The organism is Paraburkholderia sp. SIMBA_053 (assembly GCF_046534895.1).
Lineage (GTDB): Bacteria > Pseudomonadota > Gammaproteobacteria > Burkholderiales > Burkholderiaceae > Paraburkholderia > Paraburkholderia caledonica.
This window is the reverse complement of record NZ_JAWRXU010000017.1, coordinates 57,672-115,208: the sequence shown is the minus strand read 5'-3', so window position 1 is coordinate 115,208 and position 57,537 is coordinate 57,672. Positions and strand designations below refer to the sequence as shown.

Sequence of the window (57,537 nt, the reverse complement as noted above, 5' to 3'; positions counted from 1 at the left end):
ATCACACCATCCAGTCGGCGTTTTTGTCAGCGGGACAGCGTTGCACCTGCGCGCGCCGCATCTTTGTGCCGAACGACGCGTTCGGCGAGCGCTTCCTGGCGCGCCTCGTCGAAGTGACGTCGCGTATCAGCGTCGGCGAATACAACGCCGAACCGCAGCCTTTCATGGGCGCGGTGATTTCGGCGCGCGCGGCTTCGCGGCTCGTCGCCGCGCAGGAGCGTTTGCTTGCCGACGGCGCGCACGCGTTGTTGAAGATGGAGCAACGCGATCCGAAACTCGGTTTCGTCACGCCGGCCATTCTCGACGTAAGCGCTGTGAAGAATTTGCCCGACGAGGAGCATTTCGGACCGCTCGCGCAAATCATCCGTTACGACAGCTTTGACGAAGCGCTCGACAAAGCCAACGACACCGAGTTTGGCCTGTCGGCAGGACTGCTCGCCGACGACGAATCGCTATGGACGCACTTCCAGCGCACCATCCGCGCGGGTATCGTCAACTGGAACCGGCCGACTAATGGGGCTTCGTCGGGTGCGCCGTTCGGCGGACCGGGCCGTTCGGGCAATCATCGGCCAAGCGCCTATTACGCGGCCGATTACTGCGCGTATCCGATGGCTTCCGTCGAAAGCGCGCAACTGCAAATGCCCGCGAGCGTCTCGCCGGGCCTCCAATTCTAAGGATCGACGATGCAAGCCACTGAAGCCAATTTCGACGGTCTGGTCGGCCCGACGCACAACTACGCGGGGCTGTCGTTCGGCAACGTCGCGTCGCAGAACAATGAGAAGTCGGTTGCGAATCCGAAGGCGGCCGCGAAGCAGGGCCTGCGCAAGATGAAGCAGTTGGCCGATCTCGGCTTTCATCAGGGCGTGTTGCCGCCGCAGGAACGCCCGTCGATGCGTCTGTTGCGCGAGCTGGGTTTTTCCGGCGACGACGCGACGGTGATCGCGCGCGTGGCGAAAAATGCGCCTGAGTTGCTGGCCGCGGCAAGTTCGGCATCGGCGATGTGGACCGCGAATGCCGCGACGGTGAGTCCGTCCGCCGACACGCACGACGGCCGCGTGCATTTCACGCCGGCCAATCTGTGCAGCAAGCTGCATCGCGCGATCGAGCACGAATCGACGCGCCGCACGTTGCGCGCCATTTTCAGCGACGCCGATCGCTTCGCGGTGCACGAAGCGCTGCCCGGCACGCCTGCGCTCGGCGACGAAGGCGCGGCGAATCACACGCGCTTCTGTTCCGAATATGGCACCCGTGGTGTCGAATTCTTCGTGTATGGCCGCAGCGAGTATCGTCGTGGGCCGGAGCCGAAGCGCTTCCCCGCGCGCCAAACGTTCGAGGCGAGCCGCGCGGTTGCGCACCGTCACGGCTTGCTGGACGAGGCCACGGTGTACGCACAGCAGAACCCGGAGGTGATCGACGCGGGCGTGTTTCATAACGACGTGATCGCGGTCGGCAATCGCAATACGTTGTTCTGTCATGAGCTTGCGTTCGTCGAGCAGAACGCGGTGTATGACGAATTGCGCGCGAAGCTCGCCGGTCTGAAGGCTCAGTTCAATGTGATCGAAGTGCCCGACGCGCAAGTGAGCGTGGCAGACGCGGTCTCGTCGTATCTGTTCAACAGCCAGTTGCTGACGCGGCCCGACGGCAAGCAGGTTCTGGTGGTGCCGCAGGAGTGCCGCGAGAACCCGCGCGTGGCCGCTTACCTGGACGATCTGACATCGCATACGGGTCCTATCGACGACGTGCTCGTGTTCGACCTGCGCGAAAGCATGAAGAACGGTGGCGGTCCTGCCTGCCTGCGCCTGCGTGTCGTGCTGAGCGACGCGGAGCGCGCGGCGGTCACACAAGGCGTGTGGATCGACGACACGTTGTTCGGCCGGCTCGATTCGTGGATCGAAAAGCATTATCGCGACCGTCTCGCCCCGGCTGATCTGACCGATCCGCAACTGCTCGTCGAATCGCGCAGCGCGCTCGACGAACTGACGCAGATTCTCGGACTCGGATCGCTTTATGACTTCCAGCGCTGAGCGCCACGCGCAGCACGCGATGCTGGACGATTTCCTCGCGTACACGCTCGCGGGCACGCGGCCTTCCACGAACGAAACACACGGCACGTGTGGCGGCGGCGTGCGCTGGTCGTGGCTCGACGACGGCGTTCTGTTGATGGAGCCCGCGGCAATTACGGCGGACACGCGCAGCGTGCTGGCGTCGGCGGGCGTGCATGGCGACGAGACCGCGCCCATCGAACTGCTGTCTCACCTCGTGCGCGACATAGCGCGCGGCGAGGCTGCGCTGACGTGCCGGTTGCTGGTGATTCTCGGCAATGTCGATGCAATGCGCGACGCATGCCGTTATCGCGACGACGATCTCAACCGCCTCTTCAGCGGCCGGCATCTGCAGTTGCCGCACAGTTACGAAGCGCCGCGCGCGGCCGCGCTCGAACAGGCGGCGACGCAGTTCTTCGCCACCGCATCGCGGCAGCCTGGAGCACGGTGGCACATCGACATGCACACGGCAATCCGCGCGTCCGCGTTCGAGCGCTTCGCGTTGCTGCCGCATACCGGCAGGCCGTTTTCGCGCGCGATGTTCGAGTGGCTTGCAGAGGCGCGCATCAGCGCCGTGCTTTTGCACACCACGAAGGGCAATACGTATTCGCATTTCACCGCGCAGGCGTGCGAAGCCGAAGCATGCACACTCGAACTGGGGAAAGTGCGCCCGTTCGGCCAGAACGACCTGACGCGCTTTGCCGGCGCAGACGAGGCCTTGCGTCATCTGCTCGCGGGCACGAGTGGCCGCGAGCAGGCGGAACTGCCTCGCGCCTTCACGGTGATCGACCAGATCACAAAGCCGAGCGAAGCGTTCGAATTGCTGGTCGCGCCCGATGTCGCCAACTTCACGCCGTTCGGCAAGGGCACGCTGCTCGCGCGTGATGGCGACTATCGGTACGTCGTGCAACACGACGAGGAGCGGCTCGTGTTTCCGAACGCGACGGTCAAGCCCGGCTTGCGTGCCGGGTTGATGGTGATAGAGACCACGCACGACACGTTGGCCAAGCTCGTCTAACGGCGCGATCCGCATGAACGGCGGCGGCATCGGTGCAGATGTTTTTGCGTGCACGCGACATCAAGTTGCAGGTTTGAATGTGCACCTGACTCTGCGTTCCGCCTGGAGGTTTGCCTCTGTTGTCCGCGGGCGCGGTGCGCGCGCCTGTACAATCCCCGCCTCGCGGCTGCTGCGCTGCACCACATCGGCCGCACGAGTTTGAATCGCATTTTTGGCGCGGCAATCATGCCTGTCCGGATTCGGCTCCGTCTTGTTCAATACCGTAGAGGAACACCCGCAATGAAGATGAATTGGCGAAACACGGCCGCGCTCGCGCTGTTCGCGACCGCAACGGCGACAGTAACGGCAGGCTCCGCAGTGGCGGCGGACATCAAGGAAGTGCGCTTCGGTGTAGAGGCGTCGTATGCGCCGTTCGAATCGAAGTCGCCGTCGGGCGAGTTACAGGGTTTCGACATCGACGTGGGCAATGCTGTCTGCGCGAAGCTGAAGGCCAAATGCGTGTGGGTCGAAAATTCGTTCGACGGTCTGATCCCCGCGTTGCAGGCGCGCAAATTCAACGCGATCAACTCGGACATGACGATCACGGACCAGCGCCGTCAGGCAGTGGATTTCACGGACCCGATCTACACGATCCCGAATCAGATGATCGCGAAGAAGGGCAGTGGCCTGCTGCCGACGCCTGCATCGTTAAAGGGTAAGCATGTCGGCGTGCTCCAGGGCACGATCCAGGAAACCTACGCGAAGGCGCGCTGGGCGCCGGCGGGTGTCGACGTGGTGCCGTATCAGACGCAAGACCAGATTTATGCGGACCTCGCGTCCGGTCGGCTCGACGCATCGTTCCAGGACGCTGAGGCGGCGTCCAAGGGCTTCCTGAAGAAGCCGCAAGGCGCGGGCTTCGAATTCGCCGGTCCCGCTGTCAGCGACGAGAAGCTGCTCGGCGCGGGCGTGGGCTTCGGCATCCGCAAAGGCGATGCAGCGCTGAAGGACGCCTTGAACCAGGCGCTGAAGGAACTGAAGGCAGACGGCACGATCGACCGTTTCGCGGCGAAGTACTTCGACGTGAAAGTAGTGCTCAAGTAACGCGTCGTCGCGCAACACCTGAAAGGAACGGCCGCGAGTTGCGGCCGTTTTTTATTTCGGGTTAGAAAACCGGTTCTCTGCTCTTACGAAATTTTTGCGGATATTGTTTTCTCGACATGCCCGTGCAAGACTGCCTGCGCTAGAATCGCCAGGCGTGCTGCCGTCGCAAACGATAAATCAGTCGCAATCTGTACGGTGCGACGCCAGGACAGCGACAAGACGGGCATAAAGCGGCAGCAACAATAAGCACCAACATAAGCAGCAAAAATAAGCAGCAGCAATAAGACAGCCAAAACAGCAACAAGCGCCGGGGCGGCGCGTCGCGGGGGACCAGAATGAGCACCATTGCAGTCGAAAATCCGGGCCATGCGGGCGCCACGGACGATGAGCAGCTGAACGCCAGCTTCGCACGGCAACCCATCCTCAATCGGGACGGCATGCTGTGCGGTTATGAGCTCAAGATACGCGCGCCGGAATTGCCGCCGGAACCGCTGCCCGACCTCGATCACGACCTCGACGCCGACGCTGAAAGCAATCCGGACAACGCAGGCGCCAGGGCAGGCCGCGCGCCCACCCCGGCGCAACGCGTCGCGCGAGCGATCATCCGCGGCCTCACGCAAAGCAACGTGCGCGGCGCACTGACCGGGCATCCGGCGTACATCGACATGAGCCGGGACATGCTGTTCGACGACGCGATCGAGCGGTTGCCCGCCGAGCGCTTCCTGTTCGAGCTGCCGCCCAATATGGAAGTCGACGACGAACTGATTGCGCGCATCGTGCTCCTGCATGGCCGTCGCTACCGTTTCGTGCTCGACGAAGTGACGCAGCCCAACGAAACCTTCGCGAAACTGCTGCCCTATGCGGAAGCCATCAAGATCGATATCACGCGCGCACCCGCCGCGCTGTTGCCGAAGCTGACGAGCGTGCTCAAGTCGGCGGGCAAGCTGCTGATCGCATCGGGGCTCGACGCGCAAGCCGACTTCGAAACGGCGCACGGCCTCGGCTTCGACCGCTTCCAGGGGTATTTCTTCGCACGCCCGCAAACTGCACTGACCCGGCGCGTTAGTGCGCCACGCCACGCGCTGCTGAATCTGCTGCAACTGCTCGCGGGCGACCCGACGGTCGCGCAACTCGAAGCGGAGCTCAAGCTCAATCCCGTGCTGGTGATGCATCTGATGAAGCTCGCGAATTCCAGCGGGCTCGCAGTCGGTCATAAGGTGACCACGCTGCGCGAGGCGATCAACGCAACCGGCACCGACCGGATCGCGCGCTGGACGCAGTTGCTGCTCTATGCCGACGGCCGCAAGGTCGCGCTCGAAGACGATCCGCTGCTGCAACTCGCGGCGACCCGCGCGCGTTTCATGGAACTGGCGATCGAACGCTTGCCGGAAGCCGGCCGCGATGAAGCCGACGCGGCGTTTCTGACGGGTGTGTTTTCATTCGTCGACGCGGTGTTCGGCGGCTCGCTCGAAAGCACGTTGAATGTGCTCACGCTGTCGCGTCCGATCCAGGCGGCGATTTTGCAACGCGAGGGCGCGCTCGGTTTGTTGCTGGACACCGTCGAGGCGCTGGAGAGCGGCTCGTGGGACGACCTTGCCGCACTCTGCGCACATCTTGCGCCGTTGACGGTGGAAGAGGTCGCTCAAATGGGACTCGCCGCCGGCGCATGGGCGGGCGTTGCGGACCGCAGCGCGGAAGGTCTGGAAAGAATCGAGGATTGAAGCTCAAAGATTCGAGCGATGCCGGCATGCAGCGCAAACCGGCATCGCGAATCTGACTTGCAAAATCAGGCGTCGGGCAAATGCAGAAGCAGGAGACTTACGTACCGTGATCAACGATCACGCCACGTCTTTACATCGTCTCCATTTCCCGCATCTGCCCCAGGCCGAAAAAACGGCCTAACTCCTTGGCCAGTTCGTTCAGCACGCTCATCTCTTTCTGCGAGATGCGCCGTGGCTCCTGAGTGTGAGACCAGTCGCCGTAAAGTAGCGCGACCGTCTGATCGGTCTCGTCCACCACCGGTAACAGCACGAAGGCGCGGGCGTCGTCGAAAGAGCGGCGGAACCATTCCGGCAGACGCGCGACCATTTTCGGATCGCGCGCATTTTCGATGAAGATGCCCACCGAATTCGCTATGGCGAGGTGGAACACGTCGGGCTCGAAGGCCGAACCGAACGTGAGCTTGGGCAGCGCCGCATCGATTTTCGGGCCGAGACCCAGGCGCGCGCGGAAGGTGCCGTTGCTGTGCTTGACGAACACCACCGTGCGCGCAAAGCCAAGCGCCGCGAGCACCGTTTCCGAAGCCATGCCGAGGGCCGGCGCGAGCGAACTGGTGTCGGGGAGGGCGCGCAGATCTTCGACACCTGCTGCAATGCGCGCCTCCGGATTCAGCGCCTCGCGCGCCATCGCGTCAGCATTCGCGCGCAGCTCGACGATTTCGCGCATCACGCCGTCGCCGCCTTCCTCGCGGGCCAGCGCGACGCTCATTTCGAGCAGCACTTCGGGATCGGTGTTGAGCGCGTGGCTGTATTCCTGAGCGAGTTCGGCGATGCGTTCCTCGCGCTCGAAGTCGGGCACGTTCTGCTGCGTGAGGACGTCGGCGACCGCCGTCGAATAATTGGTGATCGCGCGCAGCCACTGCACCTGGCGCGGTTGCTCCGTGTCCTGCGGATCGAATTCGCCCATGCCCGAGCGGATCATGTCGGGCAGGCGCCAGCGCACTGCGGCTTCGGCGCCGATTTCGTCGAACGTCACGCCGAGCACCAGCACACAAGCGTCCGCTTCCTGCGTGCCGCTGTCGATGTGGCGGCGAATCTGATCCCATTCCGCGTCGAGATAGAAGACCACCAGCAGCTTGCCGATTTGGCGCATCAGCGTGCAGACCACGGCTTCCTCGCCGGCACGCAGATCGCCGCGCTCGGTCAGCTTGCGCGCGACGCAGCCCGAGAGCAGCGTGCGGTTCAGTTCGAGCTTCGCGTCGATGCGGCGCGGCGCGCTGTGATGAAAGTGATCGACGATCTTCAGGCCGACCACGAGATGGCCGACCGCGTCCATGCCGAGCACCATCAGCGCGCGCGACACGGTGGTGATATTGCCGCCGAAGGCCATATACATGGCCGAGTTCGCGAGCCGCAACACCTTTTGCGTGAGCGCGAAGTCCGAGAGCACGACCTGCACGAGGCCGGTGAAGTCGAGGTCGTCGTTGTTCATCGCCGCCATGGTGGTGCGCAACGACTGCGACAGCATGGGGAAATCGCCGCGCTCGCTCATTCGCGTCCACAGCCGGTCGAGCACAGCCGCCTTTACCATGTGAGTCCCGCAAAAGCCATACATGTTCCAATGAATGCCACGCCGGCCTGAAGCCGGCTTGTGCCGCTGCGTAAGCGCTTGCCCCGCACTGCTAGGCGCTGTGCAGGTGAAGCGAGCGCGCTTCGAAACGCTGCGCCAGTTCGTCGGAAGGCAACGCCTGGCAGACGAGCCAGCCCTGTATGTGGTCGCATCCCATTTCGGTCAGCAGGGCGCGCTGCGCTTCGGTTTCGACGCCCTCCGCGACCAGTTCCAGGTCGAGTGTCTGAGCGAGGCCGACCACCGCGCTGACAATCGCCTGGTCGTTTCGGGAGGTTAGCAGATTCTCGACAAAACTCCTGTCGATCTTGAGCTTTGCAAGGGGAAACCGTTGCAGGTAAGCCAGGCTTGAGTAGCCAGTGCCGAAATCGTCGACGGCAAAGCGGATACCCATGGCGGTCAAATCCTCCAGCAACACCTTTGCGTGTGCCGGATCGTGCATCAGCAGACTTTCGGTGATTTCGAACACGAGGCGGCGCGGGTCAATGCCGGTCAGGTTGATCGCTTCGCGCACGGCGTCCTTGAAACGCGGATCGCGGAACTGCTGCGGCGACACGTTCACGGCGACGTATTGAAGCGAAATGCCCTTGGCGTCCCACTGGATCAACTGCATGCACGCGATTTTCAGCACCCAGTTGCCGAGAAAGTTGATCAGGCCGATCGACTCCGCGAGGGGGATGAACATAGACGGCGGCACGAGACCGTGCACCGGATGCAGCCAGCGGATCAGCGCCTCGACCCCGACCACGCCGTGCGTGCGGCTGCTCGTGATCGGCTGGAAATGCAGCGAGAACTCGCCGTTGCGCACGCCGTCGTAGAGATCCGCCTCCAGCTTCAGGCGCTCCGCGTCGGCTGGATTGTCGTCGGGCACGTAGAACGCGAGCGTATTGCCGCCGGCCGCCTTGGCCTGCAACAACGCGTGGTCGGCCCAGCGCAGCAGATGCGTGTCGTGCGCGGCGGTGTCGTTGGCGTGGCGCACATCGGGATACAGCGCGATGCCGATGCTCGCCGAAAGATGCACCTGCTGGCCGCTGAATACATAAGGTTGCTGGATCGCGGTCAAGAGGCGCCGGGCCAGCGTTTCGGCGGCGGCGGCCGCGTCGGTGCGGTTCGCAGCGGGCTTGACGAGGATCGCAAACTCGTCGCTCGCCACGCGCGCCACGGTTTCGCTCGGACTCGTCATGTTCATCAGACGCCGCGCGGTGTCGCGCAGCATCTCGTCGCCGGCATCGTAGCCAAGCGCGCGGTTCACGCGCTGATAATCGTCGATGTCGAGCAGCAGCAGCGCGGCCGGCGTGCCGTGCGCGTCGGCTTGCCGTTGCGCCTCGAGCACCGCGGGAATCAGCGCGGACTGATTGGCGAGGTTGGTCAGGCGGTCCAGATGCAGTGCCTGGATGAGGCGCTCCTCGCTCGCACGCCAGGCGGACACGTCGAAGCCGGCAATCGCATAGCCGCCGATGCCGTTGTGGCTGCTGCGCACCACGCGCAACTCCACGGTGATCGGGTAGGTCAGCGACTTGATGAGCCCGAGCGTGGCTTTTTCCACGTTGCCCGAAGCCGCCGCGCGGGCAAGCAGCGCGTCGAGGCGCGGCACATCGGCTTGGGCCACCAGTTCATGCAGCGTGATCGTCTCGAGATATTCGCGGTGATAGCCGATAAAGCGCAGGCTCGCGTCGGACACATAGATAAAGCGCAGTTCGCTGTCCACGTGCGCGAGCAGATCGACGGCGCCCACCACCTGTTCAAGTTGCGGCGGCGGAGGCGGGGCTGCTTGCGGCGTGTCGTCCACGCGACGGCCAAGCGCAAGAAGCCGGTCGACGACCGTGCGCAAGGAGCCCCGGCGGGGCGCGGTGATCCTGTTCGCTTCCATGTTTGTCGCTGGCAACCTGTGTTCGTCTGCAGGCGGAGCGGCTTGCTTTTCGCCTGGTGAAGGCGGTCAAAAGGTATCAGGCCGCCCCATCAGAACAAGATAACGGCCCGTGCCCTGAAATCTTTAGCCGGCGACCGGGAAAAACTTTTCGTAAGGCGCGGCGAGCCGCTATGGCCGGGCGTTCCGGCGATTGGGTTAAAGTGCGGCGACCCGGCGTCCGTTAATACGGCAAACCCCTTGTGCGGTGGCGGTGCGCCGCTGCCGCGCCACACTCCGACAAGCTGCACCGATGATCCATGTCTGAACTTCATTTGGTCCGTGCCACTGCCCGGCGCATCGAGGCGCGTGACTCGTCCAGCGAGGATGCCGAGCGGGCGTCCACGCCTCAGTTCGTCTATCTTGGCCGCCAGCCGATCCTCGATCGACAGGGCGCGCTCAACGCCTATGAACTGCTGTTCCGGGCCGGCGCCCACAACTATGCGGAAATTACCGACGACGCTCAGGCGACGGCGCAGGTCGTGGCGCGCGCCCTCGGCGGGATCGGTGTGCCTGCGGTACTCGGGCGGCATCGCGGCTTCGTGAATATTGATCGGGCGATGCTCTTCGACGACATTGTTCACGTCATGCCGCCCGAACGCTTCGTGCTCGAGATCCTCGAAACGGTGAAGTTCGACGCGCAACTCGCGCGCCGGCTGAACGAACTGAGGCGCAGCGGTTTCCAGGTCGCGCTCGACGACGTCAGCGAACTGTCCGGCGAACTGCTTGCCATGTTGCCGCATGCGGACATCGTCAAGATCGATTTTTTGCAGACGAAGCGAGCGGATCTGCCTGAACTCGCCGCCGCCATGCGCGGCTACGGCAAAACGCTGTTAGCCGAAAAAGTCGAGACACGCGAAGACTTCGCGCTCGCCCGCGATCTCGGCTTCGATCTGTTTCAGGGCTACTTCTTTGCGCGGCCCCAGGTGCTGGCCGCGCCGCGCAACCGGTCTCCGCGTCCGAGCCTCTTGCGACTGCTCGCGCTATTGTCGCGCGATGCGGGTATCGTCGAGCTCGAAGCCGAACTGAAGCTGAACCCGAGCGTGGTCGTCCAGTTGCTGCGGCTCGTCAACTCGAGCGCGTTCGGTCTTGGGCGCAATATCGCGTCGTTGCGCGAGGCGATCATCGCGACGGGGACGCGCCAGATCGCGCGCTGGGCGCAACTGCTGCTTTATGCCGACAGCGGCGATCTGCCGTGGCGCGCCGATCCGCTCGTGCAACTGGCCGGTACCCGTTCGCGCTTCATGGAACTGGCGGCAGGCTGGATGCGTCCCGCCGACGACGAATTCGCCGATGCCGCGTTCATGACCGGGATTTTTTCGCTCGTACATGTGCTGCTCGGCAGCACGCCGAAGGCGGTGCTGGAAAAGCTCGGTCTTGCGCCGCAGATCCGCGAGGCAATCGTCACGCATCACGGAGCGCTCGGCACGCTGTTGCGCATCGCGGAGCTGGCGGGCAAAGGCGGCGACGCGGCGTCGATCGCGCTCGGACCCGATGCGCCGCCGGAATTCGCCGCGCTCACGCCCGAGGTACTCGCCGAGCTCAACCTCTCCGCGGCCGCGTGGTTTGGCGCGCACGTGGAAGAAGCGGCCGCCTGATCCGCGCCGTTGTTTGCATCCTGCGAGGGGCGGCGCACGTATTCTGCGTGTACGTGGTCCAATAGAGCGCAGGGCCGGTCGGACATGTCCGGCTTTGCCGCTTAGGTCTGTTCCGGGCTGCCGCCTGGAAGGCGCCCGGATCGTGCCGGGCCGACCGTGGTCACGCCGGACGGCGAGGCCGTAGACTCGTCGCCGGAATCGTGTGCATCAACGCTCAAAGGATCAGCAGATGACAAGAAAATTCATACCGGCGGCGCTGGCCGCTGCCGTGTCGGTGGCCTTCGCCGCGTATTCGTTGGCGGCGAACGCGACACTCAAGCCGGGCGATGCGGCACCGCAGTTCACCACGCAGGCGTCGCTGGGCGGCAAGACGTACACCTATTCGCTTGCCGACGAGCTGAAGAAGGGACCGGTGGTGCTGTACTTCTACCCGGCCGCTTTCACGAAGGGCTGCACGATCGAGGCTCATGAATTCGCCGAGGCCGTCGACGAGTACAAGAAATATGGCGCGACGGTGATCGGCGTGTCGCACGACAACATCGACACGTTGACGAAATTCTCGGTGAGCGAGTGCCGCAGCAAATTCCCGGTTGCCGCGGACGCGGAGTCGAAAGTGATTGGCGCATACGACGCGGGCTTGCCGATGCATAGTTCGATGGCCAATCGCGTCTCATACGTGATCGCGCCTGACGGCAAGATCATCTACGAATACACGAGCTTGTCGCCGGAAAAGCACGTCGAAAATACGCTTAAGGCCGTGAAGGACTGGGCCGCGACGCACAAGCAGCCGTAAGGCCCATCGTCGGGAACTCGCCATGCCGATTATTGTTGCGCTACTGGCGCTGATTGCGCTGGTCTATGGCGCGGTGCGCGCATTCTATGGTTTGCAGTCGGCCTTCGGCACGACGGTCGCCGTCGGTGCGGCGGTGCTGACCGCCGTGCTGCTGATTGCCGCCGTCGCGTACTGGTTGCGCCGCCGCAAGGAAGTTGCACCGAATATTCGCGACGGCGACTGGACGCACCGGCTCGACGACACGTGGGGCTCGGTGCGGCTCGCGTCGGGCAAACGTCTGTGTGAGATTTATCTCGGCTCGGAGCAGGGCGCGTATATCTTTGCCGATCTGCTCGGGGCCGACATGAAGCGCGACGGCGCGCAATGGCAGGTTGCGCTGAAAGTGAAGGATGCCGCGCATGGCGTGTGGCACTTGCCGATGCAAAGCGAAGGGCAAGCAAAGCAATGGCGGCGCATTTTTTTGCTCGCTATTGACCAGAAACTTTGAGGCCGTTTTGGGCGGTGGAGAGGCGATGAAGCGGCGGTGGAGCGGCAATGAAGCGGCGGCACTGCCGCTTCAACCGCTGTGCCCCCGCGCATGCACGACGCTGTGCCCACACAACGCCACAACCCCACAACGCCATGCATCACGCAGACGGAGCAATTCCGCTTCTACGCGCTTTCCTCGACTCCCAGCGAACGCGAATCCGGTCCATGTAAAGATAGACCACCGGTGTCGTGTACAAGGTCAGCATCTGGCTGACAATCAGCCCGCCGACAATCGCAATGCCGAGCGGCGCGCGCAACTCGGCGCCTTCGCCGCGGCCGAACGCGAGCGGCACTGCGCCGAGCATGGCCGCGAACGTGGTCATCATGATCGGACGGAAACGCAGCAGGCACGCCTCGTGAATCGCATCGCGCGACGAGCGGCCTTGCCGCGACGCTTCGATAGCGAAGTCCACCATCATGATCGCGTTCTTCTTGACGATGCCGATCAGCAGAATCACGCCGATCAACGCGATGATGCTGAACTCGGTCTTGAAGAGCAGCAGCGCCAGCAGCGCGCCCACGCCCGCCGAGGGCAGCGTCGACAGAATGGTGAGCGGGTGAATGTAGCTCTCGTACAGGATGCCGAGCACGATGTACACCGCAGCGAGAGCGGCCAGAATCAGAATCGGCTGGTCCGACATGGATTGCTGGAAGGCCTGCGCCGTTCCCTGGAAGCTGCCGTGGATCGTCGCCGGCATGCCGATCTGCGCCATGGTCTCGTAGATCGCCTGGGTTGCCGTGGACAGCGATACGCCGGGCGGCAGATTGAACGAGATCGTCGAGGCCACGAACTGACTCTGGTGGTTCACCGACAGCGGCGTATTGCCCGGACTGAAGCTCGCAATTGCCGACAGCGGCACCATGGTTTCCTTCGAAGTCGACACGGCCGCGCCCGACGAAGCGCTCGACTTGCCACTCGCGGCGATCGAATTGATCGCCTGGTTGCGCGCGGAATCGGCGGCAATCGTCGCGGCGCTCGACGCCGTGGTGCCCGCGGTGCCCCCCGCCGACGCGCTCGTGGACGACGTGGTGGTCGCCTTCGTCACCGTGCCCGCAGGCGCGTTGGTGGTCTGCGCGCCGCTCGCGCTGCCGCCCGACGTGCTGACGTAAATCTGCTTCAGCATGTCGGGGCTCTGCCAGTATTTCGGCGCGACTTCCATCACCACGTGATACTGGTTCAACGGGTTGTAGATCGTCGATACCTGGCGCTGACCGAAGGCGTCATACAGCGTGTTGTCGATCTGCGCGGGCTTGATGCCGAGTCGCGACGCGCTCGCGCGGTCGATGGTCACCATCGCTTCGAGTCCGCCTTGCTGCTGGTCGGAATTCACGTCGGTCAGTTCGTGGCGCGCCTGCAGCGCCTCGGTGAGCTTCGGTCCCCACAGGTACAGGTCGGGTGTCGAATCGGCGAGCAGCGTGAACTGATACTGCGCATTCGATTGCCGGCCGCCCACGCGGATGTCCTGCACCGATTGCAGGAACGTGCGTGCGCCGGCCACGTCGCCAAGCGGCGCGCGCAGTTGCTGGATCACCTGATCGGCGGAAAGCTTGCGCTCGCCTTTCGATTTGAGCGACACGAACATGAAGCCCGAGTTGGTCTGCCGCCCGCCCGTGAAACCGACCACGCTATCCACGGCCGGGTTCTTGCTGACGATCTCCATCATCTCGGCGAACTTGCCTTTCATGGCCTGGAAAGACGTGCTCTGGTCCGCCTGAATGCCGCCGATGAGCCGCCCGGTATCCTGCTGCGGGAAGAAGCCCTTCGGCACGATGATATACAGCCAGATATTCAGGCCGATGGTCGCGAGCAGAATGGTGAGGATCAGGCGCGGATGCAGCAGCGCCCAGCCCAGCGTGCGTTCGTAGCCGCGTTGCATGGACGCAAAACCGCGTTCGAGCCAGCGTCCGAAACGGCCTTCCTCTTTCTGTTCGCGGGGCTCGCGCAGCAGGCGCGAGCACATCATTGGCGTGAGCGTGAGCGAGACGATCAGCGACACGCCGATTGCGAGCGACAGCGTCAACGCGAACTCGCGAAACAGCCGGCCCACGATGCCGCCCATCAGCAAAATCGGCAGGAACACGGCGACGAGCGAGATGCTGATCGACATGACCGTGAAGCCGACTTCCCGAGCGCCGATGAATGCAGCCTTCATGCGCGGCACGCCGTTCTCGATATGGCGTGAGATGTTTTCCAGCACCACGATGGCGTCGTCCACGACGAAGCCCGTCGCGATAGTCAGCGCCATCAACGAGAGGTTGTCGATCGAGAAGCCGAGCAGGTACATCGCGCCGAACGTGCCGATGATCGAGATCGGCACAGCCACGCTCGGAATGAGCGTGGCGCGCCAGTTGCGCAGGAACAGGAAGACGACCATCACGACGAGCGCGACCGCGATCATCAGCGTGTACTCGGTGTCTTTCAGCGATGCGCGGATCGTGACCGAGCGGTCGGATGTGGGCGAGATGTCGACGTCGGCCGGCAGCGACGCATGCAGTTGCGGCAGCATAGCCGTGACGCGGTCAACGGTTTCAATGATGTTCGCGCCCGGCTGGCGGTACAGGATCACGAGTACCGAACGCTTGCCGTTGAAGAGCCCGAGGTTGCGCAGATCTTCGACGGAATCGACGACTTCCGCCACGTCCGACAGCTTGACCGCCGAGCCGTTGCGATAGGCGATCACGAGGTCGCGATACTGCGACGCCTTGCTCGCCTGGTCGTTCGTATAGATCTGCACTCGGTTCGGGCCGAACTCGATTGAACCCTTGGGACTGTTCGCGTTGGCCGCGGCGAGCGCCGCGCGCACGTCTTCGAGACCGATGCCGTAGTGAAAGAGCGCCTGCGGCTCCAGTTCGACGCGAACAGCCGGATTCGCCGAGCCGCTCACGTCCACTTCGCCCACACCGTCCACTTGCGACAGCGACTGCTGCAGCACCGTGGCCGCCGAGTCGTAGAGCTGGCCGGCGGTGAGCGTTTTCGATGTGAGCGCGAGAATCATGATCGGCGCGTCAGCCGGATTGACCTTGTGATAAGTCGGATTGCTGCGCAGGCTCGCCGGCAGATCGGCGCGCGCGGCGTTGATTGCCGCTTGCACGTCGCGCGCTGCGCCGTCGATGTTGCGGTTCAGACCGAACTGCATGGTGATGCGCGTCGAGCCGACCGAACTCGTCGACGTCATTTCCGTGACGTCGGCGATCGAACCGAGATGCCGTTCGAGCGGACTCGCCACGCTGGTCGCCACCGTGTCCGGGCTTGCACCCGGCAACGATGCCTGGACCGAAATGGTCGGGAAATCGACCTGCGGGAGCGGCGCAACCGGCAGCTTCGTGAACGCGAAGATGCCGGACAGCGCAATGCCGATTGCCAGCAGTGTGGTGGCAACGGGGCGCGAGATAAACGGACGCGACAGGTTCATCGCATCAGTTCCCCGCGTCCGTGGCGGGCGGTGTTGCGCCCGCCGATGGACCGCCCCGGTTGAAGCGCTCGCGCGTGCGGCGGGCCAGCGAATCGAACGCGAGGTAAATCACCGGCGTGGTAAAGAGCGTCAGCAACTGGCTGACGATCAGACCGCCCGCAATCGCAATACCGAGCGGGCGACGCAATTCCGAACCGGCGCCGGTGCCGAGCATCAGCGGCAGAGCGCCGAGCAGCGCGGCGAGCGTGGTCATCAGGATCGGCCGGAAGCGCAGCAGGCACGCCTGGTAAATGGCTTCGCGCGGCGCCTTGCCTTCTTCGCGTTCCGCATAAAGCGCGAAGTCGATCATCATGATCGCGTTTTTCTTCACGATGCCGATCAGCAGCACGATGCCGATAATGCCGATGATGTCCAGGTCGTGGCCCGTGATCAGCAGCGCGAGCAATGCGCCCACGCCGGCCGAAGGCAGCGTCGAAAGAATTGTGATCGGGTGGATGAAGCTCTCATACAGCACGCCGAGCACGATATACATCGTGACGATGGCCGCCAGGATCAGGAACAGTTCGTTCGATAGCGACGCCTGGAACGCGAGCGCCGCGCCCTGATAGCGCGTCTGGAACGAGGCCGGCAAGCCGATGTCCTTTTCCGCCTGCCCAATTGCCTTGACGGCCGCGCCAAGCGACGATCCTGGCGCCAGGTTGAACGACACCGTCGTGGCGGGAAACTGGCTCAGGTGCGTGACGAGCAACGGAGCCGGTTTTTCGATGAATCTCGCGATCGAGGAGAGCGGCACTTGTCCGCCCGACGAGGTGGAAGAGGGCAGATAGATCGAGTTGAGCGACTCGGTGTAGTGCTGCATCGACGGCTGCGCTTCCAGGATCACGCGGTACTGGTTCGACTGCGTGAAAATGGTCGAGACGATGCGCTGGCCGAATGCGTCGTACAGCGCGTTATCCACGGTGGCGGGCGTGATGCCATAACGCGACGCGGTGGCACGGTCGATTTCGATGTAGACCGACTGACCGTTGTCCTGCAGGTCGGTTGCGACGTCCGCGAGTTCCGGCGACTGCTTCAACCGCTCGACGAGCTTCGGCACCCAGGTCGTGAATTCGCTCATGTTCGGGTCGGTCAACATGAACTGGTACTGCGTAGGGCTCACGGTCGAATCGATCGTCAGATCCTGCACCGGTTGCATGTACAGCGACGCGCCCGCGATATGCGCGACGTCCCGTTGCAGTTGCCGGATCACTTCGCTCGCGGTGCTGCTACGGTCGTCGCGCGGCTTCAGGTTGATGAGCATACGGCCGCTGTTCAACGTGATATTGCTGCCGTCCACGCCGATGAAAGAGGTCAGGCTTTCCACGTCCGGGTTTTTCAGAATCTGCGCGGCGAGTTCCTGCTGGCGCTCAGCCATCGACGCATACGACACCGACTGCGGCGCCTGTGTGATCGCCTGGATCACGCCCGTATCCTGCACCGGGAAGAAGCCCTTGGGAATGAACACGTAGAGCAGCGCGGTCAGCACGAGCGTCAGCACCGCAACGACCAGCGTGGCGCGCTGCCGGCTCAGGACCCACGTGAGCGCGACCGCATAACGGGCAATCACCCAGTCGATCGTGCGGTGTGCGCGCGCCTCGAAGCGGTGGCTCTCGTGCGGTGGCGTGTGGCGCAACAGTTTTGCGCACATCATGGGCACCAGCGTGAGCGACACGATTGCCGAAATGACGATGGTCACCGCGAGCGTGATCGCGAATTCATGGAACAGGCGGCCTACGACGTCGCCCATGAAGAGCAGCGGAATCAGCACGGCGATCAGCGAGACGGTCAGCGAAATGATCGTGAAGCCGATCTGCTTCGAACCTTTCAACGCGGCTTCGAGCGGCGCTTCGCCTTCTTCGACATAGCGCGCGATGTTCTCGATCATGACGATCGCGTCGTCGACCACGAAGCCGGTCGCGATCGTCAAGGCCATTAGCGATAAGTTATCCAGCGAGAAGCCGCACAGATACATCACCGCGAGCGTGCCGATCAGCGAGAGCGGCACCGAGAGGCTCGGAATGATGGTCGCGTACACGTTGGCGAGAAACAGGTACATGACGAGCACGACGAGCACGACCGACATGGCCAGTTCGAACTGCACGTCGCGCACGGAAGCGCGGATCGTGGTGGTGCGGTCGGTGACGACCTGCACCTCAAGTGCGGCCGGCAGCGATTGCTGCAACTGGGGCAGCAGTTTCTTGATGCTGTCCACGACCTGAATCACGTTCGCGCCCGGCTGGCGCTGCACGTTCAGAATGATCGCGGGCGTGCCGTCGACCCATGCGCCGAGCTTCGTATTTTCCGCGCCCTGCACGATGGTGGCGACGTCGGTCAGCATCACGGGACGGCCGTTCTTGTACGCGACCACCGCGCTCTTGTACGCGTCGGCGTCGGTCAACTGGTCGTTCGCGTTGATCGTGTAGTTGCGCGTCGGGCCGTCGAAGTTGCCCTTCGGCGTGTTGACGTTCAGGTTCGAAATCGTGGTGCGCAAGTCGTCCAGATTCAACCCATAAGCGGCGAGCGCGCGCGGGTTCGCCTGGATTCGTACGGCCGGCCGCTGGCCGCCCGACAGACTCACGAGGCCCACGCCAGCGACCTGCGAAATTTTCTGCGCAAGACGCGTGTCGGCGAGATCCTGAACCTGCGTGAGCGGCAATGTTTTCGATGTTATGGCGAGCGTGATGATCGGCGCATCGGCGGGATTGACCTTGGCGTAGATCGGCGGAGCGGGCAGGTCCGATGGCAGAAGGTTGCCCGCCGCGTTGATCGCGGCCTGCACTTCCTGCTCGGCGATATCGAGCGGCAGGTCGAGGCTGAACTGCAGCGTGATGATCGACGAGCCGGCCGAGCTTTGCGACGACATCTGATTCAGCGAGGGCATCTGCCCGAACTGGCGTTCGAGCGGCGCGGTGACCGACGACGTCATTACGTCCGGGCTCGCGCCCGGATAGAACGTTTGCACCTGGATGGTCGGATAGTCGACCTGCGGCAGCGCTGAGAGCGGCAAGAAGCGCAGCGCGACGAGGCCGACCAGCATGATCGCCGCCATCAGCAGCGCGGTGCCGACGGGGCGCAGAATAAAGGCGCGGGATGGATTCATGCGGTAAGTGCCGTGCCCTTATTGCGAAGCTTGCGCTGCGTGCTTGCCGTGACGCGGGCGTGCAGCCGAGGCGCCGGAGGCACCCGAGGCCACAGCTGCGGCTGCACCGCTGGCACCGCTGGCCCCGCTGGCCCCGCGCGCGCCGCGCGGCTTGTCCGCCGGAATCGTGATCTTCGCGCCTTCCTTCAGGCGGTCCGAACCGTCGATCACGACGCGCTCGCCCACTTGCAGACCCGACTTGATGCTGGTGCGCTCGCCGTCGACGGGGCCGACCTTCACTGGGCGGACCGTGACGGTGTTGTCAGGCTTCACGACGTACACGAACTGGCCCATGGAGCCGTTCAGCACAGCCGATGTCGGTACGATCACTGCGTCCTTGATCGTATTGACGAGCAAGCGTGTGTTCACGAACTGATTCGGGAACAACAGGTTCTTGTTGTTCTGGAAGATCGCGCGCAGCTTGACGGTGCCGGTCGTGGTGTCGATCTGGTTGTCGAGCGTTTCGAGCGTGCCGCCTTCGAGCGACGTGGTGTTGCTGCGGTCGTACGCGGTGACCGAGAGCTTCGTGCCGGATTGCGCCTGCTCGAGAATCTGCTGCAGGTTGTCTTCAGAGGTGGTGAAGATGACGCTGATTGGCTGCAATTGCGTAATCACGACGATGCCGTTGGTCAGGCTCGGCGTCACGTAGTTGCCGGGATCTACCTGCCGCAAGCCGACGCGCCCCGACACCGGCGCGGTGATTCGTGCATAAACCAGGTCGAGCCTGAAGGTGTCGACGTTGGCCTTGTCGGACTTCACGGTGCCTTCATATTGGCGCACGAGCGATGCCTGCGTATCGACCTGCTGGCTCGCAATCGAGTCTTGCGAAAGCAGCGTCTGATAGCGCTTGAGGTCAAGACGCGCGGTTTGCAGCAGCGCCTCGTCGCGCGCGAGCGTGCCTTCGGCGTTGCTGAGCGAGATCTGGTAGGGACGCGGGTCGATCTGCGCGAGCAGGTCGCCCTTCCTGACCATCTGGCCTTCCTTGAAATAAACCTCTTGCAGCGTGCCGCTCAGTTGCGGCAATACCGTCACGCTGGCGAGTGGGGTGACGGTGCCGAGCGCAGTCAACACAACCGGCATCTCGCCTTGCGTCGCCGTGGCCACATGGACCGGTTGCGGCATGTTTGCCATGCCGCCCGGGCCGCCGCGGCCGGAGCGCCCGCTATGTGTGCCGCTCGCGCCCGGTGCGGCGGCGCCGTCCGGCGAGCCCCACGGATGCCAGCGCCACAGCACGAAGCCGAGAATCGCGAGCGCGGCGACGATGAGTGCGATATTGCGGCCGCGATGCGATTTGACGGCGGCGGGCGGCGTGTCCCGCTTATCGCGGCTATGCAACGGACGGTGAGGCCCGCCACTGGCGGGCGTCGGGGAAACCGGAGCGGTGGGGCGTGAAGTTTCCGAATGCTGTTGTTGTTCGTCCATCGGTTCGGTCAGTGACTGGCTTGGAAGTGAGGCGTTCGCGCGATTGTGCCGCATCGGCGCGTGGCGCCTGATGCGTGCGGATCGCACGACAGGCGGTTTCGACAGCGGTCGGTCCGCAAATGTTCAGCGCGATGCTACCTGAGACGTGGCCTACGATGCATGCACAGTGCTGCGGGACACGCGTGCGCTCAGGGATTCGGCGCACCGTGCCGGACGGCCCGAAGCCCGACCGCGCGGGCGGCTCCGCGACAGGAATGCATGATCCTACGTCCCGCGCTCTGTAACAGTCCACCCGCGTATTTTTCGTTTGATTACGCCGGTTACACGATGTGGAATGGCTCGCCGCTGCGCGGGGCGGGCAGTGCGTTTGCGGCACACCTGTTGTTCAGTTGTCGAGACGGCGTCCCGGCGTTCCCCCGATCTCCAGCACGATTCGCGCGACACAATCGAGCAGGTGGGGCCCGGCACGGTTGATGAGCCAGTCGCGCGGGCACTGGTCGGCGGAGCCGCCGCAGTTGACCGCGTACCGCTCGCCAGACGGCCCGGTGAAGCCGAGCGCGATCGCATTCAGTCCGTCGTGCCATTCGCCGGTCGCGATCGCGAAGCCGCGCTCCATGGTTTCCTGCAGCGCCGTTTCGAGCCGGCCGCCGACGTGGCCCCAGTCGTCGCCCTCGGCGGCCTGCAAACCAGTCAGCAGTTTCATGCGCTCCGGCTCGTCGAGCGCCGCCAGGTAGGCGCGGCCGATGGCAGTGCGGCTCAGGCTCATCCGCGCGCCGACTTCGAGGCGCGACACGAGCACGGCCGAACGTGGCCGGATCACGTCGATCACCACCATGTCGAGCCGGTCGCGCACGGCGAGATGCACCGAGAGCCGGGTGCGTTCCGCAAGTTCGATCAGAAAGGGGCGGGCGCGCGCGCGAATGTCGAAATTGCGCAGAAAGCCATTGCTCAGTTCCAGCACCGACGAAGTCAGCACGAAGCGCTCGCTGTCCGGCAACCGGAATAGAAAGCCGGTGCCCACGAGCGTCGCGGTGATACGCGAGACGGTCGGCTTCGGGATGCCGGTGAGTTCGGTCAACTCGCGGTTGCTGAGCGGCGCGTCTGCGGCCGCAATTGCGCGGAGCACTGTCAGACCACGGGCCAGCGCGGTGACTTCGTCGCCGGAGCCGTCTTTTTCCTTGACGGGGTCGGCGAAAGTATTGAGTCGCGTGCGTGGGTTCATGTGAATTGTGAAACGTTATTTCAGATTAATGGCTCAGTGGGGCGCTTAACGGTGAGGCGTACGGGTTGAAACGCCCATCGCACAAGGTTGCTACGCCACGTATTTTCTTCATCTGATCATTGTAGCGAAATAATTTCCGACGCCGCGCCGAAGGTTCCGAGATTTTGCTTGACTAAGTCAGCATTACCGGAAAAAATGGAACCTCATTTCGAAAGCGGGTGTCAGGGGTCGCGTTTTTGCCTTTCAGTTTTGGCGGCTCGGAGACTGTAGTGGTCTGCCTACTTTGATACTCGTCGCTTGGCGCCGTCTGTGTTCGACACCGCTCAAGCGCGTTTGGTCACCCAGCCAATTTTTCGAAATACCTTCTCTCAGGTTCTAGCACGGCCCTCGGAATGGCTAGAACTTTTCAAGGCGTCACGGTAACGTGACGCCTTTTTTTTGCTCTTACGAGTGCACGAGAAAGAGTGCGAGAACGCAAAAATTGCGTTTCGGATCTTTGTTGTGCTCGGTGGACTTGCCCTGAGAACGGCTGTCTATCCGGCGGCCCATCCAATGTTCTAGTGCACTCGAGTACTTACTGACTCATGCATGGCCGGCCGCTTCAACACGGAAAGGGAGTTAGTGACAACTCACCCTTGGACTTCGTTCTTTTTTCAGTTGCAATGGCGCGGTCCGGAAGCCTATGTGGCGCAGAAAGTGAAAGGACGCGCGCGCAGCACTTTACAGAGTGCACAATCTCAGACGGAAAGCGTCCACGTCCCCTCCCGGCGTCGGCCAGGATAAGCCCGGTCGGCCGTGAATTTCGCCGAAAAGAAGTCAACCTTTCCTTGATGAGCATCGTGATGGCAACACCCAGATCGCTGACACAGTCGCATTAGCATTCCGACTCTGGCCTCACAGTCTCCAAATCACTGGACGGACTTCCTGCGAGCGTCGCACCCGTTCCGCTTGCGTGTCGACTCAAGACGATCACCATGATTCCCTCCCATCGCTACGTCGTGGCATTCGTCATCAACGTCGTTCTACCGACGGCGGTTTACCGCGCGATGCTGCCGCATGCAGGCCTGGCCGTTGCGCTGCTCGCGTCGGCGCTGCCGTTGATCGCGTGGATGGGTGTCGATTTCCTGCGATCTCGCCATGTCGACGCGTTGAGTGCCATAGTGCTGGCCGGCATCGCGCTCTCGTTGCTGTTACTCATCTCGCAACCCGCCGCATGGCTGCGAGCGGCTCGCGAGCCGCTCGTGAGTGGCGTCATCGGCGTACTGTTTCTTTGCTCGCTTGCGCTGCGTCGGCCGCTCGTGTTCTATCTCGCACGCTCGACGCTCTCCCGCGAGCACGAGAGGCGCGAACTCGACTTCGACGCCATGTGGGCAAGCCGCCCGGCGCTCGCGAGATCGATCCGGCTCATGACGGCGGTTTGGGGCATCGGTCTCGTCGGAGAAAACGCCATGCGCCTCGGGATCGCCAGCATGCTGGATGGCCGCGATCCACACTGGCTTTCCTTATGCATCCGGTACGTCACGTATGGCGGCCTGATGGCGTGGACAGTCGCATACCGCCGGCTGTACATCAAGAGGCAATGAGCGCATCGCATGATGCAGCTGCGCAGTGTAGCGCTTGCGCTTGCCGAAGCCGTTCCAGGCACGCAGATGGCGGATCACATTTAAGCAACACGCTATCGTTGACTGACACATCGCGATTTGTTGAACGGCGGAAAGCACGAGCGCGTCCTCGCATCCATCCCGATCTGGAATGAGCCATATTCCTTTCCGCCAGTTCCCGCAGCGGTTGCGAATGGCTACATTGCAACTCAACGCAATCGCGAGAGAGCGCCGGATCCCCCGGCGCTCTGGCTCACTTAGGGAAAGATCATGGCAAAGCTGTTCAACCCTGTACAAGTCGGTGCTTATACACTTTCACATCGCGTGACGCTCGCGCCGATGACCCGTCTGCGCACCACCCAGCCCGGCGATGTCCCGAGCGCGATGATGGCTGATTTCTACGGCCAGCGGGCATCGGACGGCGGTCTGGAAATCGTGGAAGCGGCAAGCGTGTCCGTGCAGGCGCGTTCCTATCTCGGCGCCGCAAGCATCTACCACGACGGTCAGATGGAAGGCTGGCAAGCCATCACAAAGGCCGTGCACGCGAAAGGCGGCCGCGTATTCCTCCAACTGATCCACGGAGGCCGGCAGAGCCACGTCGAAATGACGGGCGGCGTCGATCCCGTTGCGCCTTCCGTCGTGCCGTTCGATGGTGTCGCTGTCACGAAGGATGGCTTCGTGCCCGCCTCGCCGCATCGCGCGCTCCGTATCGATGAAATTCCCGGCATCGTCGAAGACTTCCGCGCCGCCGCGCAGCGTGCGAAGGACGCCGGATTCGACGGCGTCGAACTGCACGCGGCAAACGGCTATCTCGTCGATCAGTTCATCCAGGACGGCACCAACCAGCGCAGCGACTCCTATGGCGGCCCGATCCAGAATCGCGTGCGCTTTCTGCGCGAGACGCTCGAAGCGCTGATCTCCGTCTGGGGCGCGGAGCGCGTCGGCGTGCGCATCTCGCCTTCGGGAGAATGGGGCGGCATCTCCGACAGCGATCCCAAAGCCACGTTCAGCTACGTCGCGAGCGTGCTCGATTCGTACAAGATCGCGTATCTGCATGTAATCGAACCGCGCGTCAAGGGCGACGACACGCTGCACCACGATCACGCGCCCGTCGCGACGAAGTATCTGCGCGAGCACTTCTCCGGGCCGATTATCGCTGCGGGCGGATTCGATCGCGAGAGCGCCATCGCGATCGTCGAATCGGGCGATGCCGATCTCGTTGCATTCGGCCGCCACTTTTCGTCGAACCCGGATCTGCCGTATCGCTTGAAGCACGATCTTCCGCTCACACCCTATGTGCGCGCGGCATTCTGGGGCGGCTCGGAAAAAGCGTATTCCGATTTCCTCACGTATGAAGAGTCGCAAGCGCTGGAAACGCGTACAACCGTAGACGAAGCCGAAAACGCCTGAGCCGTCTCACGGCCCCCGGGTGCGTTCGTGAATATCGATCCGCGCATCATGCGGCTTTCGGCCTGCCGTGCCCCGACATCGACTCCGGCGCGAACTCGGGCTCGAGGCACCCTTCGACGAAAGCCGTGAACTGGCGGGCCTTGCTGCTGGCGAGGCGTCCTGTCGGATACACGGCGGACAAGGAAATGGGCGGCAGCATCCAGTCGTCCATGACCGGAACGACCGCGCCCGATTTGAGTTCCGGCCAGAAAGCCCATTCCGATGCAACGGCAAGCCCCATGTCCGCGAAGACGGCCGCGCGCAAGCCTTCTGTCGCGGAGATTCTCACGCGGCCTTGCAGCCGCACCGACGACTCCCCCGCCTCGCTGCGAAAGGTCCATTCTTCGCCGCCGCCCAGATCGCGCGTGTAGACGACGGCGCGATGCGCGGGCAAATCAGCAGGCGCTTCGGGCATGCCGTGCCGTTCGAAATAGGCAGGTGTCGCGAGTACGCGCCGCCGCGCGATGCCGATGCGGCGCGCCGTCATGTTCGAATCCGCCAGCTCGCCCATACGCAGCGCAAGGTCGATGCCCTCTTCGACGAGATCGATATTGCGGTCGTCGAGCACGAGTTCGAGATCGAGGTCCGGATGCTGGTCAAGGAAAGCCGGCAAGCGCGGCACGATGTGCAGCCGCGCAAAGCATACAGCGGCCGACACGCGCATCTTGCCAGTCAGTCCCGCCGCGGTGCCTCGCGCAGCGAGCACGGCCTCGTCGGCTTCTTCGACGGCACGGCGCGCGCGCAGATAAAAGTTCTGGCCAGCTTCCGTCGGCGTGAGCGCACGCGTCGAGCGCAGCAGCAGCTTCACACCAAGCCATTCTTCGAGCTGCGCAACGGTTTTCGATACGGCCGGCTGGCCGATATCGAAGTGTCGAGCCGCCGCCGAAAACGAACCGGTATCGACAACGCGGATAAAAATTTCGATCGCCGCGAGACGGTCCATCGCGATTCTCCCTCACTCAGTTGGTGGCAATCAGTTCGTCCGCTCTCGACAGAAACAGCTTCAGCACAGGCGATGCATTCGAACGACTGTAGCCGATCGCGAGATCGACGGTTGGCGCTTCGCCTTCGAGCGGACGGCTCACGACCGACCACGGCAGCAGATTGTTCGCATATTCGGGCATCAGCGACAAGCCTCGTGTCGATGCAACGAGCGACATCGCCATCGCAAGGTTGTCGACGCCGTGCTCGGGCTTCGGATCGAGCCCATTGTCATCCAGATATCGGGCGACCACATCGTGCAGCACGCGTGCCTTGTTCGACGCCATCACAAACGTCTCGCCTCTCAGGTCAGACGGATGGATCGCACTCTTAACCGTCAGACGATGATCGCTCGGCATCAGCACGACGAGTTTCTCGCGATAGACGACGCGATAATCGAGATCCAGCCCCGGCTCAGTGCGCACGAAGGCCAGATCGAGCTTGCCTCGCGCCACGGCGTCCGCGAGATCGGGCGAGTAGCCACTCGACACCGTGACGTCGATGTTCGGCAATTCGTCGCGCAACACCTGCATCGCGCGCGGCAGCCACGTCATTTCCTGCCCCGTCAGAAAGCCGAGTGCGAACACCTGTTTGGTGGGGCTCGAAGCGCGGCGCGCAGCTTCGATGGCGGCATCGACCTGCGCAAGCGCCAGTCTTGCATGGTCGAGAAACGCCTTCCCCGACGCGGTCAGCTCAACCCCGCGCGCGCTGCGGCTGAACAGTTCGGCCCGCACTTCGTCTTCGAGATCGCGGATCTGACGGCTCAGCGATGGCTGCGAGGTGAACAGCCGCTGCTCGGCGGCGACGGTGAGGCTGCCGGTTTCCGCGACTGCAACGAAATAGCGCAGATGGCGTAGCTCCATGTTTTCTCCTGTTCCCGTTCTGCCGCGCCCGGGTGACCATGCTTTCGAGGTATGCGAGCAAGCCTACAAAGTCTTTTTCCACCGCGCAAGCGCGCCGGCACACCCGATGAAATCGCCGAAGCCATCGTGTACATGGCGTCGGCCAGCTTCATGACGGCGAAGTGCTGCGTGTGAACGGCGGTCGGGCGGCATCGTAAGCCATGCTTCCCGGCCATGCCTATCAGGCATGGTGCACAACTTATAAAGTCTTTTTCCTCTTTGTCCGACGCACCTACATTACCTGTCAGGACGGCATCACGCGAAGCGAATACGGGCCGAGTTGACGCAGCAAGCCCGACCCGGTGCATACGTTTCAGCTATGTCGCGTCGCATGACCATCAACCGGTTTTAAGAGGACAACTGCCATGACCCGCCACACTCACCAGACCGCGCCGACCCGGTTCGTCGAAGCCAATGGCATCCGCTTCGCGTATCGCCGCTTCGGCAATCCCGGCGGCGTGCCGCTCGTAATGAACATCCACTTCACGGGCACGATGGATCATTGGGATCCCGCCGTCACGGACGGTCTCGCGCAAAACCGCGAAGTGATCCTGTTCAACAACGCGGGCATTTCGAGCAGTTCCGGCACGGTCCCCGAGTCGATTGAAGAGATGGCCGCCAATGCTGGCGCGTTCATCGAAGCACTCGGATTGAAACAGGTCGACGTACTCGGATTTTCGATGGGCGGCCTGATTGCGCAGGAACTCGCTATCACGAAGCCGCGACTCGTGCGCCGCGTGATTCTCGTCGGCACGGGTCCGCGCAGCGGCGAAGGCATGGCGACGCTCACGCCTGAAGCGCAAGAAATTTTTGGAGCGTCATACGCGCATCCCGACGACCTGTGGCTGCGCGTGCACTTTTCGCCTTCGGACGCGAGCCAGGCGGCGGGCCGTAGCTTTATCGAGCGATTCCGTCTGCGCAGCGACAATCGCGATCCCGAAGCGAACGACACGGTCGCGCCCGCGCAACTCGCCGCACTCGCGAAGTGGGGCGCGCCGCGCGAGAACCCGTACGACTATCTGCGCGCACTCGAACAGCCGACGCTCGTTGTCAACGGCGACAACGACGTGATCATCTATTCGATCAATTCGTGGCACTTGCAGCAACACATCCCGAACGCGCAACTGATCCTCTATCCCGACGCCAATCACGGCTCGCTGTACCAATACCCGGAGCGCTTCGTCGCGCACGTCGATCGGTTCCTCTCGGAAGCGGACGCGCCCGAGGCGTAACGCACTCTCGCTCGACATCGAACGGAATTTCATCATGACCAATCTGACAGGCAAAACCGCGCTCGTGACGGGCGCCTCCCGCGGCATCGGCCGCGCCACGGCCATTGCGCTCGCCAAAGCAGGCGCGCGCGTGCTGGTCCACTACAGCAACGCGGAGCAGGCCGCCGATTCTGTCGTTGCGGCAATTCGCGCAGCAGGCGGACAGGCCGACAAGATCGCCGCCGATCTGCGCGATGCGCACGGACCGCATGAACTGGCGAAGCGCGCGCGCTCACTGACAGGCGAACGACTCGACATTCTCGTCGCGAACGCGGGCATCTCGAAGGCCGCGCCGATCGAAGAAACCACCGTCGAGGATTTCGATAACCTGTTCGCCGTCAATGTGCGCGCGCCGTTTTTCCTCGTGCAGCAATTGCTGTCCGTACTGGGCGACGGTAGCAGTGTCGTCTTGCTGTCGTCTCTCGCGGCACGCGCGTCCGTGAGCAATCTGTCGGCGTATGCCGCGACCAAGGGCGCGGTCGATACACTCGTGCGCCACTTCGCGTCCGCGCTCGGCGAGCGTGGCATTCGCGTCAACGCGATTGCGCCGGGTGTCGTCGAAACGGACATGTCGAACTTCGCGAAGACGGACGCGGGCCGCGATTTCACGCTCGGCATGCAGGCGCTCAAACGCGTCGCGCAGCCCGACGATATTGCCGGCGCCGCCGTGTTCCTCGCCTCCGACGACGCGCGCTGGGTCACGGGCGACACGTTGCGCGTCGACGGCGGATCGAAGCTTTGATGCGCTCAAACTCGCGCGCCGCCTTGTGGATAGAGGTGCGAGATCGTCCAGACGTTGTGGACAAGCGACGCGCGTCTGCTCGCATGCCTCGCAGGCATGCCCTCCAGCCTGGAAAGTCTTTTTCACAGCCGCAAGAGACGCCTAAAGTTAGCTCCGTCATGCTCACCGAGCAGTGCGATACGAGCAACGTGTCGTGAACCTTACTGACAGGAGCCTCAAATGTCCCACCCCGTCGTCCTCATCACTGGCGCCCTCACGGGCATCGGCCGCGCAACTGCTTTCGCGTTCGCGCGTTCGGGTGCACGGCTCGTCGTATCGGGTCGCCGCGCAACGGAAGGCGCCGCGCTCGAAGCCGAACTGCGCGAAGCCGGCGCCGAAGCTCACTTCGTCCTGGCTGACGTGCGCCGCGACGAAGAAGTCCTCAATCTGGTGGATCAGACCGTCGCCCGCTACGGCCGCCTGGACGTAGCCGTCAACAACGCCGGCACGGAAGGCCGGCCAGGACCTGTCGTGGAGCAGACCGCCGACAGCTATGCCGACACGTTCGACACCAACGTGCTGGGAACGCTGCTGAGCCTCAAGCACGAACTGCGCGTGATGACTGCGCAGAAGGCCGGCAGCATTGTCAACATTTCGTCGACTTACGGTCATGAAGGCGCCGCATTCGCATCGGTCTATGCAGGCAGCAAGCACGCCGTCGAAGGCATTACGAAATCGGCCGCACTTGAAGTTGCTTCGACGGGTGTTCGTGTCAACGCCGTCGCACCCGGGCCGACCGATACGGGCATGCTGGACCGCTTCACCAGCACCGCGGAAAACAAGGCGGCGCTCGCAGCCACGGTGCCACTCGCGCGTATCGGCAAGTCTGACGATATTGCCGCAGCGGTGCTCTATCTTGCTGCCGACGGCGCTGCATTCGTTACCGGTCAGATCCTGACTGTCGACGGTGGCAAGACGGCAGGCTAAATAAAGCGACCTCACATGCTCGCCTGCGCGCTCACTGCCTGGCGGGCAGCTCAAATCCTGCAGATCTGGTCGCGGCCGGACGGCGCAGTGGTAACAAATTTAGTTGACGGGCGTGGCGCGTCGCGCCGTCGCCGACGTGTTAGGCGCATGGTTGCCGGCGTCATATCGATAGAACTTTGATTATTCGTTTGAACCGGCGAGTGTATTCGTCGCCACCTACTATGTCCCGCGATGCACCGCGCCTATAGTCAGTCCAAGCCCTGCAGCCGATGTCAACGGTTACGGGAGCCACTAATCATCAGCGACTGAACAGAGCTTAAGAACGGGCCTGGTCCAGTCAACACATTCGATCAAGGACTGACATGACGAAACTATCGGGAAAGATCGCTGTAATCACGGGCGGAAACAGCGGCATGGGCCTGGCAACGGCGCAACTTTTTGCCAAGGAAGGAGCGAAGGTCATCATCACGGGACGCCGCCAGAAGGAACTGGATGAAGCGGTGGAAAGCATCGGTGCCAACGCGGAAGGCGTGCTGGGCGATGTCTCCAGGCTGTCGGATCTGGACAAACTTCACGACCACGTGAAAGCGAAATACGGCCGCGTGGATGTCATATTCGCGAACGCAGGTTTGGGTTCGCTCGCACCGATCGATCAGGTCACGGAAGCGCAATTCGATGAAACCTTCAACGTCAACGTGAAGGGTACTTACTTCACGGTGCAGAAGCTTCTTCCGCTAGTGCCGGACGGTGGATCGATCATTTTGAACGCATCGATTGCATCGTCCAAGGGTATGGAAGCGTTCAGCGTTTATTCGGCCACTAAAGCTGCAGTGCGTTCGTTGGCACGTACGTTGACGACGGATCTCAAGGCACGCAAGATTCGTGTGAATGCGATCAGCCCGGGTCCGATCGATACACCAATCTTCGGCAAGACTGGCCTGACCGAACAAGAAATTGAAGGCTTCAAGTCGGGCATTACTTCGCAGGTGCCACTAGGCCGCATTGGTCTCCCGGAAGAAATCGCCAAGCCGGCTTTGTTCCTCGCATCCGACGATAGCAGCTATATCTCGGGCATCGAACTAACCGTCGACGGCGGTATGGCGCAAGTCTAAGAGTACGCGGCAGGAGGGCGGTATCGGCTTGAGCCAGCGATGCCGCTATTTGCGTTGACGCTGAGATTGCCTTAGCCGACGGGAAACGAATAGCGTAATTAAAGTTGCAATGGACGTTGCGGCCGATACGGCTAACATTCAGATGATGGCTTTGGCGCAATGGCACATGCTCTCCAGGTAGTGAGAAGTGTCCTCGCTCGGTTCAAATGCGGGCCAACCTCAACGCTGGAACTTGGTCGGTACTGCGGACGCACTTGCAAGGCAGCGGCGTTTCTAATCAGGACGTTCTGCGTCGCACCGTCGACGTCAACTCGGTGCCAGACGGTTTGGGGGGGAGGGCCGCGCGCTGGCTGGCACGCGGGACGGAAGGTCGTGGCCGTCGCTCCCGGTTTATCAATTGCTCCACCGGGGACGCGATGGAGTGCGTTTATTCAGGCGTGGGCTCGGCCTCGAGCCCGGACCAACTGACGCTCGATACTCCTTTCTCCATGCTCAGGCGACTGGCAAGCAGTTCGAGCCTGGATTGGTCCTTCGGATGCAACTTCAGCGTTGCAGTGACCTCGATGCGCTGCGGCGTATCGTCGTAGTCGCGGCTGGTCAGGCTCTGGAACGACAGCGGCGCCGAGGACATTGCGTTCGAAAGCACCGCGCGGACATGGATTTCGTCCGCTTCGCGGCAGACCACCGTCAAAGTGTATTGACGTACGAGGTCGGCCGCCGAGACCGGTGCCGTATTAATGGCCCGGCTGACTTCCCGGAGGACCGTGTTGGTGAGCAGCACCACTCCTGTCCCGGCTGCCGCTGGCCCAAAATGCCCTGAGCCGCACAGTACCCCGACGGCCGCGGAACACCAAAGCGTAGCGGCCGTGTTGATACCCTGTATCGAGCCCTTGTCGCGCATGATGACGCCGCCGCCAAGAAAGCCTACGCCCGAGACGACATAGGCGGCAATCTGCGTCACTCCGGTTGCTCCGTTTCCGGTCAGCACTCCCAGCGTAACGAACAGGCAGGAGCCACAGGCGACGAGCGTGATGGTCCGCAAACCGGCCGTGCGCTGACGCATCTGGCGCTCAAGGCCGATGACAACCCCGCAGGCAAAGGCGGCGAGCAGCCGCAAGAGGAAATCGAACGTCATGTTGGTAAATTCAGGTTGTGCCTGCGTGGGTCACGTCTCGTGTGGGAACGAGCGAAGTATTGTGTGCGCGCGGGGCTTTTTGAAGTCAGCGACGAAATTGAAGAACCGTCCTTGTGCCGCCCTTACGAACCTGACAGGTATCGCGCGACGCAATTTCTCGTACCGCAAAAGAATCGTCTGGGCGGCCGTGATGATAACCAGGGCGACGGCCACGACGAAATAGCCGCGAAGTACGTCCAATCAGACGCGACTGCGATACGCGACGCCTTGTCACTGGAATATCATCTTCAGCTCGAGGCGCTGCACGCGGGTGTGGGCTCTTTGATGGCACTTCAGGTTGTGATGAGGGCGGTCATTGCGACAGGAATCCTATGCGAGCTCGGGTACGGAGATATCCAGAACGCGTCGTACAAAGACCTGGAAAAAATCGCGAATAATTCTTTTTCCTCCGGTGCGCAAGGGCGTTTCTATTTCGATGGCGACGCATTCCGTCTCTTCGCCAAAGTGTTGACGACCCACGATTCGCAGCTGGAAGCCGCTCCCGTCAAGGTAATAGACGAAGTCGCGAAGCGCCTGGAGCGATATCGCGGAACTGCCTGACGAGAAGACACACAAGATTCCCAAGGCTCAGATTGAGCGGCGAAAGACCGATAGCATCCAGGATGGCGACACCGTAAATATGCAGGACTTTTGAATATTTAATCGAGCCTTCTATCGGCCCGTTATCGTTGTCGTTTACTCCATGTCTAAAAAGAAATAGTTCACCTCGCTTGTTGTTTGCGCAAAGGGACGCTTTTCCGACAGAAAAATCCTTGAGCGGCTTCCGCCCAAAGCCCCGCTGTTCGCGCGAGTTGTTGAGGAAGAGCAGGAAGAGCCGGGTTTCAGGGAGCTGGATTCGTGCCGACATAAGTCATATCCACACACGTAACGGAACGAAGCATGAAATCGATGACTGTCAGCAGAAAACTCGGCTTGGCGTTTGGCCTTGTTGTACTCATATCACTGGTTGGCGGCGCGATATCGCTGATTAACTTTCTCAGCCTTAATCAGGCGAATGGCTGGAACGTCCACAGCTATCAGGTACTTCGGGCGAACGACGACATGCTGACCAACATGGTGAATATGGAGACCGGCGTGCGCGGCTTTGTCGCCTCCGGCGACGATCGGTTCCTCGAGCCGTATGCGGCTGGAAACAGGGACTTCGCGAGGTCTTTCGACCTCGTTCGCAGCCTGACGGCGGACAACGCCAGCCAGCAGGGGCGTCTCGAAACGCTGCGCGACATGCACCAGAGAGTGGCAGAAATCGACGAGAAGCTGATTGCCATGCGGCGCGATGTCAACGCCGGCAAGCAGCCTGCCGACGGGTTGATCGATTACTTCAAGCAGGGGAACGACAAGCAGTTCATGGACCGCTATCGCTCGGTGTCGGCAGAACTCGGCAACGCCGAGCAGTCGTTGCTTGATCAACGTTCGGGCGCAGTCGCCAGCATGACGGCATCGACCAAGCTGGCGCTCGGGCTCTCCGGCACGATCACGGTTCTTGTGTCCATCGTTCTTGGTGTCTTCATCACCCGCGGCATCATGCGCGCTTTGGGCGGGGAGCCGGCCGAGGCTGCGAGGGCGGCACAGCGCGTTGCGGAAGGTGATCTGGAGGCGGCCATTGCGCTTGCGCCGAACGACCAGACCAGCCTGATGGCGTCACTCGAATCAATGCGCCAGCAACTGCGCGCTATCGTTTCCGACATTCATTCCACGGCGGAGGCCATTACGACCTCGGCGGGCGAGATCGCGCAAGGTAACCTGGACTTGTCGCAGCGCACGGAAGAGCAGGCAGCGTCACTGCAGGAAACCGCGGCGAGTATGGAGGAGTTGACCTCCACGGTCCGTCAGAACACCGAGAACGCGAAACAGGCAAACGCCCTCGCTGCGAATGCCCGCGAGGAGGCAACGCGCGGCGGCGAAGTAGTGAACCAGGTGGTCGAGTCCATGCGCGACATATCGAGCAGTTCCGGTAAGGTGGCCGACATCATTACCGTGATCGAAGGCATCGCGTTCCAGACCAACATTCTTGCGCTGAACGCAGCAGTGGAGGCCGCGCGTGCTGGAGAACAAGGCCGCGGCTTTGCAGTCGTAGCGGGTGAAGTCCGTACGCTGGCACAACGCAGCGCGAGCGCGGCGAAAGAGGTCAAGGACCTCATCACGAGTTCAGTTGAAAGTGTGGCTAAAGGCTCGGAGCAGGTTGGGAGAGCGGGCACGACCATGTCCGATATCGTTCAGTCGGTCAGGCGGGTGACGGACATCATGGGGGAAATCGCGTCGGCGTCTGACGAACAAGGAACGGGAATTGAACAGGTGAACGTTGCTGTTGGACAGATGGACGCGGTGACACAGCAGAATGCCGCGCTCGTTGAACAGGCATCAGCCGCTGCGCAAGCAATGGCTCATCAGGCGACGTCGCTCCGGCAAGCAGTGAGCGTGTTCAAGCTCGGGCACAAAGCTGCTTGAGCAAAAGCGACCGGCGGTTGATCACGCGAATGCCGATAGCGTGCATCAGCCGCGAACAGCCTCAAAAGATCGACTCCTTGCGCGCGCGCCGTTATATGTCTTGAGCGCGACGCGCAACATCGTTTCCAAATCCCGACTGGTTACGCTATACCAACGCGACCGCTTCGATCTCGATCTTCAGACCGAAGTGGAGCGCAGGCACCGGCACTACGGCGCGAGCGGGTCTCGCATCGCCCGCCCAACGCGCGTAGATCTCGTTGAAGCTCGCCCAGTGCGCGACATCGACGATATAGACACGAACCTGCGCCAGTTTCTTGATATCGCTGCCCGCACCGGCAAGCGCGGAAGCCAGATTTGCCAACACCTGCTCGGCCTGGGCTTCAAAAGAACTCTCCGTAAGCTTGGCGCCGTTCGCGTCGATAGGAAGTTGGCCGGACACAAAAACCAGGCCATTTGCGACCGATACGTGGCTGTAGTGACCACCCGGTGTTGCCAGTCCAGCGGGGTTCATCGTTTGAGGGAATTGCGCATTCTGCTGATGCTGATCCATGACGAACATTCCAGGTGGAAGGACCGCTTCGACCACAGCCACGACGAGGTCAGGAAGCTATCCGGGTTTGTATTCGGGAGCTGGAGTGCCAATCCCGGTGCCATCAGTATGATGCATGGAGTCTACGGTTATCGGCAACCCTTTCAGGCTGACGAGTCTGGAAGTATTGCTGCGCCAACGTAATCCAGTACTGAACACCTGCTGGAATGATGTCGTCGTTGAAGTCGTACTTCGGGTTGTGCAGACCCGGTGCAGTCTTGCCGACATGGGCGTTGCCGATCAGCACATACGTGCCGGGTCGCTCTTCCAGCATGAAGCCGAAGTCTTCTGATGTCATGTTGGCCGGCACGCCGGCGTGCGTACGTTCATCGCCGAAAGTCTCGCGAATGACGGCTTCGCATAGTTGGGTCTCGGCCCGCGTGTTGATGGTCGCTGGATAGTACTGGAAGAACGTGACTTCGACCTGAGCTCCGTGCGCGGCCGCCAGCCCTTCGCACATTAGCTGGATGTCGCGCTGCAATTTCTGCTGCAGTTCCGATGAAAGCGTACGTATCGTTCCGCGCAACTCGGCGCTATCCGGAATGACGTTGTCGGTGTCGCCGGCGTGGATCATGCACACGGAGATCACAGCGGGATCGACCGGGTCCTTGTGTCGCGCAGCGATGGTCTGGCATTGCAGCACCATCGAGCAAGCCAGCGGAATAGGATCAAGCCCGAGATGCGGTTGCGCCGCATGAGCGCCCTTGCCGGTGACTGTGATCCTGAAGCGCGAACCCGCCGCCATGATCGGGCCCACCCGCAAGCCGAAATGCCCACCCGGCAAACTCGGCCAATTGTGCATGCCGAACACTGCCTCGGTGGGATATTGCTCGAACAGGCCGTCGTCGATCATTTTTCGCGCGCCCGCGCCGCCTTCTTCTCCCGGCTGGAACACGAAATGAACGCTGCCAGGCAATTGCGGCATGCCTTTCAGAAGGCGCGCGGCGCCGAGCAGCATCACCGTGTGGCCGTCGTGCCCGCACGCGTGCATGACTCCGTGAGTGCAGGACGCGTGCGTGAAATCGTTGGCTTCCTGGATGGGCAACGCATCCATGTCCGCACGAAGCACGATGCCCCAATGCGGATTTGCGCCCGGCAAGCTTGCCACGACGCCTGTTCCGCCCAGTCCGCGCGATACCGTATAACCGAGTTCCTCAAGCTCACGCGCGACGACGTCAGCGGTCCTGTGTTCTTCAAAGCGCAACTCGGGATGTGCGTGAAGGTCGCGTCGCAACTTTGCCCAATGCGGATGATGCGCGGTTAGCGATGTTTCGGGAATATCGGTGGTTTCCAATCTCGGCACCTTTCTAAAGCGGGCAGCATCAAGTCGGCGACATCACGGCGTGACGTCTCGCGACCTTTAGTTGTAGTACCCGAGGATCGACTTCACCTCCATGTACTCTTCCATTCCTTCGATCCCGTACTCGCGACCGTTTCCGGATTGCTTGTATCCGCCGAACGGAGCCTGCGGGTCCCACGCCGGATAGTTCAGATGCACCTGGCCTGACTCGATGCGCGCGGCGACCCGACGCATCAGCGTTTTGTCCGTGCCCTGCACATGTGCGCCGAGTCCGTACACGGTGTCGTTCGCGATGGCGATCGCTTCTTCTACCGTGTCATACGCGAGGATCGCGAGGACCGGCCCGAAGATCTCCTGCTGCGCAATCGGCATGTCCGTGCGTACATCGGAGAAGATTGTCGGGCGCGCATAGAAGCCTTGGCTCAAGCCGACGGGTCTGCCTGGACCGCCCACGATCAGCTTCGTGCCGTCGTCCACGCCCGCTTCGATCATCTGCTGCACCCGGTTGAACTGTGCGCGATTTGCGAGTGGACCATGAGTCGTCGTCTCGGCGAACGGATCGCCGACGATCATCTGTTTCGTCGCCGCCGCGGCGAGTTCATCCACCTGGGCGATGACGCTGCGTGGGACGATCAGGCGCGTCGGCGCGCTGCACGACTGGCCCATGTTGCGAAACGCAGCCGCTACGCCGAGCGTGACCGCACGCGGCAGATCGGCGTCAGGCAGCACGATGTTGGGCGACTTGCCGCCCAGTTCCTGCGCAACGCGCTTGACCGTCGGCGCGGCCGCCTGGGCGACCAGCACGCCGGCTCGCGTCGAACCGGTGATCGACACCATATCGACTTGCGGATGGGCCGACAGCGCCGTCCCCACCTCCGGCCCCGTGCCGCTCACGAGATTGAACACACCCGCTGGAATGCCCGCTTCGGCGACGACCTCGGCAAACAGCAGGGCGCTCAGCGGCGACAACTCGCTGGGCTTGAGGATAACGGTGCAGCCGGCAGCCAGTGCCGGCCCGACTTTCGCGGTGATCTGATAGATCGGCCAGTTCCACGGCGTGATGAGCGCGCACACACCGATCGGCTCGCGGGCGATGGCGGTGGTGCCACGCTGGGCGACGAACGGATAAGTTGCGAGGTTGTCGCGTGCGACGCGGATGTGTTCGGCCGCGAGCGGCACATGGGCACTGCGCGCGTAGTTGATCGGCGCGCCCATTTCCATCGACAGGGCAAGCGCAAACAGTTCGGCTCGTTCGAGGAGGAGGGCATGAACGCGGTCGAGCAGCGCGGCGCGCTCTTTGGGCGAAGTCGCGGACCAGCTCGCGAACGCTTTGCGCGCGGCTTGCACCGCGCGGTCCACGTCGCCGGCGTTCCCTAACGGGATGTCGCAAAGCGTCTCTTCGGTGGAAGGGCAGACCACGGCGGCGCGTTCCGTGCCGATAGGCGCGACCCATTCGCCGTCGATAAAGAAGCGGTCCAGATGGCCAGCCTGCATCAGATGAAGCACAGGGGATTTCATTGCTGCTTGTCCTTGCGTCGATACCGTGCGCTCGTAGCAGGCGAAAGCGCACGGATAGAAGTCGAAACGAAACCGTTGTCAGAAGTCGGCGACCTTGCCCCACGCCGATTTGTCGAAGCGTTCGGGACGGTAAGGCTCGGGGTCGACGATCGGCGTCGCGCCTGTGACCATATCCGCCACGAGATGACCGCATCCAGGCCCGATTCCGAAGCCGTGGCCGCTCAGGCCAGCGGCCAGCACGAAGCCGGGCAGCGACTGCGTTTCGCCGATGGCGGGGATGCCGTCAGGCGTCATGTCGATATAGCCGGCCCACGAGGCCGTTACGCGTGCTTCGCCAATCACTGGACACAGATCGATGGCACGCCTGCGAATTTCCGTGAGTGTGGCTTCATCGGCGCTGGGGTCCAGCACGCGCATTTTTTCCATCGGCGTCGGCTGATCGAGCCGCCAGCGGTTCAGGCCTTCATGGCCCGAGCGCACGCCTTCCAGACCGCCGGGACTGAGGCTCTGCCAGCGACGCGCGAACATCGGCAGAAAGTCCTTCGCATAGCGAAGTTTTTGCAACGTGGGATCGAACTTTGCCAATCCGCTGATGGCGAGCGAATAGGTTTCGTCGCCGCGACGCGTGATCGTGATGCTTTTCGTGTGCAGCGCATCCGGCAACGTGCCGCGCGGCAGCGAGACCGACGCGACCGACGAGCGAATGGTCGCCTGGGGCAGGCGGATGCCGAGTTGCCGGCAAAACGTCGAGGCCCATGCGCCGCCCGACAGCACCGCGATCTTCGTGCGGATCACGCCGTGCTCGGTCACGACACCGCTGACCCTGCCGCCCTCTGTTTCGATGCCCCGTGCCGCGCAATTCTGATGGACGGTGCCGCCCAGCTTGATGATGCTGCGTGCCACGGCCGGAGCGGCGTTGGCCGGGTCGGCCGTGCCGTCGGTCGGCGCGAACACGCCGCCTTTCCAGTTGCGTCCGGTTGCGGCCGCCCGCTCGTTGGCCTGTTTGCTGCCGAGCACTTCGGTTCTGACGCCGGCCGTGCGGGCGAATTCGCACCAGCGCGTCCATCCGCCGAGTTCGTCGTCGTCGTTGCTGAGATACAGCAGACCGCCGCGGCGAAAGCCGGCGGATTCCCCGGATTCGTCTTCGAACTGCTGCCACAGTCGCAGGCTTTCCGTCGCAATCGGCAATTCTCGCGCATCGCGGTTCTGTTGTCGGCACCAACCCCAATTCCGGCTGGATTGCTCGCCGCCTACGATGCCTTTTTCGATCAGCGCGACTTTGACGCCACGCTTCGCGAGAAACCATGCAGTGAATACGCCGACAATGCCCGCGCCTATCACGACGACGTCGGCGCTATCGGGCAGCGCCGGGCTGGTATGAACGCGGGTCAACGGTACGCGCATCTATGAAAGTTCCTTCGTGAGTCGCGTGTCGGGTAAATGTCTGTCGGCGACTTTGCCAGTTGCAACGCACAGAACCGGTACGACCGGTAGACCGGATCGGGTGCGCCTTGATGCGCGGCGGTGCCGAGATGCTTGCTGCCGGCTCGCAGAGCCCACGGATCAGCAAGATTTCAAGTGCGCTATACGGGCCGGGCCGGTAGAGTCTTTATGGTACGTGGGCAATGTCACTCTGCGACGCTCGAAAAATATTTCAAAAGAGTATGAACACTGCGTTTGACGTGCCTTGCGCAGCATTTTATGTGGCGCACTCATCGACTTGACTCGCTGGAGCGGCGAGTCGCGATCCGTGGAAACGCGGCCCGGCTTCGATCGCGTCGCGCGGCGCGACGGCCTGATAGGTGTGATAGAGGTGTGATAGGTCTGATGCCGCGTCCCGGTCGCACACGCAGATTTGTAGAATGCCCAGTTGCGCTTAAACTGGATGCAAGGCGCAGCAACGCAATCGCGGGCCTACGGGTGGGGCGCAATTGATAATTGCCAGCAACCGGTTGCGCAACAGGGCCGTAAGCTGTTCAACCCTTCGCAGTGGGTGTCTGGCTCGATACCGCCTGCAATTCGCCGGTTTTAGTTCGCAGGCGGCATTGTTCACGTTAGCTTGTCGATCACGAGCAACGTCGAAGTGGCCGACGCATATAACTTTCCGGTGCTGTCCTTTAGCGTGGCCTCGGCGAACGCCGCGCGGCGGCCAATGCTGATCACCCGGCCTTCCGCCCGAAGCGTGCCGGTCTCATGCGTTATCGCTTTATGGTACGAAACCTTGAGTTCCAGCGTTGTATAGGCTTGCGTTGGCGATAGACGGGAATGGGCGGCGCAGCCGCATGCGGAGTCGAGCAGTGTGGCTGCATATCCGCCATGGACCGTACCGATAGGGTTATAAGCTCGGAGTGACGGTACGCTTTCGAAAGCTGCGAAGCCTTCCGACGCTTCGACCAGCGTGAAGTCCAAGGTATCACCGATCGGTGGCCGTCCCCCTGATTGCATTAATTTGTGTAGCTGCTCTAAGCCGGAGAGATTGGGTGGTAGCTGTTCGACAAGGTTCATTTGCAAGACTCCAGATGGAAGCGTCGTTTAAGCGCTGTCTTCGCGCGCATCAATATTTTGTCGGAGCGCGTTTGATCCGGCTCCCCTCTGGCAAGCATTAGCGCGCCAACCATCTCGCACAACAGCGACTCCGCGTTCGGGTTCGCCTCTGCGTCTCCAAGCTCCGACAAAAGCCCTGCAAGCCGCTTTCGCAGCCGTGTCGTTCCCTCTGCAAAGGCCGCGCGTGCTTCGGGGGAGACCCTCGTCATTTCAGAAACTAACGCAGCTACCGGACAACCAACCGGAATTGCGTCCCGGTGCGCGCGCGACAGATAAAAGCGGATGTAATGCCAAAGGCCTTGCGCAGGCGATCGACCGGATACTTGATGGAGAAAGTGAGCTTCACTCTCTTCAAACATCGTGGCAATGGCAGCAGTCACAAGCTCGTCTTTCGAACGGAAGTGAGCATAAAAGCCGCCATGAGTCAGTCCGGCGCCCTCCATGACCCGCGCAACAGCAATCTGCTGTGGCCCGTGTGCCCGAATTGCATCAGCGGCTACCTTCAGCAGCTTTTGACGCGTTTCGTCTTTGTGTGTAACGCCATATCGCATTGACCGGTCCCGACCATAGTATGATCACCATCATATAAAGAAACGTGTTCGATCACAACGCTTCTCGCCACGACAGTTTTCGCGAGAGCTGGCACCGCCGTCAGGCGGCGAGTCGTCCGTTCGCTCTGCGACTCGCGCCAGGCAGGTTTAGTTTTGCTGGCCGACTTTGACGGCTGACGTTAACAGACGCGAAGACGAATGCGACTGACAATGCGGACACCAAACTGCCAAAACGGGTCGGTCCGCGCTCATAACGTAAAGAACGCCGCATCCTCTCGTAGCCTCGGGACGATTCGTCTCTCCGCCCACTCCAACCACGCCCGGGTCCTGGCATCCATGAAGTGCCTGGAAGGCAGGAGTGCATATATTCCAATGTCCGGCGACCGCCACGCTGGTAACACCCGGCGGAGCCGGCCATCGCGGATCGCGTCTATGACCGAGAAAAGCGGAAGCAGCGTTATTCCGCCACTCCTCACAGCAACATCGAGCAGCAATTCTGGCGTGTCCGCCACCAGCGGCCCTCGAGGGGAAAACTCCTGCACCGGGCCTTGCCCGTCTGTCAGTCGCCACTCAGGAGTGATGGAAGGATTAATCAGACGCAGGCATGAGTGCTCGCTCAATGCGGCGGGTGTCGTAGGCTCGCCGAAGCGTTGCAGATATTCGGGCGACGCGCACACCACCGCGAATGTCGTTCCCAGCCGACGCGCCACCAATCCCGAGTCAGTCAGCGACTCCGCCAGATAAAAGCTCACGTCTACACCGCGGGCGAGCAGGTCGGGAAAGTACTGCGAAGTACTGTAGTTGACGATGACTTCGGGATAACTCGCACAGAAATCGGCGAGCTCAGGCGCGACATAGTGGTGGCCGAAACTGGTCATGCATTGCACGCGCAGCCGGCCAGACGGACTGGATGCCGTCCCGGAGGCCTTCGCTTCGGCTTCGTCCATAAGCGCAACGATCTCACGACAACGCTCGGCGTATTCGGCGCCTGCATCGGTGAGTATCCGATGGCGGGTCGAGCGCTGAAGCAGCTTGACGTCAAGCCGCTTCTCCAGGTCCGACACGAGCCGCGAAACCTGCGCCGTAGTGAGATCCATCTGCTCGGCCGCGGCAGTAAAACTGCCGCTGTCGACCACACGCAGGAACGCGCGAATCGCATGGAAGAGGCCTGTCTGAAGGAGGTCTTTGCGCATTCCGTAAATATACTTTGTTCGGTGCTCTATTGTTACTGAAGTTGTAGCGTCTCACAATCGGGCCACTAAATGGCAACTGCGGAGAACCTCCCATGAAACCCGATGTGCGTGCTCCGGTGAGCAGTAGTGGCCGGCTGGCAGGCTTGCTGATTCTGATCGTGCCTCCGCTGTTGTGGGCCGGAAACTTCGTGGTCGGCAGGCTCGCACGTAACGACGTGCCACCTATGACGCTGGCCTTCGGCAGGCATCTCATCGCGCTGGTGTGTCTCCTGCCGTTTGGATGGGCCGCGATGAAGCGCGACATGAGTCGGTATTGGGCGCTTCGCTGGCGACTCGTGCGCGTATCCCTCGCAGGTATGGTTGCCTTCAATCTTCTCGTCTATGTAGGGCTGCATTCGACGACGGCGTCGAATGCCCAGTTGATGAACTCTGCGATTCCCGTACTGATCATCTTGATCGGTGCCGCATTTTTCGGGCAACGGCTGACCGCCGTCCAGAGCTTCGGACTCGTTCTATCCTGCGTCGGCGTTTTGACCATCATCTCGCACGGCGACACTGCGCGACTGTTAGCGCTGCAGTTTTCCCGTGGCGACCTGTTTGTCTTCGGCGCGATGGTGGCGTTTGCTCTCTTCTCGGTCTGGCTGCGTTCTTTTCCGGCGGACATGGACCGTCTCGGGCTACTTGGCGCGCAACTCGTCATCGCGGTAGTGGTGCTCTTTCCGCTGTTCATGTGGGAGTACATCGCGGGGGAACGTGCAACCTGGAACAGCGCGTCTCTTGGAGAAATCATGTACGTAGGGCTCGCACCATCCCTGATCGCCAACCTCCTGTATATGTTTGGCATTGCGCGCGTAGGCCCAGCTCGGGCGGGGCTCTTCATTCACCTGATTCCGCTCTACGGCGCGTCGATGTCAATCGTGTTTCTGGGCGAGACGCTGCACGTTTATCACGCGATCGGCATGGCGGCGATCGTCGTTGGTCTGGCCTGCTCACGTAGCAAAGACAGACCGGTATCCCGGTCTGCCGATGAGAACGAGGGCGATCGCTATAGCAAGCGTCGTCGGGTACAAACGGTTGGATGAGTCTCCTACGCTTTGACCACTTTATCGATCGCCCTCACGGGTATTAACCGCCGTCAGTACGCCTTGGCAGCTTGATGAACCGTCTTAAAGCGTAGGCCGATCCAGGCCACATCAACTTCACAATGTCATATCAGCGAGTCCGAACATGAGTTTGCAATCCGTCCGTACTTTTCTTTCACAGCATGCTCCCGACCTCGAAATCGTGGAAAAGCCGACGAGCACCGCCACTGTCGCGGAAGCTGCCGATGCCCACGGCGTGTCGCCGGGGCAGATCGCGAAGACGCTGTCTTTGTGGCTGAAGGACGAGGTCATCCTGCTGGTGCTTGGAGGTGACGCGAAGATTGACAACCGCAAGTTCAAGGATCAGTTCAAAGGCAAGGCCAGGATGCTCAATGCCGAGGAGGTGGTTGAATGGACCAGTCATCCGGTGGGCGGGGTGTGTCCGTTTGGACTGCCGCGCGAAATGAAAGTCTTTGCGGATGTGACGTTGAAGAAGTTCGATGTCGTGTTGCCTGCAGCGGGCGCAACGAACGCGGCACTCCGCATCGCGCCCCAGCGCCTTATCGAACTGGTTAGGGCAGAGTGGGTCGATGTCGCTCAAGGTCCAGCCCTGACCGTCTGACGGACTGTTTTCTTCCGGTCCGTCAGCGAGGCGAAATCGACATGACTTCCGCTCGTCGGACGGCGCGGCCGCGACTGAATTTATCGCCTCCGCGGCGTCATGCAATCGTTCGTCCCCACTGTAGTCTGTGCCGCCGCCTCGAGTTAGGCGCCTCTGCAAAAAGTTCAGCGAGAAATGTCCTCCAGCGACTTTCCAAGCGTCCGAGGCCCCATCAGTCCGATTGCGAGGATAACCAGCAACATCGCGCCGGCGATGAAAACGAACACGCCAGTCACGCCGAAGTCCTTCAGCATGAACGCAATGACGAACGAGCTGAACACCGCGGAGGCACGACTCCATGAGTAAACGAAGCCTACCGCCCGTGCGCGAATCGTCGTGGGGTACAGCTCCTGCTGATAGGCATGGTAGGTGAAGGATATGATGTTGCCCGCCAGCGTTAGACAAACGCCGAGCATCACGATCGCCACGGCCGACGTTGTTTGGCTAAAGAGAAGTCCGGCCACGATGTTGAGCGCCGCCATGCAAACAATGACGTGCTTTCGCTCGAAGCGGTCAGCAATGAGATAGCCGAGCAAAGGTCCAAGAGGCGCCGCCAACCCGATGACTGTCGTGTAGAGCAGGCTCGACGTCACGGTGATTCCCTGCTTCACGAGCAGCGTGGGTACCCAGTTAGCAAAACCGTAAAAGCCGACCGTCTGGAATATGTGAAAGACAATCAGCATGACGGTTCGCTTGCGGTACGGCGCCTTCCACATATCAGAGAAGCCGCCTTTGATTGCGATCGGCTCGGATGGTCCTGGCGGAGGAAGAGGCCTTCCGTATTGGCTTTCAACTTGCGCTTCGAGTCGGGAGAGCACGGCGTCGGCCTCTGCGAACCGCTGCTTGCTGGCGAGCCAACGCGGGCTTTCCGGCAGGTTTCGACGGAAATACCATACGAACGCCGCACTGATGCCGCCAATCAATACGACCCACCGCCAACCGTCCAATCCCAGATAGGATTTCGGTACGAGCAGGTAAGACAGGAAGGCTACGACCGGGACCGCGGAAAAGCCGATTGCCTGGCAGACTGCAAACGCACGCCCGCGCATATGCTTCGGTGCGAGCTCGGACATGTAAGTGCCAATGGTGATGAGTTCGACGCCGATGCCAAGACCGGAAACGAAGCGCCAGAAGTTCAGTCCTGTCGCTGTATCCTGGAAGGCCATTACCGTATTGGCCGCTACGTACCAGAGCAATGAATACGTGAAGATTGCACGCCGGCCAAAACGGTCAGCGAGGAATCCGCAGGCGATGGTTCCGACGAACAGACCGCTAAAGAGAGATGCGATAAAGCTGGCGACACCCGACGTTCCGAAAAGCCCGTGCGTCGTCGCAGTGAGAATTCCTGCCTTCACGAGACCCGGTGCGATGTACCCGGTGAAGAGCAAATCGTACAGTTCGAAGAAGAAGCCGAGGCTAAGCAACACGATCAGTTTCCAGACGCTCCGCGTGGCGGGAAGTCGGTCAAGACGTGCAGATATTGCGGCTTTATCGACAAGCGAATCCTCACCGGGCACGCTGGTTTCTTTGGCGCCTAAGGGTGAAGCGCCTTCCAAAGTGGTCATGGTTGTCTCCGTCTAGTATTTGCTTTTGATGCTGCCGGGCAAAAATCAGCTAACCACAGCTATTAACAGCAATCTTCACTGGCGTTGCTCCTTGAGCTCGGCGAAGGAGACGATCCTGCCGGCCAGTGCGCTTGCCACGACAGTTGGTGGGCTGGCGAGCCAGACCTTTCCTGGCCCAGAACGACCCGAGAAATTCCGGTTGATTGCGCTGATGGTGACCTGCGACGCGTCAGTGGATGCACCGGGGCCGCAGTTGGCACATGCGCCGCATGAGGGCTGAAGCAAAACTGCGCCAACGCGTTCGAAAGCATCGAGATATCCGCGCTCGATGCAGTAGTCCCGCACGTCCGACGTACCGAACTGTAGAAACAATTTCACGTGTTCAGGGACTCGGATTCCCCGGTCGGCAGCCCAGGCGAGTACCTCATGATAATGGTCGAAATCTTCGCGCTTGCCGGCAGTACATGAGCCGCCGTACGCAATATCAATCTGCGGCCTGTTGCTCAACTGATTCAGCGCGATGCCGTTTCCAGGGTCTCCGGGTGCCGCAAGCATAGGGGAGAGCTGAGTGCAGTCGATCTCAATGGTGGCTGCGTAAGGAGCGCCATCGTCACTTCGCATCCAAGGCTCGATTTCGAAGTCCACACCGCGACGTTCCTTCAAAAACCGGACCGTCTCTTGATCGGGAGCGACGATCCCTGTGAAACCGCCAAGCTCTGCGGTCATGTTGGTGAGCGTGGTGCGCTCGTCGGTGGTTAGCTGCGACATGGCCGAGCCAGCAAACTCGAACACCTTGCCGACGCCCGCGCCGGCACGGATGTGGGGGTCCGCAAGAAGGTGGAGCGTTAAGTCTTTGGCTGTCACCCCGGACGGAATCGGTCCGCGAAAATCGATTCGCAGCGACTCGGGAACGGTCATCCGTACCGCACCGGTGATGAACGCATTGGACATGTCCGTCGTGCCAACCCCAAATGCAACGCAGCCGAGCGCTCCGCTATGCGGTGTGTGCGAATCGGTGCCTACCACCAGTTGGCCTGGCAGCGCGTACCTCTCCGCCATCATTGCGTGCGAAATGCCTTCCGAACCTTCGCTAATGCCACTGCCGTTTTCGCCGAGGTAGCCATGATTGCGTAGACCATAATCGCGGGCGAAAGCACGGTGCGCTTCAGACAGCGCGCGCACATCCGGAAGTAGCCCGTTGCGGATGTGCAGCTCGCTTTTGTGCGAGTAAGACAGGTGGTCCTCGAACGTCAAAATCGTCTCAGGCGAATGCAATTTCAGTGGGCGACCGAACGTAGCATGCAGCATGTGACTTGCCATGCCGGTGTAGTACTCGTGAATGAAACGCCAGTCCGCGCGGACAAAAGCTCCTTCTCCAGGGTTCTGTGAGTTCCCCGTGGCCTCGGTTTCCAACGCGTGCCTCTCGATGATCTTTTGAGCGAGCGTGCGCGGGCGGCTGTCGCTGGCCTGAGTGGTCGTCCTGACGTGCTGCATGTGCGCAGCGCCGTACCGCAGAAGGCCCCCGCTGCGGAGAATCGCTGACGCAAGCGCGTCGCGAGATGCGACCAGTTCGTTGATGTCGATTTCTTCACCACGCTCTATACGTTCGAGCAGTCCAAAATCTGTCGACGTGAAGAGTCCGACGTTGTCGGCATTTTGCCGGTAAATGCGCTCGAAGCTTCTGGCGATAACAAGCCGGATACCAGCACGATATTCCGCTACCGGGCTGTGCTCGCGAGACGACCCCTTGCCGTACCGGTTGCCGGCGACCGTCACACAAAAACCTCCGACGCGAACAGCGTCCAGACCAATGGGCGTGCGTTCACCTGCTCTGAATCCAACATACGGAACACGCGCAAGCCGCTCGTCGAAGCGGGTGAGCACGCTCATTGGTGTGATTTCATCGGTCGACACGTCGTCTCTCAGCGTGCCGGCCGTGGTCTCGGTCAGGTCTTCGCCGCTCAACTGTCGGTCGATGATGTCCGGGTCTGCGGAAAGAAAAAGCACCCGGCCATCCAGCTTCAAAATCGGCATGTCTAGTCTCCTTGCGGGAAATCTAGACTGTCTTTGGCACCGGGACGAAGTGCTGGAATCGCAGGGGGGGCATTACCAATCACGACGTCCGCATTAACCCTGGTGGCTATGTGAACTTAGATGAAATATCAAGGCCGCAACCGCTTGGCGGCGCGCTGACCTTTTGAAGGCATGCACCCGCAGCGTCCTGCTCGCCGCCCACGGCGCGTCGAGCGGGTGACGAATGAAGTTTCCCGACCCGGCGAACGCTGAAGCCGCGCTGGTCGGCACGATGCCAATGCCTAAGCCAGCCTCTATCATCCGGCACTGGGCGTCAAAGCTATTGCCCGTGACCGATACTTGGAGCGACTTTCCCATGGCTGCCGCGCGCTCGCGCAATTCCTGATCGAGCGTTCCTCCGGCCTGCAGTGCAACGAGTGAGAAGTCCAACACGTCACTAAAGGTCGGGGCGGTCACCGATGCGAGCTCGTGCTGCCGTGGAACGACAACCAGCAAGGGGTCGTCTGCGAAGTGCCAGGAGTCGAGGCTGTCCGGCGCGACAACTGCCGACGAGATTCCCACATCTGCGCGGCCGTCCACACATGCGCGCAGTACATCGCTGCTGATCTGCTCGATGAGAGCGATCTCGACCAGCGGATACTCCGCCTTGAAAGTGGTCAGTAGTTCAGGGAGAAACCCGACGATGGCGGACGCATTTGCATACAGCCGGACGGTTCCCGAAACCTGACCTGCCAGCGAATGTACCTCGCCCGCCAATGACTGCAACTGGTCGTTCAGTGCGCGGGCCCGCGAAAAAACATGGGCACCGGCCTCCGTCAGTTCGACACCGGACGGCGAACGCGTCAGTAAAAGCGCACCGAGCGAGGTCTCCAGGTCAGCAATCCGCCGACTGATAGCCGACGACGATATGTGACCTCGTGCGGCCGCTCGGGCTATCGAACCTTCCTCGACCACCGCAACAAAAAGTTCAAGACTGTATGGGTCAATGCGCACGGATATTGTTCTCAGCAGAATGGCGACTACCAGGCATTGAGCGCCATGAGACATGCTGAAGGCCGCTTCGCAATAGCAGGCCAAGGCTGGTCGCGCCGAATCGTCGAACTTGCGATTATCCGCCCATCTTGCCGCCGAGCAAGGAACCCCGCGAGGCGAGTCCTTTTCGCGAGGCAAGTCGCCTCCAGCACCGACAAAAGCCAACAAAGCCGACAAAGCAGGTCATGCGGATCGCAAAGTCAAAGCCGGCTCGCATATCATGACCACATCAAACTGGAGGCACCATGTGCTACTCGGCTCAAGTCGTGGCGGACTATCGAAAATTCGTGCGTACCTTTGGCGCAATCATCGACATCCACGAGTTTGCGCGTTTGTTTTTTGAACGAACGGAGGGCATCGGCAAAGCGAAGATACCCAAAGCCATGGAAGACGCCTTTGCCGATCCGCAGGACGAAGCAACGCGTGAAATCAATGCTCTTATAGCGCGCTTCACGTCGGCGCAGGTGACGAAGCTGGAACAGGATCTTTTCAAACAGCGCACACGGCTTGCAGACGCCGAACGCACGCTGCAGACGAAGGTCACCAAAGCCGCAACGGAAAGTCAGCGCATTGCCACCGACAAAATTGCATGGGCCAAGGGAAAACTTGAAGACCTGCAGCGAACCGCATTACAGCCGCGGGACTCGCGCATCTTTCCCGGTAACTACGCGCCGGTCATGGTGATGGAAGGTGGGCAACGGGTCGTCAAGCCTATGCGGTATCAATGCCGCATTGCTGGAAAACCTGCGTCGTACGATACGAAGTATCCCGGGACATACAATGCGCGCCGGGATAGCCTTGAAGGTTTCTGGGCTCCGTGCTTTGGGTACACGCATGCCGTCCTGCTTGTCGAAGTTTTCTATGAGAACGTCAGCCGGGCGAAGTACGAAGGCACGCTACTGGAAACTCACGAGCGTGATGAGAACGTCGTGCTGGAGTTTCGTCCGGGCAACGGGGAATTGATGCATGTTGCCTGCTTGTGGTCGCGGTGGTCCGCACCGGGCGAGCCGGACCTGCTGTCATTTGCGGCGATAACAGACGAGCCGCCACCGGAAGTCGCGGCGACCGGTCACGACCGCTGCATCATTCCTATCAAGCCGGAAAACGTAGATGCATGGCTCAACCCAAACCCGAACAATCTGGAGGCAATGTACGCAATTCTCGACGACAGGGACCGACCGTACTATGAGCATAGGTTGGCGGCATAGCGGTGACGCGCCCAATGGTTCCTGCTTGGAGTCGCCATCAACCAGCCCGGACCGATGTGGCGTCATTTGCGCCAGATGGCTCGAACAATCGGAAGGAGACTTGCATGATACGAAAAATGCTCAATGCGTCGCAGCTTCAGCAGGAGGTCAACCGGCGACTCCATCGGCTGCCGGAAATCGTCGAAGACGGCGTCAAGATTCGCGTGCCGCGACCGCAGTTGCAGGAGGCCGACAAGACAGGCTGCAACTGGACGATGACCAATTTCGGCAACGCGATCGGCTTTGAGCGCGACATCGAGAGCGTGCTAAAAGCCGTGCGCGCCGAATACAACCTCAGTACTGAAGTAAAAGACACGGGCAACCCGTTCGGAGAGTAGGCGCGAAAGGCGCTTAAAACGTCATCGTCGTGCACACCGCCTGGAAGCCGCTGCCGACAAGGCGCTGGCGCTCGGGTCTCTTCAGTCTACGAGGCTCGACGAGGAAGCCGCGCGCCTTGCCACGGCCAGATTGCTGCGAGCGACCGTGTCAGTTCTTCAGGTCATCGGGCACCTTGCCACCGTTTTCAGCGAGCTTCGTCATCACCTGCTTGTGCAGCCAGATGTTCATCGAAGCTGAATCTTCCGTATTGCCTGTGTAGTGCAACTCGGATGCGAGTTCCTTGCGGGCCGCGAGACTGCTGTCAAGTCCAAGCAGCTTCAGCAGATCGACAATGGACGTACGCCAGTTCAATGTTTCGCCGCTGCTTTCCTGCATTTTTATCAGAACCGCTTCGACGTCGACCGTCGGCATAGGGGTAACGGGAGGCTGTGAATTACCGGCGGCGGCAGTGGAAGGTGTTGCTGGCGTTCCAGCCGGCGCAGTTGCGCTGCCCGGTGCCGCCGTCGCCGCGGCCGCCGGTCCGGCGGTGCCGCCCGAGCCCGTGTTCGCCGGATGATCATGCGGGAAGATCTTGTTGAGGATCGTCGAAAAAATGCTCATTTATCGCTCCTGGTTCGCGCCGGTCACTGCGGCCGGCGTATGGGGCGCGCAACGCTCGTGCCTGTGCGGACTTACAAACGTTACGAGCAAGCCTGTGTCATGTCACTCGTCATACTTCTGATTTGCATTGGTGCAGTGATTTACATCGCCATCCTAATTAATAACGTCGGTTCGAACGGGACTTTATTGGAAGCACTCGGCGAGGCACGCGGTTTGCTGAACCTTGTCCACTTAACGGAGACAGGGAGGGTTCAAATGGCCGAGTCTACTCAAGCCACCAGTTCGGGTTCCGCCGATGCATCGCGCGACGACAGCCTCGCGTCAAGGCCGAACGGCAGCGACGAACTGCGTGCCCGCAGCGCACAGAAACTTTCCGAATTGAAGGACAGACTTGCCGACGCGCAGGACGTTGTCAAAACGAAATACCGCGTCGTGTCTGAATCTACCGACGACTTCGTCCACGACAGTCCGTGGAAAGCGGTAACGATGGCGTTGATCGGCGGCCTGATCATCGGAATGCTGGCGGCTCGATAACGCGCATTACGAAATGCGCCCCATGTCACCGCAGTACAACGCGGTGACATGGGCACTCACAGGTCTGCCACGGCTTGAGCGCTGGCTCGCGTCAGTGCTCACTGGGCCGGATGGCAGGGTCTTCTTCGACGACTTCGCGGGTCGCCGTCCAGTATGGCTGCCGGTTGTAGTAGCTATAGGTCGATTCGCCCCAGGTCGGGTCGGCCATTGACGGCCAGTGGTCCGGGTCGAAGCCCGGGTCGTCCTTCAGACGTTGCGCCGTGATGTCGACGAAGAAGCACTTCTGGTCGGTATCGAGAGTCAGCGCGCTCCATGGAATGGCGTGCAGATTCGCTCCCATGCCGAGGAACCCGCCTTCGGATAGCACCGCGTACGCGATGCGTCCATTGCGGACGTCCAGCATGATGTCGGAAATCTTGCCGACATGCTCACCATCCGACGACATCACCTTCGTGCCGTCGAGCGTGGCCGCAGCCATGACTTCGGGCCCGGGACCTTCGCCGATACCGCCGCCGACAATTTTCGCTCCGCCGCTAGAGGCGCCTTGCGGATTGATTGAGCCCATCTTTCACCTCCTTTATGGAAAGGGTGCGCTTTGAAACGCGCAAGCGGTGTGCCCGCTGCGGCTGCGCAAACTGCGGCCACCAGCAGCGGCAGAGCCAGTCCCATGAACAGATGGAAGAGATAAGGAGTGGGCCGTGGCTAGCGTTACTTAACGCGACAGCAGCGTAACCGTGGCAATGCCGAGAATGGTCATGACAAGCGACGCGCCCACATGTATCGCGACTTCGCCGGCGGCCCAGCCGAGGCGGCCGTCCTGCAAGTGCTGCACCACTTCGGCCGAGAAGGTGGAGAAGGTGGACAGTCCGCCCATCATTCCGGTGATCACGAAAAGCCGCCACTCGGGTGCAATTTGCGGCGCGCGCGCGAAGCCCGCGACGGCCACGCCGATGATGTAGCCTGCGATCACATTTGACGCGAAGGTGCCGAGCGGCAACGACGGAAAGAGCGCATTCAGACGCAGGCCGAGAAACCAGCGAAATAACGAGCCAAGTGCGCCGCCGACGGCGACCGCGAGTATCGACCAATACATGAGAGTGCCAGGCGAAACGTGGGATTCAACAAACCGGGCGGAGCGGGACGCAATGTCGAGTCGGCTCTGTTCCGGGGAAGCAGGCATCGTTCGGAAGGGGGCCATGATCGGCATGCCGTGCCGAGCGCATCGCAACCCTTTCGAGTGTTCAGTCTGCAGCGCGCAAGTCTAACATTCGCCATTCCATGGGGACAGGTCGCGCGTGCCGGCCATCAGCCCAGGCTTTCGCGCTCCGGCGTAGCAGAGATTTTGTGGATCGACAGGTCGGCGCCGTTGTACTCGTCCTCCTGATCGAGGCGCAGGCCCACCGTCAGGCGGATGGCGCCGTAGACGAGCGTGCCGCCGAGCGAAGCCACGACGATACCGCCCAGCGTGCCGAGCACCTGTGCGCCGAACGAGACGCCGCCCAGGCCGCCGAGCGCCCGCAAACCGAAGATGCCTGCTGCCATGCCGCCCCACGCGCCGCACAGACCGTGTAGCGGCCAGACGCCGAGTACGTCGTCGATGCGCCAGCGGTTCTGCACGCACGTGAACATGTAGACGAACAGCGCGCCGGCGATGCCGCCCGTGACGAGCGCGCCGAGCGGATGCATCAGGTCCGAGCCGGCGCACACGGCGACGAGCCCGGCGAGCGGCCCGTTGTACGTGAAGCCCGGGTCGTTGCGTCCCGCGAGCCAGGCGGTCAACGTGCCGCCGACCATCGCCATCAACGAATTGACGGCGACGAGGCCGCTGATCTTGTCGACCGTCTGCGCGCTCATCACGTTAAAGCCGAACCAGCCGACGGCCAGCACCCACGCGCCGAGCGCCAGAAATGGAATATTCGATGGCGGATGCGCGGCAATACCGCCATCGCGGTGATAGCGGCCGTGGCGCGCACCGAGCAGCAACACCGCGGGCAGCGCGACCCAGCCGCCAAACGCGTGAACGACGACGGAGCCCGCGAAGTCGTGGAACGGCGCACCGAACGTCTGGCTGATCCAGTTCTGCACGCCGAAGCGCTCGTTCCAGGCAATGCCCTCGAAGAATGGATAGACGAAGCCGACCAGAACGAACGTCGCGAAGAGTTGCGGATTGAATTTCGAACGCTCGGCGATGCCGCCGGAGACGATTGCCGGAATGGCGGCGGCGAACGTCAACAGGAAGAAGAAGCGCACCAGCGCGTAGCCGTTGTGAACCGCAAGCGATTCGGCGTTGCCGAAGAACTGCACGCCGTACGCGATCGTATAACCGATGAAAAAATAGGCGATCGTCGAGACGGAGAAGTCCACCAGAATCTTCACCAGCGCGTTGACCTGGTTTTTCTTGCGCACCGTGCCCAGTTCAAGGAACGCAAATCCTGCGTGCATCGCGAGCACCATTGCGGCTCCGAGCAGGAGAAAGAGGGTATCGGTCCCGGATTTGAAGCTTTCCATCGATTATTTCCGCTTGTGCCAAAAGCCGCGCAAGAATGCAAGAAGCGGGCCAAAACGGTGCTATTTAGCGCTGTGTCGGTGCAATGAGCACTGCGAGGGAGCTGCACGCACGCGGTTGCGTCGTTTGCCTTCTCGCCGCGCACCTCTCGCGCACATTTAAAGCACAATAGATGTGCGTCAGCGTTCCGTTTTGGCAACGCATGAACCAAGTTGGTTCGTAATTTTTCGACTTGCTTACGGATGCTGCAGAATGTCGAGGCGCCCCCACGTCTCTTTACCGGCTCCTCGATGCCTTAGCAGGTGACGCTCAGCCGGTGGTGCGCCGCTTTGTTTCGTAAGCAAACGCCGACATAATGTGCCGTACCGCGCACATCTGCCGGCCCACACCTCCAACGCGTGCGCATGCGACTTACCACTAAAGGCCTGCTGCTGATTGCGATTCCTGCTGTCTTCGAACTGGCCCTTCTGTCCGGCCTGGTCAAGGCGCAGTCCGACGCGGCCGAAGCCGAGCGCAGGGCCGCTCACGGCCAGGAGGTGATGCGCCAGACCACGGCGATTCTGGATCCGGTGCTGGGCGAGTCCGTCGCGTTGCGCGGCGCGGTGCTCGCCGCCGACAACCGGTTCGTGACGCCGCTGTCCGTATGGGTCGACGTCGATCGACGCATCGATCAACTCGCCGAACTCGTGTCGGACAATCCGTCGCAGGTCGAACGCGTGGTCCAGGTGCGTCAGGCGGTGCAGGCCTATCGGCAATGGTCCGATCGCACGCAGGACATGTTGCATTCGGGCCGTCGCAAGGACGTTGTCAACCGGTTCAGCGAGCTGGCTCAGGCCGACGTGCTCGATCGCTTTCGTCAGCAACTGGCCGCCTTTCAGACGGAGGAACGGCGTCTGGAGGCTCAGCGTGCGAGCGACGCCGATGCCGCCCGCGAACGGCAGCAGACGCTCGTGGTCGCGGCAGTGTTCGGTTCGTTGCTGTTCGTGGCGCTCGCCGTGTGGCTCTTCACGCGTGGGGTGCGCGGGCGGCTTGCGCTTCTCTCCGACAACGCCGGGCGCCTTGCAGGCAACGAGCCGCTTGCGCCTATCGAGCCGGGCCACGATGAAATTGCGCGCCTCGATCTGACGCTGCATGAGACCAGCCGGCGTCTGCTGGAAGCGGAGCGAATCCAGGCGCGCTTTCAGGCGGACCTTGGGCGCCGTGCGGACGAACTGTCGCGCATCAACGAAAGCTTGCGGCAGCAGACGCAGGAAAACGAGATGTTCATTTATAGCGTGTCGCATGACCTGCGCGTGCCGCTTGTCAATCTGCAGGGCTTTTCAAAGGAACTGATCCGCGCCTGCGAAGAACTGCGAGCAGCCGTCAGCGACTCGTCGCTCCCGGCGCAGACCCGGCAGCGCATCGAACGGATAGTCGATGAAGACATCGGGGAAGCGCTCCACTATTTGCAGACGGCGGTGCTGCGCGCGTCGCACATCATCGACGCGTTGTTGCGGCTCTCCCGCATTGGTCGTGTCGAATACAGGCAGCAGAAAGTCGAAGTGTGCGATATCGTGCAGCGCGTGATCGACGCAATGCAAGGCTCGATTCGCGCTCGCAACGCACAAGTGCATGTAGGCGAATTGCCGGCTGTGTGGGGAGACCCGACCGCGCTCGAACAGGTGTTCGCCAATCTGATCGGGAATGCGGTGAATTATCTCGATCAGTCGCGCGAAGGCCGGATCGAGATCGGTACGACGCCTGCGCCGCCCGGCGTGCAATCGCTGCGGATTTTCTACGTGCGCGACAACGGGCTGGGCATTCCTTCGATCGCGCTGCCCCGGCTATTCAACGCTTTTCAGAGATTGCACGGCACCGCGGTGGCGGGAGAGGGCATCGGCCTCGCGCTGGTGCGGCGCGTCGTGGAGCGGCATGGTGGACGCGTGTGGGCGGAGTCGACGGAAGGTGTGGGCACGACGTTCTATTTGTCGCTGCCCGAAGCCGGCGCACGGTCGGCATTGGCGGCTGCCGAAGTCCGTGCCGGGGCGCATGCCGCGAACGATCAGGCGATGGCCGATGAACAAGGGAATCTGCGGATGGGGCGTTGAGGCGGGCTGACAGGTTTCGTCGTGAAACCTTAGCCCATGAGCGCGGTGAGCGCCGCGCGGCGTGCGGTGCTATTCGAGCGCCGTCGCCGGTTAGCAGGAGATAAACAGACGGCGCGGTTTCAGGAGCCGCCGGCCGCGCACCGACCAGTAGCAGCCGCACGCAAGCAGAATAGCCACGACGCCGAGGACTTCCTGAAACGTTGGACGCACCCCGAGCAAACCGTCGAGCGCAAACACACAACGCGCCACGATCAGCAAAGCTGCCCACACGGAGCAGGCGGCTTGCACCAGCATCCTCGTTCCCGCCAGGCGCCGCGCGCGGTTCTCTCGCGACCAGCCGGCCGGCGTGTGCGCGCAGCGAAAAGCAATCGTCATCAGCGTGATGGCGAGAATCACAATCCAGTCGGTTAGTTCCATCGAAGAGCGCTCCCAAGTCAGCCCGTGACTATAGGAAGGCCCTCCAACGCGAACTATAGGACGACTCTCAAATGCCGCGCTTGCCAGCAATAGCCGCGCGGCGCTTGAACTGGCTCAAAGCTCGATACGCGTGCCCAGCAAAACCAGGAACTGGCGAAGCCATTCGGGATGAGCCGGCCACGCGGGAGCGGTCACGAAGTTGCCGTCGGTGATGGCGGCGTCGACCGGAATGTCGGCGAACTCGCCGCCAGCGAGTTTGACCTCGGGCGCGCAGGCCGGGTAAGCGGAAATGCGCTTGCCTCGGATCACGTCGGCGGCGGCCAGCAGTTGGGCGGCGTGACAGATGGCGGCGATCGGTTTGCCGGCTTCCGCGAACTGCCGCACGAGTTCGATCACTTTGGGATTGAGCCGCAGATACTCGGGTGCGCGCCCGCCGGCGATAGCGAGTGCATCGTATTGACGCGGATCGGCGTCTTCGAACGACGCGTTCAGCGCGAACAGATGGCCCGGCTTTTCCGTGTACGTCTGATCGCCTTCGAAATCGTGAATCGCGGTCTTGATCCGATCGCCTGCTTTCTTGTCGGGGCACACGGCGTCGACGACATGGCCGACCGCCTGCAGTGCCTGAAACGGCACCATCGTCTCGTAATCCTCGGCGAAATCGCCGGTGAGAAACAGAATTTTCTTTGCCGCCATCGTATGCCTCCGATTGATCAATGGAACACAGCTAACCCTGGACGGACCTTGATTGCCCGCAGCCAGTCTACCGCACAACGTTTGACAGAACGGCGACTGCCGCGGCCGGCGAGCCGCGTCGATCCGTCCTGCATGAATGCTTGCGGGGCGCTTCGCGGCAACGGCGTATGATGGGCGCGTTTTCGTCAGCTAAGCCGCCTCCTGCGGTTCAAAATACACATGACTTCATCTTTCCGTTCTCCGTTGCTGCGCCGTGCCGCCGTGGTCCTCTTCGTATTCGGCGGTCTCGCGGCTTGCCAGAAGAACGATGCGTCGGCGGGGCAGGTCGCCGGCAAGCTCAACGACGCGGCGCAGGCCGCCGGCCAGAAGCTCGATCAGGCGGCGAGCTACGTCGGCCAGAAGGTCGACGAGACGAAATCCGCCGCGCAGCAGAACCTCGAATCGGCCTCGGCGCCGACGGTCACCATCGACCCCAATGCGCTCGCTTCCAGCGCGCAAGCCAACCTGCAAAACGCGGCCAGTACAGCCAATCTGCAACTCGGTAAAGCGGCGTCGCTGACGGGCCAGAGCCTGGAGAACGCCGGGCGCAAGCTGCAGGAGTGGTCGGCGCAAAGCACGGCTTCGTCGACGAACGCTGCTGCTTCGTCGTCTGGTTCGAACTACGGCGGCGACGCGCAAAAGCAGATGGACAAGTGAGATGCGCACGAGCACGCTGAATCGCGTGCGCCTGCTCGGCCGCGATAACCATGCGTCCAGCAGCGTGTTTGACAGCGTGTTTGACAGTGCCCGTAAATGTAATTACCATGGTTACACATTGTCGTCGCAGGACGGGT

General features: G+C 61.8%; 49 protein-coding genes (1 of these 49 cut by a window edge). 23 read left to right on the top strand and 26 right to left on the bottom strand.

Annotated elements, in window-relative coordinates; genetic code table 11:
- From astD to SB753_RS30990, 5 genes are all read left to right on the top strand, one after another.
- On the top strand, positions 1–674 hold the 3' portion of the coding sequence (gene astD, locus SB753_RS31010; RefSeq protein WP_204521054.1) for a succinylglutamate-semialdehyde dehydrogenase. It extends 790 nt beyond the left edge of the window; the window shows 674 of its 1,464 coding nt (coding positions 791–1,464); the start codon falls outside the window, past its left edge; the stop codon is at positions 672–674.
- 9 nt (positions 675–683) lie between these two features.
- Positions 684–2,024, top strand: coding sequence for an N-succinylarginine dihydrolase (gene astB / locus SB753_RS31005; protein ID WP_020071459.1), 1,341 nt, complete (start codon positions 684–686; stop codon positions 2,022–2,024).
- Positions 2,008–3,060, top strand: a complete 1,053-nt coding sequence (gene astE / locus SB753_RS31000) for a succinylglutamate desuccinylase (RefSeq protein WP_408416969.1) — start codon at positions 2,008–2,010, stop codon at positions 3,058–3,060. The genes astB and astE overlap by 17 nt, the downstream gene beginning before the upstream one ends.
- A 279-nt stretch (positions 3,061–3,339) precedes the next feature.
- Positions 3,340–4,140, top strand: a complete 801-nt coding sequence (locus SB753_RS30995; RefSeq protein ID WP_088175212.1) for an ABC transporter substrate-binding protein — start codon at positions 3,340–3,342, stop codon at positions 4,138–4,140.
- 335 nt (positions 4,141–4,475) lie between these two features.
- On the top strand, positions 4,476–5,861 hold the full coding sequence (locus SB753_RS30990; protein WP_410803657.1) for an EAL and HDOD domain-containing protein: 1,386 nt from the start codon (positions 4,476–4,478) through the stop codon (positions 5,859–5,861).
- A 130-nt stretch (positions 5,862–5,991) separates the two neighbouring features.
- Here SB753_RS30990 and SB753_RS30985 read toward each other — a convergent pair whose 3' ends face one another.
- Both SB753_RS30985 and SB753_RS30980 read right to left on the bottom strand, forming a co-directional pair.
- On the bottom strand, positions 5,992–7,449 hold the full coding sequence (locus SB753_RS30985) for an HDOD domain-containing protein (protein ID WP_020071463.1): 1,458 nt from the start codon (positions 7,447–7,449) through the stop codon (positions 5,992–5,994).
- A gap of 91 nt (positions 7,450–7,540) precedes the next feature.
- Entirely contained in the window at positions 7,541–9,355 is a 1,815-nt protein-coding gene (locus SB753_RS30980; RefSeq protein ID WP_020071464.1) for a putative bifunctional diguanylate cyclase/phosphodiesterase, read from the bottom strand.
- A gap of 296 nt (positions 9,356–9,651) precedes the next feature.
- Here SB753_RS30980 and SB753_RS30975 point away from each other — a divergent pair, with 296 nt between their 5' ends.
- The 3 genes from SB753_RS30975 (at position 9,652) to SB753_RS30965 (ending at position 12,269) form a co-directional block, all read left to right on the top strand.
- Positions 9,652–10,989, top strand: coding sequence for an EAL and HDOD domain-containing protein (locus SB753_RS30975; RefSeq protein WP_088175134.1), 1,338 nt, complete (start codon positions 9,652–9,654; stop codon positions 10,987–10,989).
- Positions 10,990–11,218: 229 nt separating this feature from the next.
- Positions 11,219–11,782, top strand: a complete 564-nt coding sequence (locus SB753_RS30970; protein WP_087750335.1) for a peroxiredoxin — start codon at positions 11,219–11,221, stop codon at positions 11,780–11,782.
- A 22-nt stretch (positions 11,783–11,804) separates the two neighbouring features.
- Entirely contained in the window at positions 11,805–12,269 is a 465-nt protein-coding gene (locus SB753_RS30965) for a hypothetical protein (protein WP_392393430.1), read from the top strand.
- 139 nt (positions 12,270–12,408) lie between these two features.
- Here SB753_RS30965 and SB753_RS30960 read toward each other — a convergent pair whose 3' ends face one another.
- The 4 genes from SB753_RS30960 to SB753_RS30945 all read right to left on the bottom strand — a co-directional run bounded on the left by SB753_RS30960 (position 12,409) and on the right by SB753_RS30945 (position 21,545).
- Entirely contained in the window at positions 12,409–15,723 is a 3,315-nt protein-coding gene (locus tag SB753_RS30960; protein WP_020071468.1) for an efflux RND transporter permease subunit, read from the bottom strand.
- A gap of 4 nt (positions 15,724–15,727) precedes the next feature.
- On the bottom strand, positions 15,728–18,862 hold the full coding sequence (locus tag SB753_RS30955) for an MdtB/MuxB family multidrug efflux RND transporter permease subunit (RefSeq protein WP_020071469.1): 3,135 nt from the start codon (positions 18,860–18,862) through the stop codon (positions 15,728–15,730).
- 18 nt (positions 18,863–18,880) lie between these two features.
- The gene (locus SB753_RS30950) at positions 18,881–20,323 is read right to left on the bottom strand and encodes an MdtA/MuxA family multidrug efflux RND transporter periplasmic adaptor subunit (protein WP_410803656.1); all 1,443 of its coding nucleotides are present in this window, start codon (positions 20,321–20,323) and stop codon (positions 18,881–18,883) included.
- A gap of 385 nt (positions 20,324–20,708) precedes the next feature.
- Positions 20,709–21,545 (bottom strand): IclR family transcriptional regulator, encoded by an 837-nt coding sequence (locus SB753_RS30945; protein WP_214878966.1) that lies wholly within the window; start codon positions 21,543–21,545, stop codon positions 20,709–20,711.
- Between the two features lie 974 nt (positions 21,546–22,519).
- On the opposite strand from SB753_RS30945, the gene SB753_RS30940 reads away from it, so the two are divergent.
- The gene (locus SB753_RS30940) at positions 22,520–23,128 is read left to right on the top strand and encodes a VC0807 family protein (RefSeq protein WP_410803655.1); all 609 of its coding nucleotides are present in this window, start codon (positions 22,520–22,522) and stop codon (positions 23,126–23,128) included.
- A 288-nt stretch (positions 23,129–23,416) separates the two neighbouring features.
- Complete coding sequence (locus SB753_RS30935) at positions 23,417–24,556, top strand: alkene reductase (RefSeq protein ID WP_410803654.1); 1,140 nt, start codon at positions 23,417–23,419, stop codon at positions 24,554–24,556.
- Positions 24,557–24,602: 46 nt separating this feature from the next.
- On the opposite strand, the gene SB753_RS30930 is transcribed toward SB753_RS30935, so the two are convergent.
- Both SB753_RS30930 and SB753_RS30925 read right to left on the bottom strand, forming a co-directional pair.
- Positions 24,603–25,538: a LysR family transcriptional regulator gene (locus SB753_RS30930; RefSeq protein ID WP_410803653.1), complete on the bottom strand. Its 936-nt coding sequence runs from the start codon at positions 25,536–25,538 to the stop codon at positions 24,603–24,605.
- Between the two features lie 16 nt (positions 25,539–25,554).
- Positions 25,555–26,439, bottom strand: coding sequence for a LysR substrate-binding domain-containing protein (locus SB753_RS30925; RefSeq protein WP_410803652.1), 885 nt, complete (start codon positions 26,437–26,439; stop codon positions 25,555–25,557).
- Between the two features lie 404 nt (positions 26,440–26,843).
- Here SB753_RS30925 and SB753_RS30920 point away from each other — a divergent pair, with 404 nt between their 5' ends.
- The 4 genes from SB753_RS30920 (at position 26,844) to SB753_RS30905 (ending at position 30,569) form a co-directional block, all read left to right on the top strand.
- Positions 26,844–27,710, top strand: coding sequence for an alpha/beta fold hydrolase (locus SB753_RS30920; protein WP_410803651.1), 867 nt, complete (start codon positions 26,844–26,846; stop codon positions 27,708–27,710).
- A gap of 34 nt (positions 27,711–27,744) precedes the next feature.
- Positions 27,745–28,491, top strand: coding sequence for an SDR family NAD(P)-dependent oxidoreductase (locus SB753_RS30915; RefSeq protein WP_410803649.1), 747 nt, complete (start codon positions 27,745–27,747; stop codon positions 28,489–28,491).
- A 219-nt stretch (positions 28,492–28,710) separates the two neighbouring features.
- The gene (locus tag SB753_RS30910; protein WP_410803647.1) at positions 28,711–29,457 is read left to right on the top strand and encodes an SDR family NAD(P)-dependent oxidoreductase; all 747 of its coding nucleotides are present in this window, start codon (positions 28,711–28,713) and stop codon (positions 29,455–29,457) included.
- A 362-nt stretch (positions 29,458–29,819) separates the two neighbouring features.
- Positions 29,820–30,569, top strand: a complete 750-nt coding sequence (locus SB753_RS30905; protein WP_408416951.1) for a glucose 1-dehydrogenase — start codon at positions 29,820–29,822, stop codon at positions 30,567–30,569.
- 427 nt (positions 30,570–30,996) lie between these two features.
- Here SB753_RS30905 and SB753_RS30900 read toward each other — a convergent pair whose 3' ends face one another.
- Complete coding sequence (locus tag SB753_RS30900) at positions 30,997–31,704, bottom strand: MgtC/SapB family protein (protein WP_408165415.1); 708 nt, start codon at positions 31,702–31,704, stop codon at positions 30,997–30,999.
- A gap of 63 nt (positions 31,705–31,767) precedes the next feature.
- Between SB753_RS30900 and SB753_RS30895 the strand changes: the two genes are divergently transcribed.
- Entirely contained in the window at positions 31,768–32,304 is a 537-nt protein-coding gene (locus SB753_RS30895; protein WP_410803645.1) for a hypothetical protein, read from the top strand.
- Here SB753_RS30895 and SB753_RS30890 read toward each other — a convergent pair.
- Positions 32,249–32,611, bottom strand: coding sequence for a hypothetical protein (locus SB753_RS30890; protein WP_410803643.1), 363 nt, complete (start codon positions 32,609–32,611; stop codon positions 32,249–32,251). The two genes, SB753_RS30895 and SB753_RS30890, sit on opposite strands and share 56 nt — an antisense overlap.
- 32 nt (positions 32,612–32,643) lie before the next feature.
- Between SB753_RS30890 and SB753_RS30885 the strand changes: the two genes are divergently transcribed.
- The gene (locus SB753_RS30885) at positions 32,644–34,209 is read left to right on the top strand and encodes a methyl-accepting chemotaxis protein (RefSeq protein ID WP_410803641.1); all 1,566 of its coding nucleotides are present in this window, start codon (positions 32,644–32,646) and stop codon (positions 34,207–34,209) included.
- 145 nt (positions 34,210–34,354) lie between these two features.
- On the opposite strand, the gene SB753_RS30880 is transcribed toward SB753_RS30885, so the two are convergent.
- From SB753_RS30880 to SB753_RS30850, 7 genes are all read right to left on the bottom strand, one after another.
- The gene (locus SB753_RS30880) at positions 34,355–34,759 is read right to left on the bottom strand and encodes a RidA family protein (RefSeq protein ID WP_087750311.1); all 405 of its coding nucleotides are present in this window, start codon (positions 34,757–34,759) and stop codon (positions 34,355–34,357) included.
- Between the two features lie 103 nt (positions 34,760–34,862).
- Positions 34,863–36,092, bottom strand: a complete 1,230-nt coding sequence (locus SB753_RS30875) for a M20 aminoacylase family protein (RefSeq protein ID WP_410803639.1) — start codon at positions 36,090–36,092, stop codon at positions 34,863–34,865.
- Positions 36,093–36,158: 66 nt separating this feature from the next.
- Entirely contained in the window at positions 36,159–37,616 is a 1,458-nt protein-coding gene (locus SB753_RS30870; RefSeq protein WP_392393407.1) for an aldehyde dehydrogenase family protein, read from the bottom strand.
- A 78-nt stretch (positions 37,617–37,694) separates the two neighbouring features.
- Positions 37,695–39,020 (bottom strand): NAD(P)/FAD-dependent oxidoreductase, encoded by a 1,326-nt coding sequence (locus SB753_RS30865; RefSeq protein ID WP_204521032.1) that lies wholly within the window; start codon positions 39,018–39,020, stop codon positions 37,695–37,697.
- Positions 39,021–39,665: 645 nt separating this feature from the next.
- Positions 39,666–40,121, bottom strand: coding sequence for a PaaI family thioesterase (locus tag SB753_RS30860; protein WP_288825014.1), 456 nt, complete (start codon positions 40,119–40,121; stop codon positions 39,666–39,668).
- Positions 40,118–40,711, bottom strand: coding sequence for a TetR/AcrR family transcriptional regulator (locus SB753_RS30855; protein ID WP_131319388.1), 594 nt, complete (start codon positions 40,709–40,711; stop codon positions 40,118–40,120). Before SB753_RS30855 ends, SB753_RS30860 begins: the two co-directional genes overlap by 4 nt.
- A 248-nt stretch (positions 40,712–40,959) precedes the next feature.
- Positions 40,960–41,904: a LysR family transcriptional regulator gene (locus tag SB753_RS30850; RefSeq protein ID WP_410803636.1), complete on the bottom strand. Its 945-nt coding sequence runs from the start codon at positions 41,902–41,904 to the stop codon at positions 40,960–40,962.
- Between the two features lie 92 nt (positions 41,905–41,996).
- Here SB753_RS30850 and SB753_RS30845 point away from each other — a divergent pair, with 92 nt between their 5' ends.
- Both SB753_RS30845 and SB753_RS30840 read left to right on the top strand, forming a co-directional pair.
- The gene (locus tag SB753_RS30845; protein ID WP_392393404.1) at positions 41,997–42,986 is read left to right on the top strand and encodes a DMT family transporter; all 990 of its coding nucleotides are present in this window, start codon (positions 41,997–41,999) and stop codon (positions 42,984–42,986) included.
- Between the two features lie 145 nt (positions 42,987–43,131).
- The gene (locus SB753_RS30840) at positions 43,132–43,608 is read left to right on the top strand and encodes a YbaK/EbsC family protein (RefSeq protein ID WP_408199533.1); all 477 of its coding nucleotides are present in this window, start codon (positions 43,132–43,134) and stop codon (positions 43,606–43,608) included.
- Between the two features lie 164 nt (positions 43,609–43,772).
- On the opposite strand, the gene SB753_RS30835 is transcribed toward SB753_RS30840, so the two are convergent.
- From SB753_RS30835 to SB753_RS30825, 3 genes are all read right to left on the bottom strand, one after another.
- Positions 43,773–45,212, bottom strand: a complete 1,440-nt coding sequence (locus SB753_RS30835) for an MFS transporter (RefSeq protein WP_410803634.1) — start codon at positions 45,210–45,212, stop codon at positions 43,773–43,775.
- A gap of 75 nt (positions 45,213–45,287) precedes the next feature.
- Positions 45,288–47,246 carry an aconitase family protein gene (locus SB753_RS30830; RefSeq protein WP_410803632.1) on the bottom strand — a complete coding sequence of 653 codons (1,959 nt, stop codon included), beginning with the start codon at positions 47,244–47,246 and terminating at the stop codon, positions 45,288–45,290.
- 93 nt (positions 47,247–47,339) lie between these two features.
- Complete coding sequence (locus tag SB753_RS30825; protein WP_410803674.1) at positions 47,340–48,239, bottom strand: LysR family transcriptional regulator; 900 nt, start codon at positions 48,237–48,239, stop codon at positions 47,340–47,342.
- A gap of 284 nt (positions 48,240–48,523) precedes the next feature.
- Between SB753_RS30825 and SB753_RS30820 the strand changes: the two genes are divergently transcribed.
- Together SB753_RS30820 and SB753_RS30815 are read left to right on the top strand one after the other, a co-directional pair.
- The gene (locus SB753_RS30820; RefSeq protein WP_410803630.1) at positions 48,524–49,486 is read left to right on the top strand and encodes an SOS response-associated peptidase family protein; all 963 of its coding nucleotides are present in this window, start codon (positions 48,524–48,526) and stop codon (positions 49,484–49,486) included.
- A 104-nt stretch (positions 49,487–49,590) separates the two neighbouring features.
- Entirely contained in the window at positions 49,591–49,863 is a 273-nt protein-coding gene (locus tag SB753_RS30815) for a hypothetical protein (RefSeq protein ID WP_408474042.1), read from the top strand.
- 148 nt (positions 49,864–50,011) lie between these two features.
- Here the strand turns inward: SB753_RS30815 and SB753_RS30810 are convergent, their stop codons facing one another.
- Complete coding sequence (locus SB753_RS30810; protein ID WP_020070081.1) at positions 50,012–50,464, bottom strand: DUF3597 domain-containing protein; 453 nt, start codon at positions 50,462–50,464, stop codon at positions 50,012–50,014.
- Positions 50,465–50,563: 99 nt separating this feature from the next.
- On the opposite strand from SB753_RS30810, the gene SB753_RS30805 reads away from it, so the two are divergent.
- Entirely contained in the window at positions 50,564–50,998 is a 435-nt protein-coding gene (locus SB753_RS30805; protein ID WP_310357230.1) for a glycine zipper domain-containing protein, read from the top strand.
- A 91-nt stretch (positions 50,999–51,089) separates the two neighbouring features.
- Here the strand turns inward: SB753_RS30805 and SB753_RS30800 are convergent, their stop codons facing one another.
- The 3 genes from SB753_RS30800 to SB753_RS30790 form a co-directional block, all read right to left on the bottom strand.
- Positions 51,090–51,563: a PRC-barrel domain-containing protein gene (locus tag SB753_RS30800; RefSeq protein WP_088175158.1), complete on the bottom strand. Its 474-nt coding sequence runs from the start codon at positions 51,561–51,563 to the stop codon at positions 51,090–51,092.
- A gap of 147 nt (positions 51,564–51,710) precedes the next feature.
- Positions 51,711–52,091, bottom strand: a complete 381-nt coding sequence (gene crcB, locus SB753_RS30795) for a fluoride efflux transporter CrcB (RefSeq protein WP_020070084.1) — start codon at positions 52,089–52,091, stop codon at positions 51,711–51,713.
- 212 nt (positions 52,092–52,303) lie between these two features.
- Positions 52,304–53,506 carry an ammonium transporter gene (locus tag SB753_RS30790; RefSeq protein WP_410803627.1) on the bottom strand — a complete coding sequence of 401 codons (1,203 nt, stop codon included), beginning with the start codon at positions 53,504–53,506 and terminating at the stop codon, positions 52,304–52,306.
- A 402-nt stretch (positions 53,507–53,908) separates the two neighbouring features.
- Here SB753_RS30790 and SB753_RS30785 point away from each other — a divergent pair, with 402 nt between their 5' ends.
- On the top strand, positions 53,909–55,591 hold the full coding sequence (locus SB753_RS30785; RefSeq protein WP_410803626.1) for a sensor histidine kinase: 1,683 nt from the start codon (positions 53,909–53,911) through the stop codon (positions 55,589–55,591).
- 90 nt (positions 55,592–55,681) lie between these two features.
- Here SB753_RS30785 and SB753_RS30780 read toward each other — a convergent pair whose 3' ends face one another.
- The gene (locus SB753_RS30780) at positions 55,682–56,008 is read right to left on the bottom strand and encodes a hypothetical protein (RefSeq protein WP_410803624.1); all 327 of its coding nucleotides are present in this window, start codon (positions 56,006–56,008) and stop codon (positions 55,682–55,684) included.
- A 114-nt stretch (positions 56,009–56,122) separates the two neighbouring features.
- Positions 56,123–56,704, bottom strand: coding sequence for a DJ-1/PfpI family protein (locus tag SB753_RS30775; protein WP_020070088.1), 582 nt, complete (start codon positions 56,702–56,704; stop codon positions 56,123–56,125).
- Positions 56,705–56,923: 219 nt separating this feature from the next.
- Between SB753_RS30775 and SB753_RS30770 the strand changes: the two genes are divergently transcribed.
- The gene (locus tag SB753_RS30770) at positions 56,924–57,400 is read left to right on the top strand and encodes a hypothetical protein (protein WP_020070089.1); all 477 of its coding nucleotides are present in this window, start codon (positions 56,924–56,926) and stop codon (positions 57,398–57,400) included.
- Positions 57,401–57,537 lie beyond the last annotated feature (137 nt).

Coding starts and splice junctions, on each gene's coding strand:
- astB (WP_020071459.1), top strand. CDS start 684: ATGCAAGCCACTGAAGCCAATTTCGACGGTCTGGTCGGCCCGACGCAC.
- astE (WP_408416969.1), top strand. CDS start 2,008: ATGACTTCCAGCGCTGAGCGCCACGCGCAGCACGCGATGCTGGACGAT.
- SB753_RS30995 (WP_088175212.1), top strand. CDS start 3,340: ATGAAGATGAATTGGCGAAACACGGCCGCGCTCGCGCTGTTCGCGACC.
- SB753_RS30990 (WP_410803657.1), top strand. CDS start 4,476: ATGAGCACCATTGCAGTCGAAAATCCGGGCCATGCGGGCGCCACGGAC.
- SB753_RS30985 (WP_020071463.1), bottom strand. CDS start 7,449: ATGGTAAAGGCGGCTGTGCTCGACCGGCTGTGGACGCGAATGAGCGAG.
- SB753_RS30980 (WP_020071464.1), bottom strand. CDS start 9,355: ATGGAAGCGAACAGGATCACCGCGCCCCGCCGGGGCTCCTTGCGCACG.
- SB753_RS30975 (WP_088175134.1), top strand. CDS start 9,652: ATGTCTGAACTTCATTTGGTCCGTGCCACTGCCCGGCGCATCGAGGCG.
- SB753_RS30970 (WP_087750335.1), top strand. CDS start 11,219: ATGACAAGAAAATTCATACCGGCGGCGCTGGCCGCTGCCGTGTCGGTG.
- SB753_RS30965 (WP_392393430.1), top strand. CDS start 11,805: ATGCCGATTATTGTTGCGCTACTGGCGCTGATTGCGCTGGTCTATGGC.
- SB753_RS30960 (WP_020071468.1), bottom strand. CDS start 15,723: ATGAACCTGTCGCGTCCGTTTATCTCGCGCCCCGTTGCCACCACACTG.
- SB753_RS30955 (WP_020071469.1), bottom strand. CDS start 18,862: ATGAATCCATCCCGCGCCTTTATTCTGCGCCCCGTCGGCACCGCGCTG.
- SB753_RS30950 (WP_410803656.1), bottom strand. CDS start 20,323: ATGGACGAACAACAACAGCATTCGGAAACTTCACGCCCCACCGCTCCG.
- SB753_RS30945 (WP_214878966.1), bottom strand. CDS start 21,545: ATGAACCCACGCACGCGACTCAATACTTTCGCCGACCCCGTCAAGGAA.
- SB753_RS30940 (WP_410803655.1), top strand. CDS start 22,520: ATGATTCCCTCCCATCGCTACGTCGTGGCATTCGTCATCAACGTCGTT.
- SB753_RS30935 (WP_410803654.1), top strand. CDS start 23,417: ATGGCAAAGCTGTTCAACCCTGTACAAGTCGGTGCTTATACACTTTCA.
- SB753_RS30930 (WP_410803653.1), bottom strand. CDS start 25,538: ATGGACCGTCTCGCGGCGATCGAAATTTTTATCCGCGTTGTCGATACC.
- SB753_RS30925 (WP_410803652.1), bottom strand. CDS start 26,439: ATGGAGCTACGCCATCTGCGCTATTTCGTTGCAGTCGCGGAAACCGGC.
- SB753_RS30920 (WP_410803651.1), top strand. CDS start 26,844: ATGACCCGCCACACTCACCAGACCGCGCCGACCCGGTTCGTCGAAGCC.
- SB753_RS30915 (WP_410803649.1), top strand. CDS start 27,745: ATGACCAATCTGACAGGCAAAACCGCGCTCGTGACGGGCGCCTCCCGC.
- SB753_RS30910 (WP_410803647.1), top strand. CDS start 28,711: ATGTCCCACCCCGTCGTCCTCATCACTGGCGCCCTCACGGGCATCGGC.
- SB753_RS30905 (WP_408416951.1), top strand. CDS start 29,820: ATGACGAAACTATCGGGAAAGATCGCTGTAATCACGGGCGGAAACAGC.
- SB753_RS30900 (WP_408165415.1), bottom strand. CDS start 31,704: ATGACGTTCGATTTCCTCTTGCGGCTGCTCGCCGCCTTTGCCTGCGGG.
- SB753_RS30890 (WP_410803643.1), bottom strand. CDS start 32,611: ATGTCGGCACGAATCCAGCTCCCTGAAACCCGGCTCTTCCTGCTCTTC.
- SB753_RS30885 (WP_410803641.1), top strand. CDS start 32,644: ATGAAATCGATGACTGTCAGCAGAAAACTCGGCTTGGCGTTTGGCCTT.
- SB753_RS30880 (WP_087750311.1), bottom strand. CDS start 34,759: ATGGATCAGCATCAGCAGAATGCGCAATTCCCTCAAACGATGAACCCC.
- SB753_RS30870 (WP_392393407.1), bottom strand. CDS start 37,616: ATGAAATCCCCTGTGCTTCATCTGATGCAGGCTGGCCATCTGGACCGC.
- SB753_RS30865 (WP_204521032.1), bottom strand. CDS start 39,020: ATGCGCGTACCGTTGACCCGCGTTCATACCAGCCCGGCGCTGCCCGAT.
- SB753_RS30860 (WP_288825014.1), bottom strand. CDS start 40,121: ATGAACCTTGTCGAACAGCTACCACCCAATCTCTCCGGCTTAGAGCAG.
- SB753_RS30855 (WP_131319388.1), bottom strand. CDS start 40,711: ATGCGATATGGCGTTACACACAAAGACGAAACGCGTCAAAAGCTGCTG.
- SB753_RS30850 (WP_410803636.1), bottom strand. CDS start 41,904: ATGCGCAAAGACCTCCTTCAGACAGGCCTCTTCCATGCGATTCGCGCG.
- SB753_RS30845 (WP_392393404.1), top strand. CDS start 41,997: ATGAAACCCGATGTGCGTGCTCCGGTGAGCAGTAGTGGCCGGCTGGCA.
- SB753_RS30840 (WP_408199533.1), top strand. CDS start 43,132: ATGAGTTTGCAATCCGTCCGTACTTTTCTTTCACAGCATGCTCCCGAC.
- SB753_RS30835 (WP_410803634.1), bottom strand. CDS start 45,212: ATGACCACTTTGGAAGGCGCTTCACCCTTAGGCGCCAAAGAAACCAGC.
- SB753_RS30830 (WP_410803632.1), bottom strand. CDS start 47,246: ATGCCGATTTTGAAGCTGGATGGCCGGGTGCTTTTTCTTTCCGCAGAC.
- SB753_RS30820 (WP_410803630.1), top strand. CDS start 48,524: ATGTGCTACTCGGCTCAAGTCGTGGCGGACTATCGAAAATTCGTGCGT.
- SB753_RS30815 (WP_408474042.1), top strand. CDS start 49,591: ATGATACGAAAAATGCTCAATGCGTCGCAGCTTCAGCAGGAGGTCAAC.
- SB753_RS30810 (WP_020070081.1), bottom strand. CDS start 50,464: ATGAGCATTTTTTCGACGATCCTCAACAAGATCTTCCCGCATGATCAT.
- SB753_RS30805 (WP_310357230.1), top strand. CDS start 50,564: ATGTCACTCGTCATACTTCTGATTTGCATTGGTGCAGTGATTTACATC.
- SB753_RS30800 (WP_088175158.1), bottom strand. CDS start 51,563: ATGGGCTCAATCAATCCGCAAGGCGCCTCTAGCGGCGGAGCGAAAATT.
- crcB (WP_020070084.1), bottom strand. CDS start 52,091: ATGTATTGGTCGATACTCGCGGTCGCCGTCGGCGGCGCACTTGGCTCG.
- SB753_RS30790 (WP_410803627.1), bottom strand. CDS start 53,506: ATGGAAAGCTTCAAATCCGGGACCGATACCCTCTTTCTCCTGCTCGGA.
- SB753_RS30785 (WP_410803626.1), top strand. CDS start 53,909: ATGCGACTTACCACTAAAGGCCTGCTGCTGATTGCGATTCCTGCTGTC.
- SB753_RS30780 (WP_410803624.1), bottom strand. CDS start 56,008: ATGGAACTAACCGACTGGATTGTGATTCTCGCCATCACGCTGATGACG.
- SB753_RS30775 (WP_020070088.1), bottom strand. CDS start 56,704: ATGGCGGCAAAGAAAATTCTGTTTCTCACCGGCGATTTCGCCGAGGAT.
- SB753_RS30770 (WP_020070089.1), top strand. CDS start 56,924: ATGACTTCATCTTTCCGTTCTCCGTTGCTGCGCCGTGCCGCCGTGGTC.